Here is a 57671-nt window from a genome sequence, read left to right as displayed (position 1 = left end):
AAAGCAAATGTTGTGGCTGAAGCTATGGGTTCACTGCGTCTAAAAGTGGGTCAAGACCTTGAGTTGACAGATACCTCTGCATGGAAACCATTGTGGGTTGTTGATTTCCCAATGTTTGAAGAAGACGGCGAAGGTAACTTGCATGCAATGCATCACCCATTCACCTCTCCATTAGGTGTGTCTCCTGAAGAGCTTAAAGCAAATCCTGCGGCTGCGAACTCTGATGCTTACGATATGGTTATCAACGGCTACGAAGTTGGTGGCGGTTCAGTGCGTATTCATAACGCCGAAATGCAAGCTACTGTATTTGATATCCTAGGTATCGATGAAGCAGAGCAACAGCTTAAGTTTGGCTTCTTGTTAGACGCGCTTAAATACGGTACACCACCGCATGCTGGTTTAGCATTTGGTTTGGATCGCTTGGTAATGCTTTTATGTGGTACAGATAATATTCGTGACGTGATTGCATTCCCTAAAACGACCGCAGCCGCATGTCTATTGACCAACGCTCCAAGTCTAGCGAATCCAGCGGCTCTTCAAGAGCTCGCTATTGCAGTGACTGCTGCTAAAAAAGATGCAGAATAAGCTGAAGTAATATAAATATTACTGACCTAAAAAACTCCCGCGATTGCGGGAGTTTTTGTCTCAATCGTATAAACGAGAAGTAATAATGACCATTATCTTAGGGATAGATCCGGGCTCTAGAATTACTGGCTATGGGGTAATTCGCCAAACTGGCAGAAAGCTTCAATATATGGGGAGCGGGTGTATTCGCACCTCTGAAAAAGAGCTTCCAGGGCGCTTAAAGCAGATCTATGCTGGGGTGAGTGAAATCATTACCCAGTTTAATCCTGAAGTGTTTGCTATTGAGCAAGTGTTTATGTCCAAAAATGCAGATTCTGCTCTGAAACTTGGGCAAGCGAGGGGCAGTGCTATCGTGGCGGCAGTTAACGCGGATCTGCCTGTGTTTGAATACGCAGCCCGGCTTATAAAACAAGCAGTCACTGGAACTGGTGGCGCGGATAAGGCTCAGGTGCAACATATGGTTCAGCAGATGCTAAGCCTGCCAGCTAAGCCACAAGCCGATGCTGCCGATGCGCTTGGTGTCGCTATATGTCACGCAAACACCAATAAAACCTTAGTCGCCTTAGCGGGTCGTGCAACCTCAGCAAGGCGTGGTCGTTACCGTTAATCTCTTCTTTTGCTATGCACCTTCATCTAAATCCTTTCTTGTAATACTGGCTATCCGTCCAGTTATTTATTATCATCTTTGGATAGAGTTATCCCAATTGGAAATATGCAGTGATAGGACGTTTACGAGGCACTCTTTTAGAGAAGCAGCCACCAGAATTATTGATTGAAGTCTCCGGTATTGGCTATGAAGTTCAAATGCCAATGAGCTGTTTTTATGAGCTGCCTGATGTAGGACAAGAAGCAATTGTATATACACATTTTGTAGTACGTGAAGATGCTCAATTATTGTATGGATTCAACACGGTTTCTGAGCGCGCACTATTTAGAGAAGTGATCAAAGCCAATGGCGTAGGCCCAAAACTAGGGCTAGGTATCTTATCTGGAATGACTGCGTCACAATTTGTAAGTTGTGTAGAGAATGAAGATATCTCAACGCTAGTTAAGCTGCCAGGAGTTGGTAAAAAGACTGCTGAGCGCCTGGTGGTTGAGATGAAAGACCGCCTTAAAGGCTGGGGAGCAGGAGATCTCTTTACACCGGCTACGGATGCCGCTCCAATTGATAGCCATCAATCGCGCGATGATGCGGCTGTGGAAGAAGCAGTTAGCGCATTGCTTGCGTTAGGCTACAAACCTCAGATAGCGTCTAAAGTGATCTCTCAAATAGCTAAGCCAGATATGAGCAGTGAAATGCTGATTAAAGAAGCTCTAAGAGCTATGGTATAAGTATGATAGAAGCGGATCGATTAATCGCAGCCGACAGTCCTGTTTTTAAAGATGAAGAAGCAATAGACAGAGCTATTCGTCCCAAAAAGCTTGAGGATTATCGAGGCCAAGACCATGTACGTAGCCAGATGGAGATCTTCATTAAGGCTGCACAAATGCGTGGTGAGGCGTTAGATCATTTACTTATTTTTGGACCTCCAGGTCTGGGTAAGACTACGCTTGCCAACATTGTCGCCAATGAAATGGGAGTGAGTATCCGCACCACTTCAGGCCCTGTACTCGAAAAAGCAGGGGACTTGGCCGCACTGCTGACTAACCTCGAAGAGAATGATGTTTTATTTATCGACGAAATCCATCGCTTAAGCCCAGTGGTTGAAGAGGTGCTATATCCGGCAATGGAAGACTATCAGCTTGATATTATGATAGGCGAGGGACCTGCCGCTCGTTCAATTAAAATCGATCTCCCACCTTTTACTCTTATCGGTGCAACTACACGAGCAGGTTCATTGACCTCACCGCTGCGCGACCGTTTTGGCATCACACAAAGGCTTGAATACTATAAGATTGAAGATCTGCAACACATAGTTCAACGCAGTGCCGATTGCTTAGATCTTTCCATGGCTTCTGAAGGGGCGCTAGAGGTTGCCAGACGAGCTCGTGGCACGCCTCGTATTGCCAACCGTTTACTGCGTCGGGTTAGAGATTACGCTGAAGTCAAAGGCAATGGTCATATTGATGATGATACAGCGGATAAAGCTCTTAATATGCTAGATGTCGATAGCCTCGGGTTTGACTATATGGATCGCAAGTTATTGTTAGCGATTATAGAGAAATTTTCGGGCGGCCCGGTTGGGTTAGACAATATGGCAGCTGCAATTGGTGAGGAAAAGGACACTATCGAGGATGTTCTTGAGCCATATCTGATTCAGCAAGGATATTTACAACGCACCCCACGGGGCAGAATTGTTACCGAAAGGGCGTATTTGCATTTCGGGTTTGATGTAGAAAAGTAGTTAATTGTTAAGGGGCTGTAAGCCCCTTTTTAATTGTCTTATTTTAACTGAGTATCCAGTGTTAACTTCATCACAGTTTTTGGCATATCCTTAATTTAGGTCAATAATGCCAGTCAGTTCACTTCATTATTCTTGATGTAAATCAAGGACAAAATCGCAAATAAAGCCTTTGAAACAAACGAGCGAAACCTTTAGTATTACGGCCAGGTATATTAGAAGTTGCTTAACAACGTTTTAACCATTGATTTCACCAAGATTAATAATTAAAACACTACGTTAACAACTCCTTATTTGATTTAACCTGTGTCTAGGAAGACACTCAAGGAGCTCTTATGATAGATGTAGTTGATCTGTCGCGGCTGCAGTTTGCGCTGACAGCAATGTATCACTTTCTATTCGTCCCTCTTACCTTAGGTATGGCCTTCTTGCTTGCTATTATGGAATCCGTTTACGTGATGACAGGTAAGCAGATTTACAAGGATATGACTAAGTTTTGGGGCAAATTATTCGGTATTAACTTCGCTCTCGGCGTTGCTACCGGCCTTACCATGGAGTTCCAGTTTGGAACGAACTGGTCTTACTATTCTCACTATGTAGGTGATATATTCGGTGCACCATTAGCGATTGAAGCCTTAGTCGCTTTCTTCTTAGAATCCACCTTTGTTGGATTATTCTTCTTCGGTTGGGATCGCCTATCTAAGCGTCAGCACTTATGTGTGACTTGGTTAGTTGCAATTGGCTCAAACTTTTCTGCGCTTTGGATTCTGATTGCCAACGGTTGGATGCAACACCCAGTGGGCGCGGAGTTTAACTTCGAGACCATGCGTATGGAAATGGTGAGTTTCTCCGAGGTGATTCTAAACCCAGTCGCTCAGGTTAAATTCGTACATACTGTAGCGTCAGGCTATACCGCAGGTGCGATGTTCGTTCTGGGCATTAGTTCTTACTATCTACTCAAAGGTCGTGATGTAGCATTTGCTCGTCGTTCGTTTGCGATTGCCGCTTCTTTTGGTATGGCAGCCATTCTTTCTGTTCTGGTCCTTGGTGATGAGTCGGGTTATGAAATGGGCGCAGTACAAAAAGTGAAGCTAGCAGCGGTTGAAGCCGAGTGGCATACCGAGCCAGCTCCAGCAGCGTTCACCGCATTTGGTATTCCAAATCAAGAAACAATGGAAACGGATTATGCGATTAAGATCCCATACGCTATGGGTATTATTGCAACCCGTTCACTCGATACGCAGGTAACAGGCCTACGTGATCTTCGTGAACAAAACGTTGATCGTATTCGTAATGGTATGAATGCCTATGCGCTTTTAGAAAAACTACGTGGCGGAGATCGCAGCGAAGAGAATAAAGCCGCATTTGATGATGTGAAGCATGATCTTGGTTATGGCTTACTACTTAAGCGTTATACCGACAAGGTTGTTGATGCAACCGAAGATCAGATCCAAGCTGCTGCGGATGACACTATCCCTACCGTTTGGCCACTATTCTGGTCATTCCGTATTATGGTTGGCTGTGGGGTTATCATGCTATTGGTGTTTGGTCTTACCTTTGTTCAGACTTGTCGCCAAAAAATCCAACAGAAGCCTTGGATACTTAAAGCTGCACTATGGAGTATTCCACTACCATGGATTGCGATTGAAGCAGGCTGGTTTGTTGCAGAATTTGGTCGTCAGCCATGGGCTGTGGGTGAAATATTGCCTACCAGTGTAGCGGCATCTGCGCTAACGGTTGGTCAATTGTGGAGCTCCCTAATTGCCATTATAGCTCTATACACTGTATTCCTAATTGCAGAAGCTTATCTAATGGTTAAGTTTGCTCGCAAGGGTCCAAGTAGCCTGAAAACAGGACGTTATCACTTCGAACAAGAAGGCAATCAAGACGCACAATCTCGCGTTGAACGCCAAGTAGAAGCGTAATAAGGAAGCGTAAATATGTTTGATTATGAAGTTTTACGATTTATCTGGTGGTTGCTAGTTGGCGTATTGCTCGTTGGCTTTGCCGTTACCGATGGATTTGATATGGGAGTAGGGGCACTGGTTCCTATCATCGGCAAAAATGATAGCGAACGCCGCGTGATGATCAACTCAATTGCCCCCCATTGGGATGGCAACCAAGTATGGCTTATCACCGCTGGTGGCGCGTTGTTTGCGGCATGGCCTTTGGTTTATGCGGTCTCTTTTTCAGGGTTTTATTTTGCTATGATTCTGACTCTAGCCGCACTGTGGTTGCGTCCGCTAGGATTGGATTATCGTTCTAAGATTGAAGACCCGAAATGGCGTAATAGCTGGGACATCTGTATTGCCATTAGTGGCTTTGTTCCGCCGATTATATTTGGTGTGGCATTTGGTAACTTGCTGCAAGGCATACCATTTCAGCTGACTGATTTTATGATGCCTACTTACCATGGGTCATTCTTTGGTTTGCTTAACCCATTTGCACTGTTATGTGGATTAGTTAGCTTAGCTATGATTATTCTACAAGGTGCGACATGGTTACAGATGAAAACGACTGCTGATGTCCATAAACGTGCGCGTACCGTGGCACAGTTAATGGGGATTGCAACGGTTGCACTGTTTGCTATCGCAGGCGTTTGGATCCAAAGCCTGAATGGGTATGTGGTTGCCAGTCAAATGGACTTAGCAGGGCCGTCAAACCCACTCACTAAAGAGGTTATTGTAGAAGCGGGTGCTTGGATGAATAATTTCGCCAAATACCCTGCAATGTGGGCCGCACCTATTATAGGTTTGGCGATGCCACTACTTGCAGCCTTGATGTCTCGTATTGAGCGTGGCGGATTTGCATTCGTGTTCTCAAGCTTAGGTAATGCGGGCATTATTTTCACTGCGGGTCTTTCTATGTTCCCATTTGTGATGCCATCTAGCCTGAATCCATCTCAGAGTTTGACTATGTGGGATGCAACCTCAAGTGAATTAACCCTAAACATAATGACGGTTGTAGCGTTTGTTATGGTGCCAATTATCTTGGCTTATACCACTTGGAGTTACTACAAGATGTTTGGTCGTTTGGATGATAAGTTCATCGAAGAAAACAAGAATTCACTTTATTAAGGAGTACAAAACATGTGGTATTTCGCTTGGATTCTAGGTGTGTTACTAGCTTGTGCTTTTGGTATCATCAATGCGCTGTGGTTAGAACACACAGAGATGATGGACCAAGATAAAATAGATTAATAATCCATTAGGCTCCCAGAATTGGGGGCCTTTTTATATGGCTGAATGAATATTCGAATTGATGTGAACAAATGGATTTTGTTACATATTTACATAGGGTAAGGTTTGACATTGCTAGTTGCGGTTCAATTTGCGAGAAAAATGGTCAACTAGCGTACAAAAGTCATGTGTTTATCAAAAAAACGTGTCACATAAATCAAGAATGTGGTTTGATTTAATATAAGAGAAATTTATTATATTCAGGTATATGCAAAGCCTATGACCACAACCTCTACAAATGAGAACTCGACATTTGATTGGCCCATCCGTATCTACTATGAAGATACCGATGCCGGTGGGATCGTATACCATTCAAATTATTTAAAATACTTTGAACGAGCAAGAACTGAATTATTAAGAGCCAAGGGCGTGAGTCAGCAGCTCTTATTAGAACAACAACTGGGTTTTGTTGTTAAGCATATGGATATCGATTTTTTACAGGGTGCACAACTCGACCAAGAATTGACGGTAAAAACACACGTTTCGCAATTAAAACGTGTCTCTTTGGATTTTTGTCAAGAGATAGTCAATCTCGATGGGAAGGTATTGTGCAGGGCAGTGGTTCGGGTAGCATGTATTAATACATCAAAAATGAAGCCAACTGCAATTCCAAATTTTATTATCTCGGAGTTTTCGTAACGTGAATGCGGATATCAATTTTATTGACCTAATTTTAGAAGCCAGCTTTCTGGTTCAACTGGTAATGCTAACCCTAGTAGGGATGTCTATTGCATCTTGGGCGATGATTATCAACCGCAGTAAGATCATCTCGACTGCATACTCTCAAACGCAAACCTTTGAAGATAAGTTCTGGTCTGGTAAAGACCTTGGTAAATTATACCAAGAGGTAAAAGCGCGCAAAGAGAACATCTCTGGTATCGAAGAGATTTTCTATGCAGGCTTCTCTGAGTTTGCTCGTTTGCGTCGTACCAATGTTGAGTCACCAGACTTTATTATGGAAGGTACGGGACGTGCGATGCGCGTTGCGGTTGCTCGTGAAGTAGATGACCTTGAAACCAACCTACCATTCTTAGCAACTGTTGGTTCGATCAGTCCTTATATCGGACTGTTCGGTACGGTTTGGGGGATTATGCATGCCTTTATCGCGCTAGGGCAGGTTAAGCAAGCGACTTTAGCTATGGTTGCGCCTGGTATTGCAGAGGCATTGATTGCTACTGCAATGGGGCTGTTTGCGGCGATCCCTGCGGTTATGTTCTACAACCGCCTGAGTAATCGAGTGGGTAAACTAGAGCATTCATACGCCACTTTTTCTGAAGAATTCCATGCTATCTTGCACCGTCAAGCGATGAGTGATAAGGCGTAATCTATGGCAGGTTATCAACCAAAAAAACGTAAGATGACCGCAGAGATCAACGTAGTACCCTACATTGATGTGATGTTGGTATTGTTGATCATCTTCATGGTGACCTCTCCATTTGTCACCCAAGGCGTCGACGTTGATCTACCAAAAACAACCTCGGCTAAGCCTGCTTCTGAATTGGCAGGCGATGGTGACGCTAGCTTTATTATTGTTGAGATAAACAAAGATGGTCAGCTCGGGCTGAGTGTTAACGATGAAGAAGTTCAGCGTGGCATGAGCTTAGATGACCTTATCGTACGAGTGAAAGCGGAACGTCAGGTTTCACCTAACTCTCCGGTTGCGGTAGGTGGCGATGCCAAAACCGCTTACGCGGATGTGGTATTGGTATTGGATGAACTCAATCAAGCTGGCATTGAAAAAGTGGGTTTGTTAACGGATATCAAAGGATAGATACCGGCGCACATGAAAAAAGACAAAAAGTTCGTTAGATCATTGGTGATATCAGGAGCTGTGCACTTACTGCTGCTGGTGGCGTTGATTTGGGGAACTAACTTTAATATGTCAAAGCCCAAGCCAACACCAAATATGGTGCAGGCGGTGGTGATAGACCCAAGTGTGATCTCGCAGCAAGCGAATAAGATCCGCGCTGAGCGCAATGCCGCCAAAAAAGCAGAACAGCAACGTGTCGAAAAGCTGCGTAAACAGAGTGAACAGCTAGAGAAAAACCGTAAGGCAGAAGAGCAGCGCATTCGTCGTTTAGCTCAAGATAAAGCAACCGCGGCTAAAAAGGCGCGCGAAGCTGAGCAGCAGCGGATTATAAAAGAGAAGCAGCGCCAACAAGCCGAGCAACAAGCAAAGAAAGCTGAAGCCGACCGTAAACAAAAACAGGCCGCGGCTAACAAAGCTGAGCAACATCGATTAGAGAAAGAGAAGGCGGCAAAGCAGGCTCAACAAAAAGCAAAACGCGAAGCTGAAAAAGCCGCAAAAGCGGAAGCAACTCGAATTGCCAAAGAGAAAGCCGCTAAAGTTGCCATTGAAAAAGCGCGTAAAGCAGAGCAATTGCGCATTGCTAAAGAGAAAGAAGCCAAGGCTGCTGCTGAACGAGCTAGAAAAGAAAAAGCACGGGCTGAGCAGGCAGCAAAAGAGCGTAAAGTACAAGAAGCTGCGCTTAACGATATATTCTCAGGCTTAGAGCAAGAGTCGCAAAGCAACTCTGCGGCTAAGAACCGCTTTATCGCGGATGAGTTAAGTCGTTACGGCTCTATTTACAAACAGATGATTCAACAAAAGCTTTTAGTTGAGGACTCCTATCGCGGTAAAACATGTCAGGTTGACTTGCGTTTAATTGCGACGGGTTCGAACGCTATTGTTAGCGATGTGAAGACAATCTCGGGTGACCGAACCTTGTGCAGCGCAACCCACCGCGCCATTGCGCAGGTGAATAGCTTCCCTCTACCTAAAGACCCAGCAGTGGCTGAAAAACTGAAGAGTATTCGGTTGACCGTTGCACCTGATTAAGGATTATATGGTGATAAGACGTTTATTTATTAGCGCAATGCTATTTATTGGTATGGCAAATTATGCCCATGCCTCATTAGAGTTAGTGATTACCGAAGGGATAAACTCTGCTCGTCCGATTGCTATCGTACCATTTAAATGGGACGGCCCTGGAAAACTGCCACACAATGTAAGTGAGGTGATTGCCTCTGATCTACAACGTAGTGGTAAGTTTAGCCCAGTTGCTGTCGGTCAAATGCCCCAAACGCCATACACTGATACTGATATTAACTATTCAGCATGGTCATCGATGGGCGTGGACTCACTACTGACAGGCACCATTACCAAAACAGCTGACGGTAAGTATCGAGTTAATTACAAGCTGATTGATATTGTGCGCGGCAGTTTGACCAAAGGGAAATCGAAATCCCTAAAAGATGGCAACCTGGTTTTATCTCAAGACCATATTCTATTTAACAAGGTTGCCACGGTTCCCGGTCCTAGATTGCGTGAATACGCGCACCGTATTTCTGATCTGGTTTATGAGCAACTTACTGGCGAGAAAGGTGCATTTTTAACGCGTATTGCCTATGTCGTTATTAACGATAAAGCCAAATATCCTTATCAATTGCGCATCGCAGATTACGATGGCTACAACGAGCGTTTGGTTTTACGCTCAAAGCAACCTTTGATGTCGCCAGCATGGTCCCCAGATAGTCGTAAGCTTGCTTATGTAAGCTTCCAAAATGGTCGTGCCGAGATATTCATGATGGATATCTATACCGGCAAGCGTGAAAAGCTGACTTCTTTCCCACGCCATAACGGTGCTCCACGTTTTTCACCAGACGGAAAAACCTTGGCCATCGTATTGTCTAAATCTGGCAGTTTACAGGTTTATACCCTTGATCTGGCAACCCGAAAGCTTAAGCAGATTACGCGCGGTAGAGCAAACAATACTGAACCGTTTTGGTACCCAGATGGCAAATCACTAATATTCACTTCTGATAGAGGTGGTAAGCCTCAGATTTATAAAGTAGATTTGGATTCAAGAGCGACCAAGCGAATTACTTGGCAAGGGAATCAAAACTTGGGTGGTCAAATCACACCAGATGGCCGCTTTATGATTATGGTTAATCAAAGTGCCTCAGGATTTAATTTGGCAAAACAAGATTTGGAGACCGGAGCTGTTCAAGTTTTAACTAAAACACTCTTGGATGAGTCTCCAAGCATTGCGCCAAACGGCGGAATGGTGATATACAGCTCTATGTATAATAAAAATAATGTGTTGTCGATGGTCTCTATCGATGGCCGCTTTAAGGCCAGGCTTCCAGCTACAAACGGGCGCGTTCGAGCTCCTGCTTGGTCACCATTTTTGTAACTTAGCTACTTTCTATACGAAAAGGAAAAGAAAACATGCAACTTAACAAGGTTTTAAAGGGTCTGCTAATCGCACTACCAGTTCTAGCTATGACAGCTTGTAGCTCATCAGATGATGCAACAGATGCTTCTGATGCTCAACAAACTAACAATCAACAACAAGCAGCTGGTAATGAAAATGCACAAGCTACAGATACCACTGTTGTTTCGCCAATGACTGAAGAAGAGCAACTTGCAGCAGAGCGTGAAATGAAGCAAAAAGCACTTGCTGAAACTTCAACTCTTTACTTCGAATTTGATAACTCAACTATCAGCGCAAAATACGAAGAAATGTTGTCAGCTCACGCACAATATCTAAGTGAAAACCCAGATGTTAAAGTGACTATCGAAGGTCACGCTGATGAGCGTGGTACACCTGAGTACAACATCGCACTTGGCGAGCGTCGTGCAACAGCAGTTTCTAAATATCTTCAAGCGTCAGGTGTTCAAGCTGACCAAATCTCTATCGTAAGCTACGGTGAAGAGAAGCCTCTAGAACTAGGCCAATCTGAAGAAGCTTATGCACAGAACCGTCGTGCGGTTCTAGTTTACTAATCGAAAGGTAGTAAACATGTTAATTAGTAACAAGCGAGCGATTACGCTTACGTTACTTGCTAGTGTGGCAGGCTTCGCGTCTGCCGCACCGGCTCCAGTTTCTGATCTTAGCTCATCTACTAACCAAGCCAGTGTCTCTACAACAAGCACGACTTCATCTAGTACTTCAGCGAGCCGAAAAGAAACCGACGTACAGCGATTAGAGCGTCTACTGCGCAACAGCAATCGAGTTCAAGCGGGCTTGCAACAACAGGTAGATGATATGTCTATCGAGATAAGCGAGTTGCACGGCGCGTTAGAGAAAAATCAACACCAAATGCAACAGCTAGTCGACCGCCAGCGAGAGCTGTTTATTGAACTAGATAAGGTTCGTTCAGAGGCTGCCAAACCTAAGGTTGCCCCACAACCAGCAGCAGAACCCGATTCAACAGGTAAGTATTCTGATAATCAAAGTGAACAACAAGCATATCAAAGTGCCGTTGACTTGATTTTAAAGCAAAAAGACTACGATGCAGCAACTGCGGCATTTGAAAACTTCATCACTAAATACCCACAGTCTGTATATGCATCTAATGCCAACTATTGGCTCGGTCAGCTCTATTTTAGTAAAAAAGACGACCTGAAATCAGCGAAAGCATTTGCTGCCGTAGTTTCATATAAAGATTCGAATAAGCGTGCTGATGCACTGGTTAAGTTAGGTGATATTGCAGTGCGTAATAACAATGCCAAGGCGGCAAAAAAGTATTACGAACAAGCAGTTGTAGAGTATCCAAACACCTCATCTGCTCAGTCAGCTCAATCCAAAGTGAGCAAGCTTAAGTAGAGTAAAATGTGATCCAGAGCCCAACATCTATGTTGGGCTTTTTGCTTTTGGCAAGGGCATAAAGAAAGGTGTACAATGCTCAAAGTTATTTACGTTTTCAGGCGTAGTTATGAGCCAGATTTTAGAAACAACACAAACTATATACCCATTTCCTCCTAAGCCAGTTCCTCTTTCTGCTCAGCAGAAGGATGCTTACAAGGCGAGTATTAAACAGCTTCTACAGCAAAAAGATGCCGTGCTTATCGCGCACTACTATACCGATCCCGAGATCCAAGCCCTTGCCGAAGAAAGCGGCGGCTTTGTTGGGGATTCGCTTGAGATGGCTAAGTTTGGTAACCGTCACCCAGCTAAGACATTGATCATCGCTGGGGTACGCTTTATGGGAGAATCTGCAAAAATTCTTACCCCGGAAAAAACCATCTTAATGCCAACCTTAGAAGCGGAATGTTCCCTTGATCTAGGTTGTCCTGAAGATAAGTTTACCGAGTTTTGTGATGCCCACCCTGAGCACACCGTGGTTGTGTATGCGAATACTTCAGCGGCTGTAAAAGCTCGCGCTGACTGGGTTGTGACTTCAAGTATTGCACTTGAAATTGTAGAGCATCTAGACGCAGAAGGTACGCAGATTATCTGGGGGCCTGACCGCCACCTAGGTTCTTACATTGCCAATCAGACAGGAGCAGAGATGCTGCTGTGGAATGGCGAATGCGTTGTACACGATGAGTTCTCAGCCAAAGCACTAAGAGACATGAAGGCCGTCTATCCTGACGCCGCTATTTTGGTGCACCCTGAGTCTCCTGCAAGTGTTGTAGAACTGGCCGATGCAGTGGGTTCTACCAGCCAATTGATTAAATCTGCAAAAGAGCTACCTAACAAGCAACTGATAGTGGCGACAGATAAAGGTATCTTCTTTAAAATGCAACAATTGGTGCCAGAGAAAGAGCTTATCGAAGCACCAACCGCAGGCGCAGGCGCAACATGTCGCAGCTGTGCGCACTGTCCTTGGATGGCAATGAATGGCCTTAAAGCGATTGAATCAGCGTTGAAAGAGGGCGGGGCAGAGCATGAGATATTCGTTGACGAATCTGTGCGAGTGAAGTCGCTTATCCCACTAAATCGTATGCTAGATTTTGCAGAGCAACTAAACCTAAAAGTGAAAGGCAACGCTTAAGTAACAGCGCATAGGCTTTGACTAATAAAAAACCTCGGTCACTTGGCCGAGGTTTTTTTATGGTATTAAAGATGTTGTAACTATGCTTGCTCAGCAAGTGCTACGCCGCGCTGGGTTAAACCACACAGCATTGCAGGCATTGCATTGAATATCTCAGCAAACTGCTCCAGCCCATTAATGCCTTCTTCTGAAAGGGTTTCTAAAGAGGTCTCTGGGTCATAGAGCATACTGATAGAAAGAATCACACCACCTAGTAGTGCATTATCTTGGCTATCTTCCGGCATGAGTGTTTGCCAATCATCTTGGGTTAATCCCCAGCCTTGCAGCAAGCCTTCACAGAAGAGCTTAGTTGCTTCAGTGACAATCTCTCCCTCATCTAGTCCACATTCAATAGACCATTGCCAGGTGCCTTCAAATAGAGCAGGGCGCGTTGCATTCCATGCTGTAATGATAGCTTCAAGGTACTGCTCTAGTTGTTCGCCACTAGTAAATGGAGCAGACTCATCGCCTCCCCATAAATAGGCAACCCACTGTGATGGATCTAGAACATGTGGCGCCGCTGCCATTGCTGTCACAAACCCTAACGTCTGATGATAAGGTAAAAGACGGTTTTCTAGCTCAGGTTGAGCAATAATTTCTGCTAAATCCACAATTCGAGTTCCATTTTGATACTTACCCTCATTCTATACCCAAGCGAGTTTAAGATACAGAACCACAACGATACAGCGTAACAAAATGCGATATGAAAGGGACTAATCTACAAAAAAACCGCCGTTACTGTTATTTATTGAGCAAACAGACCAGAACAACCAAAAAACTTAATAGAAGTCCTTGACCACAACCCCACAAATCATTAAATTAGCGCCTCGTTGATTGAGTAAATCAACCGCAAATCAAAACGGTGAGTTGTCCGAGTGGCTGAAGGAGCACGCCTGGAAAGTGTGTATACGGCAACGTATCGAGAGTTCGAATCTCTCACTCACCGCCACATTATAGATTAAAGACGTCCATGGGCGTCTTTTTTCGTTTCTAATCAATACCTTATCCTCCAGCGCTGTCCACACTAGCTGATGATGTCCCAAACTTGATGTATAGAAAACTGTATAGTTTAATCATCTGTGCCGGCAGCGTTATACAGTTACAATTGAAATCTTCTAACGAATCATTGATTGAATTCATCTCGTGTTGCATGCGAGCTTGATAGGGAAAAGCTACATTTTCAATGCGTTAGCTTCGTTACTGTATATTGCTAGATCTATCTCATTTTACTGATAAATAATATACAGTTTCGAGGTGTGATATGCACAAAGGCAAGCTAACTTCTACTCAGTTGCGTGGACTTAAACCCACTGGCCAGAAATTGAGTCAACGGTTCAATGACGGACAAGGGTTATACTTCCATTCTAAATTAAGAGGCTCCGATTCTTGGGAGTTTCGATATATTAAGCCCCTAGGGTCCGCCACATACATTGTTATTGGCACTTATCCTGATCTCTCCCTTCAAGAAGCTAGAAATATCAAAGATAACTATCGTAGGTTGCTGAAAGAGGGACTTGACCCTGCTTTAGAACGTCAGCGAATTAAGTTAGAGCAAGAAGCCGAACGAGTTAATACACTCTCTTTGATTTTTGAATCATGGTTAGAGAGTAAGGCTGGACAGCTTAAACCTAAAACACTTAGCGATATTCGAAGAAAGCTTGAGCTTCATGTTATGCCGCAACTAGGTGACATGAGAGTAGAACTGATTACAGCTCCAGTAGCGATAGGTATATTTAAACCATTGGCGTCATTGGGAAAGTTTGAAACGATCAAGCGAAGTATTCAATTACTTAAAACTGTGATGACTCACGCTGTGAACTTAGGGGTCATTGAGAGTCACAACTTACATGGGATCAATGAAGTCTTTCAGAAACCGCGAGTTAATCATGTTCCTTCTTTAGAAGTAGATGAACTGCCTGAGCTTTTAAGGGAAGTTGCAGTATCTACTATGAGGTTACCAATGAAGCTATTGTTCGAATGGCAACTTCATACAATGACACGCTCAGTAGAAGCCGCATCAGCTCGATGGCAAGACATAGACTTAACAAAGAAAGTTTGGACCATTCCAAAAGATACAATGAAGAATGGGAGAATTCATAAAATACCGTTGACCAATCAAACATTAGTGATATTAAAGCGGCAGTTGCCTTATGCCACCTGGAGTGAGTATGTTTTCCCTTCGGGAATAAACAGAAAAACCCATATACATACAGAATCCTTGAATAAAGCTTTATCTCGAATTGGTTTCAAAGATCGTACTACTGCACATGGACTGCATTCATTGGCTAGTACAACTTTACATGAGCATGGATTTGACACTCATGTGATCGAAGCAGCTTTATCACATACTGATAGAAATCGAGTTAGGGCAGCATACAACAGGGCATCTTTTTTTAATGAACGAATGAAACTGATGACTTGGTGGAGCGACCACATTTCCAGAAACTCTCTGGCTGATCTATCTATGTAAGCTGTTAACGCCTAAATATCTCTCACTTAACTCTCCAACGATGTCCACGGTAAACGGCGTCTACCCATTGTATGGAGTGGAGGGATGTTTTGTGATGAAGTACCTCATAGTTGAACGAACAATGAGGTTTAGATGGCGAGCCATAAGCTGACGGCGACTAAGATATCTAAAGCAATAAATGATGCTAAAAGTTCCAAGAAAACTGTTCGGCATAGTGATGGCGACAAGTTGTATGTATGTGTAGAGGCAAATGGCAGCGTGCACTGGGAGTTGAGGTATATAAAACCAGCCGATGGTAAAACTACATACATGCGATTTGGGACATATCCGAGTCTTGGTTTGTCTAAAGCTCGAGAGGGAAAAGATACGTATTTGGGCTATCTGCAAAAAGGTATTGATCCTCAAATTGTGAAGAACGGAAGCGCACTAGAGAGTGGTGTTTCAGCTGAGGTTACTTTTTATCAATGTTCAGAAATACTAATTGAAAGAAACCCCCTTAGCTGGAAGGCCCGCACTATTCGTCAAAAGCGAGGCACTATTAATAATCACCTTCAGAAAGATATGGGGCCAGTGCCTATAAAACACATTACTACAAGTTTTCTATTTGATGTATTAGATAAGATTTTATCTAAAAATACGGTAAAAAAAGCAATAGAAATTATTGGTCAAGTAATTGATTATGCAGACGTTTTAGGTTTGGATGTAAGTCATGTTTCGACCAAGAAGCTAAAGAGGTATTTCAAGCAACCAGCGCCAAAACATTATCCCGCGATTGAGCCGGTTGAACTAAAAGAACTGATTAAGAAGCTAATTGAATCAAATACTACGCCAATAATATTCTGCTTGTTTATGTGGCAGTTGCAATTGTTGTTAAGGCCCAGTGAGGCCGCTATAACTGAATGGGGATTTATTGAACTAGATAATGGAAAAATCACTTACCCCAAAATGAAAACAGACAAAGAACATTCGGTGCCACTGTCTCCAAGTGTCATTAAGTTGTTGCTGTTTTTGCAGAGCTTTAAGAGTTGTGAAACATATGTGTTTCCGGGACGAACTAAAGCCGGACATGCAGGAGTAGGCTCGATTGGTAGCGTTCTTCGGAGATTGGGTTACCAAGGGAAAATGACAGCACATGGAACTAGATGTATTGGAAGTACCATGCTGCATAATGAGCGTATCCCGACAGAATTAGTAGAGGCAACTCTTTCTCATGTTGATAAAAATCCGATTCGAGCAGCATATTACAGAGAGAACTTTTTTAAGCCGAGAGTTCCTGTAATGGAAATGTGGAGTGAGTTTATTGATGAAGCTTTACACTGGGCTATCCAAGAACTAGATGGCTCTAGTTTACCTTTGCTTGATGTTGCCAAAGCAATCCAGAATGAAACTCCATGCAGTAATTGTTAAAATGAGTGCACAAGCAACTTTTTTGACTACAGTGTAGTGCCCAATTATGTTTGTCGGGTACGAACTGACTGTAAGGTAACAGTTCGAACTACCCCAAATAATATTCATGTGATAACAATGAAATTTATGTGCTCAGAGGGCATTTTCTCCGATTTTATAAATAGCTAAGGGACAAAAGCAAGGTAGGCGTCAGGTAATTAATCTCGTCTGTTTCGAAGAGTTCGTCTTGCGTCGTCACGGCTACCACCAATGCCATCAACATCCATTTTGCGGTGATAACTATTGTTTGACTCATGTGTGCTAAGGCATTCTATACACAGATAGCAACTGGGGGCGACCTTCACTCGTTCAAAGGGGATGACTTCATCACATTCGGAGCAGCGCCGCTGTTTGATGTGAGGTTCATTAAATAGATACTCAAACTCTCTATCAAAATCAGCTCGGACGGTGAACCTAGATGAGTGGTTTGGCTTTAAAGTGACCCCTTGAACTCCCTCTTGACAAAGAAATTTAGCAAACTTACTTGCTTCAGTGAATGATGTGAATTCTTTTGAGAGTATCTCGTTTGAATTCGCGTCCTTTACTCGAATCACATTCACTCGGATAACTTTGCCTTTTTCTAGCCCAAGCTCAATAACAGTCTCATAATCTTCCGGGCAATTGTACATAAAGCTGCTTTTCTTTAAGTAATCTTTTAGCAGTACTAGTTTCCCGGAAAATTGAGGGAAATAGTCGATTCCTCTGATCTCTTTATGATATGCGTCCGTGATAACTTCTTTGCCACAAACATTTCGGCTAATGGAATTTGAGCCGATGAGAGATATGCTGCACAGGCTCAATCGGTTGTCGGTGGTTATTTCAAAACTGGCGACAAACCCTCTGCTACACCCCGAGAGGAATGATGTACTGTTGATACCAAGATACTCAAGGGAAAGAAGTTCTTGCTCCCCTTTTATAGAGAAAACAGGACATAGCAGAAATTCGTCACCCATGAAGGTGATTTTATCCGGTGCAGCTTGTGTCATAATTTACTTCCCACGCTTTGCCAAAAAATGGCTGTAGCTAATGGTTAAACGTTTAACTGTGTATTGGATGGATAATGTCAACACTACACCTATAAAACCACCAGTTAACATATTTAATGCTGCTACACTCACCTACACACTCCCACTGCTGAACTCAATTTGTACGGCTTCACACCTAAACATTTTACGTCGTAGGTGGAAGTATTGTGGAATAATTGAAATTCCTCATAGAATCGGAAAAAAATCAACCATGACGATCCGTCTTAACCCCTTCTTGCGAGAACGTGTATAACTGGACAGAGACCTGCTAGTACTCACCTGTGATAACGCTCATTGGGACAAAAGCGCCTTAGTGTCAGATGTTTACGTTTTGAGTGTGGTCATCGTGAATGTCTGCAATTGATTTGAAGTGTTAAGCCGCTTTAATTCGATTCGAACCCGTTTGAACACATAGTCGACGATACATAACTAGATACAACCATTTTCTGTTCTTCGTTCAGTTCACCAGATAGAGCTGGAATCGCTGTTATTGTTATTGTTGTAGCAAGGATCAGCTTTTTCATGCCGCTATGTTCCCCTTGTTTGTAAGGATTAAAATCTTCTTTGGTTATCTAATGTGCCTTTGCTGGGGTTGGAACTGCGGCCAAGCAAAGTGTTGATTTGTTTGTATGCACTTCGTGAAACACTGTAGGTGTCACGACCGTCGCCAAAATCACTGATGGCTCGAATGGCCGTGAAGTTATTCCACAGCGATTCTCTGGTAACGATACTATTCATTACGCTGATGTTGGTCACACCCTTTGATTTCATCAAGTCGGCGTAAGCTTCACACTCAACATTAAACATGTCTGGGGAAGCGTTAAGCCTATCTAGTACGTTCTTGTGTTTGTTGGCCTTAGCTTGTCTAAGTTTCGCTTCTTCGATTTTCTGAAGGAATGTTTTCATTGCTCTATGTTCCTATTAAATAATGCCGTCGTCTTTCGCCATCTCGTAACATATTTTCGCTGTAGCTTTGGGGTCAGTGTCGGCTATTTTTACAGGGCGACCGCATGAATGCCTAGTTTTCCACCACCTGACTAAAGCCAGCACTCAATACTGCCTCTAGCATTGATGTATTCATCATGCAGCGCTTTTGCTTACCAACAATGCTTAGCTTGGTTGGCTCTTCTCGGAGCATGTTCAAACTCATATGGCGTAGGCATGATAGATTCTCTGCACCGTGATCTTTGTATATCTGGCACGCATCTTCATTCATGGTTACATCAAGCACCCAGTGCATTGATTCTATGCCCCAATGCTCTCTGACTGCCATCGCAGCTTGCTCTGCACTCAGCTTTTTAGAACTGATATAATAACGGTACTCTAGATCGACAGATTTGCCTTTCTCAAGGCGAAAGTTTTCAACCATAACAATGCTCTTCAAGGCTTTCCAGCGAGAGAAGTTACCTTCAAGTTTCGTACTATCAAAAACATAGCATTGGCGTGATTCTATACGACCGTGTCCTTGCTTAAGAGAGATCTCATCAACCACATTGGCTCGTTGAGAAGAGAACGCCTTTTCTATTGCTTGTCGGAGTTTTCCTTGGTTGCTCTTTACGGCAAGCAAGTAGTCACCACCTTGCTCTACAATGGCTTTAGCAATCTTGGTTTGGCAGGCCATAGCATCAATGGTTACTAGCGCTCCCTTGACATCGAGCATCTTTATCAGTTCAGGGATCGCTGTAATTTCATTGCTTTTTTGTTCGGTTTTTAACTGCCCTAATACGAGCTTGTTTGATGACGCGTAAGCACTGATCATATGAATAGTACTCGCTCTGTCTTCGCGATTATATGAGCCGCGAAGCGTTTTGCCATCGATCGCAACGACTTGACCATCAGTAAGGGTGTGAATTGATGACATCCAGTTTATGAAGCATTCATGAAACTGCTCAGGTTCAATCGTCGATATTATTCGAGCAACAGTGTCATCAGCAGGAATACCGTTCAAAAATAGGTCATTGCGCCTAAACCAGTCATGATGTCCGTGAATGTACTCACGAATATCAAACCAGCCTTTCGCACCAGCAATAACCGCACATAGCGAGCCAAAAAGGACTTCAAACAGGCAATAAGTGACCTTTGCACCTTGGCGTTGGTCGGTAATCGTTTGAAAATGTTCTTTGAAGTGGTCGATGTGCATGATTTGCTCCCTAAAAAGGGAGTATATGATCACAGCTAAATGTGATCGTCAAATCGATCGTGATTTTGAACAAAAAACGTTCACAATCTCACCCTGTTAGGGCGGCTTTGTTTCTTTTTTCTTTGTCCCTTTTTTCTTTATCTACTTTATACGGTTTGAATATTTAAATGATCAACCAATATAAATAGTAAAATGAGATAACTCGTAAATATCATGAGTACAGGAAGGTATTTCATGTGAGCTCCTTATATTGTGTCAATGCATTATCCCATTAATTTATTGTGTTAAGCAGGAATTAGAGAAATTCATTATTGCTACTTAGTTATAATCAAATTTGAATTTCTCTAATTCATGGTGCTAATGGGTTCGGACGTGAATAATAGCCTCAGTTCGCCAATCACGGCTTTTAGATTCATTACCGGAGTTACTATGAAAACCAAATCACTACGCACTGTTATTCCTGCATTGCTACTCAGCTTATCAAGCACAGGGGCGTTTGCTGGAATGGAACTGCAAGAGCGAAAGGTTCCGACCCCAGCAGGAATATCGACAGAGTTTGCTCAGTTATTTGAGCACAGAGTTATCTCACCGGCAATTCCTGTTCCTAACAACACGGCAGAGTGGTTGGCGTTACAAGCCCAATTTGATGCACCAGGTATTAAGATTGCTCAACAAGCTCTAGAGCGCCTGGGCGTTACTTATGAAGCTAAGCAGTTTGCCGGAGTCGATACGTTCTTTGTTACACCGAAGAATATTGCCCCTGAATACAAAGATAAGTGGCTAGTACATATCCATGGTGGTGCATTTGTTTTCGGTGGGGGTGAATCAGCTTTACGAGAAGCTATTTGGGTTGCGAACGGGCTAGGTGCACAGGTGATCTCTGTTGACTATCGTCAACCGCCACTGCATCCATTCCCAGCGGCAATTGATGATGCAGTAGCAGTATGGAAAGAGCTAATAAAAACTCAATCACCAGAATCAACAGCGATTTTTGGCACATCCGCAGGCGGTAACTTAACGTTAGCAACGACACTTAAACTGCAAGAACTCGATCTTCCCGCACCTGGCGCATTGTTTGTTGGGACTCCTTCAGTCGACCTTAAAGAGACATCGGATTCATGGTTAACGATGCAAGGCTTAGACCCTCTAGGTCAGCGAGAAGGGCTGATTGAGGGCACTTTCGATGTCTATGCTGGTGGAGAAGCGCTTGATAATCCTCTTATTTCACCAATATACGCTGATATTGGTGAATTCCCACCAACGATATTTATTTCAGGCACTCGAGATCTCTTGTTAAGTGATACGGTTCGTATGCATCGATTATTACGCAGTGCAGACGTAGAGACTGACCTGCATATATATGATGGCCAATCTCATGGTGATTATATGAGTGGTATCTTAATCGATATGCCAGAGTCTGAAGATGCTATTAATGAGTTAGGTCAGTTCTTTAATAAATATATCAACTAGTTTATTTCAGCAAGCTAATATTGAATCACATGGATGTGAATTTTTATTTGGAGGATATAATGACAACGTTATTCACTTCACTTTTAAAATGTATATCTACGTTACTACAAGCTAATTATCATTACTCTCAACATCAATCTGTCATGGATCATTCTTATTCGCTAGCCCCTATGTTTTCATTGGAACAAAGTGATGACGGGAGATCGTTGTGATAAGACGTTTTTATTCGATGTTAGTAGCCGTTTTTCTAACCATACCTAATGCGCTAGCCATGCCAAGTATTGCTTTGGAGCTCGCTGACACCTCGAGCCCCACTCATACTCTTTCGAGCTTCATCAGGGATTCGAGTGTGGTTATCGAGCATTGGAAAAATGAAACACTGCATCTTAAAGAAGCGCAGCATGCTTATTCACAAGTGATCAGAACCATGGATTTGTCTATGGTTCCGAATCGAAGCCGAACAGTTGTCGTGATGGAGAAAATAATTCTGCTTCGAGAGGTGTTGGATAGAGTTGACCCCAGTACTCATCAGCTGGCGCCAAATCTAGAGCAAATAAAAGGGGAGGGTATTGACCACTGGCGCCTAGGCAACACTGAGATTGTATTATCTCGCCAAACTCTGGGTGAGCGAACCGATCAGTTCTTATTCAGTTCTAATTCGATCCAAAGCCTTCCTGGTTGGTATAGAACGATGTCAGCCCTACCTTACCATGCTGAAACGCGTTCAGATTATTATCAAGAATTTCTGATCAGTCCTGGTCCTTTATTTTCTAAGCAATTTGTTCTGTCTTTACCTTCATCTTTTAATAAACTCTATGGGGCGCTTCCACTTTGGCAATGGTTTGCGCTTTCTGCCGTCTTGCTAGTATGCAAGATTTTGATAAAAATAAGCTTTTTTCTTGGTGAACGTTGGAATAGTCGCTGGGAAGGCAAAGGGTTAAAGTGGCGAGCTGGTCGATTGCTATCGCTTGTGGGTGTGGTAAACCTGCTGTTTTTAGCCCGATGGGTGATCGATGATGGGATTTGGATTACAGGTAGCATTTATCAGCTGTTCACCACGTTTTTTCTACTTGCTCAATTTACTTTTGTTTCGTGGCTCATTATGGCCATTTTCAATTATTTCGCTGATATCTATGTATTCAAAAAGCATAATGGTAAGCATGTAGATTCGTCATTGATTACTGTATTAGCACGTATATTTGGTGGCCTAACTATTGCGATTCTTGGTATTTATGTCATCGAATTTATGGGATTCTCGATCTCCCCAGTATTGGCAGGTTTGGGTGTGGGTGGCTTAGCGGTTGCACTGGCCATTCGCCCTATATTGGAGAACGTAATCAACGGATTAACGCTCTATGCTGACGGGGGCGTAAAGATTGGTGAATTTTGTCGTTATGGAGACAAACTAGGAACCATTGAGAGTATTGGTTTGCGTTCGACTCGAGTCCGGACGCTAGAGCGCTCTTTAATTACCATTCCTAACTCGGAATTTGCCAACATGGAAATTGATAACTTGGAGCGGCGTGATAAGCGACGCATGGATCATGTGTTGAGATTGCGTTCTGAAACCACCCTTGAGCAATTACGCGTACTGATCGTTAATCTGCGCCGGTTGTTGCTACAACATCCAATCATAGAAGAAGATCCAGTTCGAGTGAGGCTCATGGGTGTTGGGGAATACTCCATCAATATTAATCTGATGGCTTACATTAGCTGTCGTGACCATGAAGAGTTCATGGCTGTCCAAGAGGATATTTTGTTTTCTGTATTGACCCAAGTCGAGAGCATTGGTGCGAAGATAGCTCACTCTACGCAATATCAACTTGTGGATGTAAATGCCAATGACAATGAGGAACAGAAACGAAAAGCCGAACAGGTTGTTGCGCAGTGGCATGAAGAGCAAGCCTTCCCATTTCCTGATTTCAGCTTTGAATATAAGTACGAAATCAAAAATACCATCATGTATCCGGTGGTAACCTCTGCTGTGCGCGCACCTTCTGCTTAAAGCAGCCTCAGACACGATTACCCTAAAGACAACGTGCCCCTAAAGCGACCTATATATCGCTTTAGGGGCCAGAGCTTATAGTTAATAGTTTTTAATTGAGGCCAGAAATCCCGCTCGCTATCGACTGTCAGGTTGAACAATACTATCAAAGTAGCTCTGCATGGTTTGATGCAATAGTTGGTGAAGTGGGAAGCCTCGCTTGGATTGCAGGTAGCCGCCCTCTACACCAATTTGGCGCATTTCTTTTGGTAAATTAGGTAATGGGTAACAGCGGAGTTCCGAATCATCTTCCGTCATAAAACTGCTGCCAAAAGAGAAGGCATCCGAATTTCTGAGCTTGCTTCGTAATACTGTGAGGCTATGTGTCGCCAGCACAATATTCGCGTTGTAGCCTTTTGATATATAGAGATCTTCAATCGGAGCGCGCTTGGTGTTAATGCCATCAATTAAGATTCTTGTTATTGGTAGGTGATGAATATCTTCCCATTCACTGCTTTTACTTAACACTGGGTGATCTTTACGCGCAATTAGGCTCAATTTTACTTCGGTGAGCTTATGTTGGTAGATATCTTGAGGTAATGGAATGCCTGAAAGTTGTAGTAAATAATCGACTTGTCCATTCAGTACTTCTACCAAGCTTCTATCTTGCCAGTAGATCAATTTAAAGCTCGCTTGTGGTAAAGCTTCTTGTAGAACCTTAAAAACCCCATCGCCATACAGTTCAAGTAGAAATATGTTTAATGCAATAGTGACTTCGCCGGTAAATATTTTAGGGTCAAAGTTGTGGTAGGACTCAATCACTTTTATCAAAGGGGAGTACATTTCATCGGCCGCTTCGGCGAGTTTCTCTGCCAGCTCTGAAGGCTCGACGCCGTGTGCTTTACGAAGAAAAAGCTGGTCGCCAAAAGTTTCTCTTAACTTCGCCATCCCTCTGCTGACACTGGTTTGCGATATACCAAGCTTGTCTGCTGCTGCATGGGTATTACGAGTTTCAACAACCGCTTTAAGTAACTTGAGCAGATTTAGGTCTAAGTCTTGAAGTTCTTTCATGGGTTACCTTTTCATAACGAAGTTCGAAAGCGTAACCTAAGAATAAGGGAAATTAGTCTTTGTTCAATAGTTTAAGAACGATATGTGTTAAAGAATGTTTGATACGGTTCGCAGCAATGCGCTGTGAGCAGAAGTTAGCTTTCAACGAAAGGCGTTCTAAATATCTTGAGTAAGTAAAAGGAGGGCTAGCAACATCCGTGTTACTACAGGTGCTTAGGGCTTGATGTGATACAAGAGCTTCGACTTAGAGTACTCGTATTAGGTAGAGTCAAGGGCATTATAGTGAATGAGTGTAGCTACAGCGCATAGGTGTAGTGAATGCCCACCTTGTTGTCGGTTTCATCGTAGATACTATACTTAAATGAAATATTTTGGTTATCTGCGAATTGGTATGAAAAATTACCTTCCCAGTCTAACGTGTTGATTTTAAGTGTTTTGTCACTCAAAGACGTCGTGTAGATAGGTGCTATCATCATAGAGACTTGCTCTGTAATGGTAACGACACCGTACAATTGCGCCATAGCAATAGGCACGTCTTTATTAAGGTTATCGCTGGATATGACACCCGCGCCAAGAGTCGGTGCAATCAGTAGCCGTTCATGCAGCGGCAGGACTTGCATCGCGTTCAATACGAAAGTGTGTGTGTCATGTTGGTCATCATATAAATAGTCTCCCATAACCCCACTACCGAAATTGGTGCTCAGTGCGGCGGCTCTGACTCTGTATGTGTCAAAACTGTTTAGAGACTGAGCAAAAATCAATCCCGCCCAATCGTCATTGATTGCTCTAGCATATCCAAATCCGGCATCAAGGCCTTCATTGCTGTACCCTAATTGAAGGGAGCTATAAGCGGCAGTCGGGTCGGTGAAATCAATGGGTGTTGTTTCAATAGTCGCTTCTGTAAACTCTTCTACCGCGGATTCAAAATCAATTGTGTTTTCATCAGCAATGGAATAAGCGCTGATAATACAGCTCAGTAATATTAGTTTAGTTTTCAAAGTGGCTCACTTATTTAAATATTTTAAAATTAGGTATTAAAAAATGAGCTGCCTATTAACGGCAGCTCTAATGATTTAGAAAGAATGTTTAAAAGAGAATAATGAAAGGTTATTACCATCATCATATTGATAGCTATAGACGAACGCGCTTGTGCTATTTAATTGATAACCAAGTTCTGCCGTGTAATCCCAATCTCTAAGCGTCGATTGGTTGCCATTCTTTTCTTTCACTTTACCTAAGCTGTAAGTGTATTCCGGTGTGAATCCTACCCACATGCTAGGGTTCAGGTTGTAAGTCATATCAAGTGATGCACTGGTGTAGTAAACACTGCTGCTCATCTGTTGATGCTTCAGGTTACCTAGCGTTACTTGAGGTACAACAGAAAACTGTTCGTTAACCGTATTGGCCTTGTAGAGACTGAAGCTATAGTCATTCGCGCGCAAATTATCTGATTGGAAGTTGGTATCATGTTCATACTCAAAAACAAGCCCTAAGCCATCGCTTCTTTGAAAATCAAATCCCAATTCATGGTTATCAAAATTGTCGTCACTGCTATATGAACTTAGCAAACTCCAATCGTTATTTAGTGACTTGGCATATTGAAGGCCAATATCAAAATTGTTGCTGCCGTAACCAATATCAAACCCCGAATAATGTTGTTTAGAGTCAGAGAAATCAACATTGTTATTTGCAAGTACTAAAGGTGAAGAAATAAGTGATGCAATTAATAGAGATGTTTTAGTTAGTTTCATAAATATAAATCCAAGTTGTGTTTGTTTATGCCGCTATTTTATTTACTGACCGGGGAATAGACTATGAATTACAGCGATTCATATTTGCTAAACGTATAGACATAATAAAGCCCCAACCAAAAATGGCTGAGGCTTAAAATTGGGCTGTTTGTTTACTTATAAGAGTTCATTGATCTCAAGAACGATTTCTTGGATCCCGAGAGTGAAAAACTGCACTCCCATACAGATCAATAGAAAGCCCATAATTCGGGTAAATGCATTGATGCCATTTTGACCAAGCGCCTTGAGCAGAGGGTACGCCATGGTTAATGTGAAGGTCGCAATAAGTGCAACGAGAGCAAGCCCTGCGACTACACCACTATAGACGCTAGTCATACTTGTGTGGTTTTCATAAGTAGCAATTTGAGCGGCCAGGCTGATGATCATCGCCATAGAACCAGGGCCACACAGTGAAGGAATGGTCAAAGGTACTAGTGCTATTGAATCTTGCCTTGAGGGGGCGGCTCCATTGTCGGGGCGAGGAAACAGCATATTGAAGCCAATCGCGACAATGATGATGCCACCACCTAAACGCAAGCTCGGTATTGAAATACTGAAAAGTTCGAGTACCGATGCACCAATGAAGAAGGTGATGCACAAGGCAATGAAAAGATAGACTCCAGTCGTTTTGGCTTGCGACACAATATAGCTCTTATCTCGTCCTTTACTCAAACCGAGTAAAACCGTTGCTGCTGCGGGTGGGTTCATGATGGGTAATAGGCCAAGAACCGTGAGTGTCATATAGGTGAACAATGTTTCTAAATGCATAAGAATCCCCATTTTGTGGTGGAAGAAAAGGTTAAATCACAGTAAAAAAGCGTGTGCTAGATACAGAACACTGAAGAACGAAATTGCGTCGGTTAAGGTTGTCAGCATTGGGCTTGATAGCATGGCTGGGTCGAAGTTGAGCCGTCTTAGTAGCAAGGGCAATGTACCTCCAATCACGACGGCAAGAGAAGAAGAAAGTGTGTAAGCAATGGCAATAACCAATGGCAATCCAGAGTGATCCCCGCCAAGCGTGAACAACGTAAGCAGAGCCAGAACACCACCAATTAGCATTCCATTGATCGCGCCGATTGGAATCTCTTTCGCGACCACATACAGCAGGTCTTTGGCTGAGATCTGGCCCATAGATAATTCACGTATCGACACTGCAACGGATTGATTCCCAGCCGCACCAGAAAGATTGGCGACAAGCGGCAACACGGCCGCTAAGACGGCAATTTGTTCAATGATGGGTTCGTAAATAGCAATGATTGAAATCGCGGCATAACTTAAGGCGACTGAAGGCAATAAAAAGGCGAGTCGACGTAGGTTACGTTTTAGTATTGGCATGGTGCGAGACTCATCACCTCCAAATACACCGGATTGCTCCAGCATTTGCTGCTTCGAACGTTGGTATAAGGCTTCATTGAGATGTTTAAAACCGACGATGCCTATTTGGAAACCTTGTTCATCAACGATGGGAACAACGGGGTGTAAAGTGGTGTCCAGCGTACTTTTAATCGTATTTAGATCCGTGTCGGGGCTGATAACAGGCACTGTGGTATCTATGTATTCCCTTAATGACGTACCACGTGGTAGCAGCAGTACATCACGGATCTTCAGCCCGCCTAAATAGCTGCCTTCAGTGTCATGCAAGTAAACGTAGCGCCACTCTAGTCGGTCTAAGTTGTGTTCTTCTGCGCTTAATATTGCGCTCAAACTGTCGATGGTAGCGTCTGCTGACAGTTTGAGGACTTCGCTTTTACAAATCCCTCCGGCAGAGTCTTGTGGGTAGATCAAGGCTGCACGCTCTTCGTCTTTCCATGTTGAAGGAAGGGCTTGCCTGAGCTGTTTTTGTAGGTCGCTTGGCAGCTCATTGAGTAGCAGCCGGCGGTCTGCGGAATGCAAATATTGAAATAGCACTATGGTGCTACTTTCAGATAGTTGACTTATCAGCCATAGAAGCTCGGGATCAGATAAGTGATCAAGTAAGTTGGCAGCAAGGCTTGGGTTTACTTCGCTTAATAGAGTCCAAGTGGCGATACGTTGCTGGTCAGAGAGCTTCCTTAAGACTGATGGCAATTCGACGGGTTCAGCCTCTAGAAGCGTTTGATTCAGTCGTTTAGCCTTTCTTAGAGTTAGACACTCCAGTATTTTGAGGTACAGCTTTTCCGCTCCTTCTGATGAAAAAGCTAATGTGATTAATGTCATATGTTAGACCTTTAACAATAAGTGAGAATACGATTGAAGCGATTTTTATTCGGATGTTTGTGGTTGTTGCTTCTTGGTCGCAAGCCGAATAAAGAGGGCGATAAATGCGGTAACCATCAGGATTAAACTGCCCATTAAGAACCACTTTGTAATCAACTCTTGATATTGAGAGACGAATGGGTGTCGCATGATCCACTTTCCTATCAGCAATAAACTGAAGACCCATGTAATCGAACTAGTGAAGCTAACAATCAGCGTTCTTATTGCGCTGAGTTGTGCAACGCCCATCAACATCGGGGTCAGTACGCGAACAAATGGGACAAACCGCGAAACGAACAGGGACAGAAACCCGAATCGGTTTAATAGTTTTTTTGCTTTGGGCAACGATTCATCTGGCAGTGTTTGTTCAGCTTTACGCATGAACGGAATATTGTGCAGCCAGCGCCCTTGAAGGTAGGCAATGATACTGCCCAAAAAAGAGGCACTGGTTAGAAGCATTAGAGCACTTGAAAAATCAATCGCGCCCAAACCAACCATGCCCCCGACAAACAGCACTAGGCCGTCACCGGGTAGTGGTAAGAAAACAAAACTCGACTCTAGGAAAAGCACGACACCAAGCAAAAGCAATAAAACGTGCAGTGAATTCAACTCAAGTAAGGCATCAAAGTCTTGCAGCCAAATCGCGGAAATAATCTCTTGCATGGAAACTCCAAGTTAACGTGGGCTCTGGCTGTTGATAGCCGGAGCCCACAATGCGTTTTAATCAAACATCAAAATGATGTAGGCAAAGAACAGGATGAGGTGGGTTGCGCCATTGAGCGAGTTAGTTCTACCGCTGCTAAAGCTCACGCTTGTCATTAATAGAGTTGCACCTAATAACACCATTTCTGCAGGGTCGAGGCCGAGTTGGATGGGTTCGTTCATTACCCCTGAAATCAGCAGAACAGCAGGAACGGTTAGCGCAATAGTGGCGAGAACTGAGCCAAAGAAGAGGTTCATCGCACGCTGTAATTGATTGGTCACGGCGGCTTTAACGGCACCAACCGCTTCAGGTGCGAGAATAATCAAGGCAACAATCAAACCACCTAGAGCCGCAGGAGCGCCCATTTCCGTGATGCCATCGTTAATTGGAATCGCGAGGCTTTTCGCTAACAAAATCACCACCATCAAATAGCTCACCAGCATAATCGTGTGGAATATATTGCTGTGCAGAGGGCCGTGATGTTCGTGATGATCTTCATTATCACCATCAATGAAGTAGTCGGTATGGCTGCGTGTTTGGATGAACAGGAATACGGCATACAAGGCGATCGAAGCGAGCACTAATGTCCAAGTTAGGCTGGTCGACATGTTACCCAGCGAATCCATACTGGTGAAATTAGGCAGTACCAAGCACAGTAATGAGAGTGGAATAATGGCCACCAAGTACGCTTTTATTCCATCAAGGTTGTAGGTTTGGGTATGGTATTTCATCCCACCGATTAACAAGGTGATACCGACAAAGCCATTAAGCACCGCCATCACGACAGCAAACATGGTGTCACGCGCTAGGAAGGGATTCGATTCTCCAGTCAGCATAACGGACGAGACCATAATGACTTCGAGCAAGACAACAGACAGCGTTAATATAAGAGTACCGTATGGGTCGCCAAGCTTGATCGCCAGCGCATCTGAGTGGCGAACAACCGAAAAAATAGCGCTCATTACCGCGTAAAACAACACCGCAGTAATCATTATGTAGGCGAACTGAGACAGCTCTCCTGTGAGTAAGTTGTCGCCGATCAGTTTGAAAAATAGAACGGCAATGATGCCAAGTGGCAGTTTGTATTCTTGTTTGAGTACGTTGAGCATGTTGAGCCTTTATTAAGTAACCGAAGGCTCGCTAATGTCCTTTAACGAGAGTAAATCGGGTGAATACTGCAATTTCCTGTGCAGCAAACGGTTCGTTTCAAGTTATGCGTCGAACCATGTTGCTAACTTAAGGCGAATCGATGATTCAGACTATGAATTAGAGAAATTCTTTGTTGCTATCAGACGACGACATTCGCTTAATAGCGTGCTAAGTAAGCAGTAAGCAGTAAGCAGTAAGCAGTAAGCAGTAAGCGCAGTAAGTAAAAGCTAAGGCATGCTTTCAAGGGATTCAGTTTCTTCCGGTTTATAGTGGGTTGGTTTCAAGCCCACACAAGTTGGCAAGAGTGTGCCAATAGAAATAGAGGACCATGTCCCACTTAAAATCCCGAAACACAGTGCAATGGCGAAACCTTCTAGTGCGCTCCCTCCTAATAACCACAATGCTGAGACTGTGACTAAGGTGGTACCTGATGTGACAAGCGTGCGTGACAACGTTGACATGATGGACTGATCGAGTAGGGCATCTGTTTCACCGTCTGGCTTCGCACGAAATACCTCACGGATTCGATCTGAAATGATGATCGAGTCATTCAGGGAGTAGCCCATCACTGCCAGTAAAGCGGCCAACACGGTTAGGTTGAATTCAATTTGAGTCACCGCAAAGAGCCCTAGCACAATAACAATGTCGTAAATCAACGCAGCAATTGAACCTAGCGCTAATCGCCATTCAAATCGGTAGCTCAAGTACAGCAAGGTAAGAACGAAACAAGCCAAAATCGCTAAGCCGCCTTGTTCGACCATTTCTAATCCAACCTGAGGACCAATGACGCTGCTGTTAGCAATGTGAAAATTGCTGTCTATTGGCAAAAGTGCTTGGTTAAGTGCTTCTCGCAAATCGAGGTCTGTATCATTGAAACGCAGTTGCCAATTTCCCTCACTGCCTGCCGCCGTCACTTGAACATCTTGGCTCAGTGCTGAGTCGAGGTGAGATTTGAGCAGAACTTGAGTTACGTTTGGTTTTGTTTGAATATCTGCGACAACACCTCCCGTAAAGTCGAGTCCCCAATTGAACCCTCTTGCAACGATTGATGTAATGGAAAGCGTCAAAAGAATCAGAGATATCATCGTCATCAATTGACGTATTTTGGTGACGTTAATCGATTTGGTCATTACAGTTTCACCTCATGTGAGGTATCTCTTCCCCACATATAATTGATAAGAATTCGAGACGCAAATACGCCGGTAAATAAGCTAGTCAGTAGGCCTAATCCAAGTGTGATAGCAAAGCCTTGAATTGGGCCGTTACCTATTGCATACAAAGCGATGGCAACGATCATAGTTGTGAGGTTGGCATCGAAAATTGAAGAGAATGCACTATCGAACCCTCGATCTATGGCTTGGGAAAAGTTTCTGCCTTCTCGCATTTTGTCTTTGATGCGTTCAAAGATAAGCACGTTGGTATCGACAGCCATCCCCACGGTTAGCACGAGCCCAGCAATGCCCGGAAGCGTTAGCACAGCGCCAGGAATGAGCGCCAATAGGCCAAACAGACACACTAAGTTGATAGTCAGTGCAGCATTCGCAACCCAGCCAAGGCGTCGATACCAACAAGCGATAAATACCAATGTAAAACCAAGCCCCAAGGCGAGTGCAGCAAAGCCATTTTTGACGTTTTCAGCACCAAGAGTTGGCCCGATTGTGCGTTCTTCAACAATGGTGACAGGAGCGGTGAGTGAGCCAGCTCTCAATAGAAGAGCAAGGTTTTGAGCGTCTGCCATTGACCCCGTGCCAGTGATGCGAAAGCGGTTACCCAGCGTTGATTGAATTGTCGCTACGCTGATAACTTCGCTTTGCTCAATGGATCGTCCTGTCTCTGATTGACTGTATTCACTGTACAGAGTCGCCATCGGGTTTCCGATATTGCTGCGCGAGTGATTGGTCATCAGCCGCCCCCCCGTGCTATCAAGAGTGATGTTAACTTCGGGTGTTCCCATTTCTCCTAGGCTGGCGCGTGCATCGATAATATGCTCGCCCCCTAAGATACTGTTTCTATGCAGAATGACAGGTCTACCATCTTGGTCATTGATGGATTTTGTTCGTGCGCTGATATTAGGCTCCACATGGTAAAACGCTAACGATGCAGTGGCGCCGATAATGTCTTTTGCGGATGTCGGATCTTGTACTCCTGGCAGTTCGATGCGAATTCGATTTTCACCTTGGCGTTGGACTGCGGCTTCCGTGATCCCTAGCTCTTCTATGCGGCCTCGCATTGTTTGAAGATTTTGTGTCACGGTCAGAGTTCGAATCGCGCGTTTCTCTTCCTCATCCATTGAGATCATTAAGCGCTCACCAGATTGGCTCAGAGTCCAATTTGGATACTGTGTTCTTAAGTGGGTTCGAATATCGCCAAGTAATGCTTCGTTATATCGAGCAATGACCACCTCACCGCTTTCTACACCGCCGCGTACACGAAACTCCTGACGAAGGTCGTCGATCACTGATTAGGTCAACGTCTAAGAGAAATTGCACACCACCGCGCAGATCTAATCCAAACTTAATCGGCTGAAAGCCCAGCGAGGTTAGCCAAGAAGGAGCTGAAGGTTCGAGCGTAAGGGCAACGGTCTCAGATGGGTGAATGAACTCAGACATTAAGCTGTATGCGGAGGCTTGCAGTCCGCTAGATGCAAAGGTCACGACTAACCTATCGTTGCTTTCATTAACACTGTGAACATCAATATCGTTGTCTGTAAGGTAGCGGTATACATCGTCAGCGTGTGCCGACTGCGTTTGATTAGAAATGTGCAATGCTTCACGTTCACTGAACACAGAGGGTAGGGCGCTGAGAAGCATCAGTGCCACAGACAATACGAGAACGATGACCTTCCATTTAGCTGAATAATTTATGGGTGCGATTGAGCGCTTTAACTTCATATTGGTTACATCTTATTAATAATGTATGAGTTGAAACTACGGGAGTCGGAAGGTTACCGAGGGCGCTTTCCGCGTTACCGATAAACCTAGCTGCTTGTTACGAAGCCATCTTAATATCTTGACTCAATAGAACTAGGGGTTAGAGAAATTCATATTTGATTTACGCGACGGTTCATTTATGAATTTCTCTAATTCCTCGCTGAGATTCGATTTATTTAAAACAATGTAAGTTGAATTATGATGGAGGATAAGCCCACGTGGATTGCACAATATATCTGAATGACCGCAAATATAGAGTTTGCGATATAGGTGAAGGGACATGCACGTTAGTGCTTAGTTACGCGAAAGGAATAGAGTCACTGCTTGGACATTTTAACCATCAGTTTCTTGAGTTGGATAGAATGATTGTTATCGATATATCAATAAGTTGGAGAGGAGATATCGACACGATGAGTGAAAAGGATCGCAGTTTATTAATCGAAGACGCTCGTTTACTAGCAGACATCAATTGGCTTGATGACTTTGAAATTAAAACAGATAAAGGACAAGGAGTATTTAATGGAATTTCAACGCCAGAACCCAGCGCTGAAGCTCTGAAGATCGCTGAGAAAGTAGGATAGGTAGAATCTCAGCCCCGCAGGAACTGGGGCTGAGATATTCAATCACTAAATAGCGAATAAGAATGCTTTATAAGCATTAATTCGAACGGTAGCGGCGCCGATAATGTCCATGAAGCCTAACAGTGGGTGTGGTTTTTCGGCTGAAATCCAACCTGCACCAGTCGAACCTATAGGAATGGAATACCCTTGCGGCTCATCAAACTCAATGATGACAGTCCGTCCATGGTTGGATGAATTATTCACCATGTGTTGCCTGACATGTTGGTCACCGTTTACAACTGAAAGGTGCGCTTCTCCTGTACCGGGTGTAATGCTATGTACTCGTCCTCGAAATATCTCGCCGGGGTAGGCATTGACATAAAATTCAGCAAACTGGCCCGCTTTAATTCTTTTGTATGTCTGATCGGCGATGCGCATTTCTACAAATTTTTTGTTGGTGTTGTAGAGGTGCATATTACCCACACGGGTACCTTTTGTGATATTTACTGTAGAGATTTGTCCATCAAATGGTGCACGAATTTCACGACGTTCGTTCTGCCATTCAGCCGTCACGATTTGGGCTTCGATAGACTTTATTTGAGCAAAAACAGACGCGACTTTCGCTGAGTTTGCATCAATACGTGTTCGGACATCATCTCGTTGAGATTCATGAGCAAACTCACCTAATTTCTTTAATCGCCTCAATGTTCTCTTGTCATTCTGGATTTGATGTTTCAATGCAACAATTTCGGCTTCAGCTGCGGATTTTTGAGCTTCTAAGCCTTGTATTTGCGCTCCAGTATCTTTGGATTTAAGTGAATAAAGTAAGTCACCTTTTTTAACGAGTTGGTTGTGACTGATCATAACCTGCTGCACCTCTTGGCCGACTAATGGACTTAGTACCGCATGTGGTGCTTTAACCGTTGTGCTATTAGTTAAATCAGCGGGAGAGAAAAAACGGTGTGCAGAAAATAAGATAGAGCTTAAAACTAATCCTAATCCCACCATGGCTACTGCATTACGTAGTGTCCATTTTACAACACCCGTTTTTACCAATAACCAGCAAATCAACATGTAGGGAAGCATTATCTCTTTCATAATCTGGGCTCCTGTTGATTACGATCTTGTTGTTCTTTAATTGGGTTAATGCCTTTTCGAATAATTTGAGATAGAGACCGTGAGACTAAATCCCAGCGCGTAAAGGCCACAATGATCGCGAGTACCCACCACATTTTGTCAATAAAAAGACCACATAGAGAAAGGGCAAATACTATTTGTGTGTGGGCAGATGCGATGGATTTGGCTTTATGAACCGCTATTTCGTGTAACTTCCAAAATAAAGACAAGACATAGACAGTGACTAAAATGGTTGCACATGCAATGGCTCCCAGAAAGAACTGTGAGTCAATAAGTTGAATGATCGACGGGTAGCCATTAATGAAGTGATCTTCAGGTAATTCGATACCATGTACTCGCCCCAGTTTTGAGAACATATAGGAAAGAACGAACAATAGGGTTGCGAACAGTGGCCACGTAAACAGCCGTTTAGCGTAGAGCTGAAACTTAGGAGAAAACCAATTAATGTTCTTTGTTGTTTTTTTAAACCTATGTGTTTTAGGCATAACCTAGTACCTCAGTATAGTTAGGCTAAATGGGGTTGTGACCCTAGTTTTAGCCGTAGTTCGACACCTATTCCGTTGGAGTCCGTCAACGTATCAGTGAGAAAGCAGCCTCCTCCTTGGGAGCCATATAATGAGTAAAATAATGAGATAAGAGTGGTATAGCTATGAATTAGAGAAATGCATTTTTGTCGTATTTGGAAACGTTTTGATGTGCGTGAATTAGCACATATGACTTTCTGTAATTCATCGACTTAAGTGGGATAAGTGAGTTTAATTGACACAACAAAATACGACTTAAACGATTTCATATCCAACAAAAAGGCTTCAAACATGTATAAAAAACTCTTAGGTGGCAGCTTATTACTTACGACTTCATTTTTTGCGGTAGCAGACCAATACAATTTGTCTTTAAATTACGAACCTGTTGCCACTAAAAACGGTGTAGTAACGACTACTCCTGCGGCGAATGTAGATAAACTGTGGAACGTAGACAAAAAGTCCGTTACACAAATTACCGAAGGTGTTTATCGCATTGGGGGGTGGGGAATAGGGAATATAATTGCAGTCCACGCACCGGAAGGTTGGATTATTGTTGATACTGGCGACAGTGTTAATGTCGCCAAAGAGCAACGAGCAGCATTAGAAGAAGCGCTAAATGATTCCGTCGATGTACAAGCGATTTTATATACTCACTCTCACTATGTGTTCGGCTCGACGGTGTGGCAGGGTGATGAGACAAAAATCTATGCACATGAATGGATGGAAAAACACCTATTCGCCGATAACGGTGTTAGCCCGTTAGCAGGCAACTTTACCGCTAGAGCGATGATTCAGTTTGGTATGCTTCATCCAGAAAATGGCCCAGATGCTTTTCCAAATAAATTAGGCTTTTCTTTAGATAAACTGTCTGGTGAAAAGGGGTATTTATCACCGGACATTACCTTTAGACACAATGAGATAGAGACTCATCAAATCGCGGGTACTGAAGTGATTGTATTGCCAAGCCCTACGGATGTAACCGACAGCGTGGCGTACTACTTTCCTGAAAAAAGCTTGATGGTGACAAATGCGATCAACGGTGATGGTGGTATTTTCAATTTGTATACGTTACGTGGCGATCGATACCGCGACCCAATTCGACTGGTTGATGCCGCTGATTTAGTTTTAACTTACGATTTCGACTATCACGTTGATATACATGGTGCAGCAAACTCTACACGTAAAGATGCTGAGAGGTCCATTCACGCATTTCGTGACTCAATGCAGTTAATTCATGACCAAACCATTAGAGCCATTAGTTTAGGGAAAGACGCACAAGGCGCGGCTGAGTTTGTGCATATGCCTCTTGATTTACGAAAGGATAAAGAAAACTACGGTCAAGTAGAAAGCCATGTAAAGCAAGTCTATAACGGCGTTGTTGGGTGGAATGGTTGGGATGTTTACGACATTAATCCTTTACGCACCAATGATTTTTCTCAGAGATATATAGACAGTCTTGGGGGCGTCGAGGCGGCGACTAAAATGGTGAAATCTTCAAACAGAAAACAAACGGTTGAAGGTTGGCAGTGGTCGCTATATCTAACCTCTCAGATATTAGAGGTGGAGTCAGAGAATGCAGAAATTAAACTGCATCGCGCTGAAGCAGCCCGTGCACTTGGGCAGCGTACTAGCTCTGCAAATGCACGAGGGTTTTACATATCGGAAGCCTTACTCCATGAAGGGAAACTTTCCTTCGCTGAGAAAAAAATCAATAACTATCAAGACTTAAGCCAAATGATGGGGACGATGGATAAAGCACAGCTATCGAATTCTCCTATAGAGTCTAATGTCGAGTATATTCGCTACCTTGTGGATACACATAAAGCTGATGGATTAGGTGCGAAATTTAACTTACAAATGACAGATAGTGACGCCGTATTTAGTGTTGAATTACGTAATGGCATTATCCAAGTGGGATCGCAGCTTAACGATGGTGTTACCGTAGAGTTATCACATGAAGAGTGGAGTGAGGTTGTTCTCGGTAATACTCGCTTTACTCAGTTGAGCTCTTCTCTAGAAGCGTTTGATGAAGCGTTAGACCTTCAGAAATAAAATATTAGTGGTTACTTATTAAACGAAAAATGGTCTCCAGTGCTTTCACCGGAGACCATTTGGACTGCCCCGGCTCTAGTCGATATTCGCTGCCTATTCAATAACGAATTAGTGAATATTGAATAGTAATTCGGGGTAAATCGCCATCGATGATTTAGTCTTATATTTTGGCGATGAATGGGCTTTGTTTCCTAAATCAGGGAACTAAATCATCAATCCACGATCAGATCGGCTAAGTTCATCCAAATACTTAGAGCAATGGCCAAGCCTCGTTACAAAACAATTAACTGGAAGCAAGATAACCAAGCTTTAATCAATCGTGGTTCACTAACATTTTGTATTGATAAAGAAGCAATCCAACACTGGAAGCAGGTCAAACAAGGCAACCGGAAAAGGCCTCGTTTGTTTAGTGATTTAGCGATTACGACGGCTCTTATGGTCAAACGAGTATTTTCAATGTCGTTGAGAGGTCTACAAGGTTTCATTAATTCTGTTTTCAAGCTTGCTCAGTGCCATTGTTATGCCCTCATAATTAATGCATTAGCAAGCGAGCAAAAACGGTCAACGTCTCGTTCAATACGAAGACTAAAGGAACAATCCCGCATTTAGCCATTGATGCTACAGGGCTGAAGGTCTACGGCGAAGGCGAGTGGAAAGTAAAAAAACTTGCACTGGCGGAAAGCGGCGAATCTGGCGAAAGCTACATTTAGCGGTCGATATAGACACGCATGAAATCATTGCTACTGAGTTAAGTATATCGAATGTGAGTGACAGTGAGGTGCTACCTAACTTACTCAAGAAGACTCGCCGAAGAATCAATTAGATATCTGGAGATGGAGCTTACGACACAAGGTCATGCTATGCAGCTATTCTCATCAAAAGAGCCGTCCCGCTAATCCCTCCGAGAGAAGGGGTTGCCTTCTGGGAACGCAGCCATCCGCGCAATCTAGCGGTCGGTTGTCAGAAGCTATACGGTTCAAATAAGTATTGGAAAACGATGTCTGGCTATCACAAACGCTCACTCTCAGAAACGGCAATGTTCCGTGTGAAGAAACTGCTCGTAGGGACATTAAGCTTAAGAAATTACAACGCCCAGTTGGCGAAACTTACGCCATGATCAAAGCGTTAAACAAGCTCACTGGGCTAGGTATGCCTAAAACGATAGTAATCGCCTAACAATTATCCATATTAGGCGGTTTCTACCTGAACTCGAATTAGGAAACAAAGCCTAATCCCCCCGAAAAACAAACCCAAGCAAAAATAGAATGTTTCTAACACGATCAATACAGATCTTGAATTAGCATATTGTATTTATGTTCATGTTGCTTTGTTGAAAGATGACGCTTGAACAAATCGTTTTTGAATGAGTAATAGAAACGCTATTGAAGGGCTTGTTGAGCAAGACCGAACTATTAGGGGAGCACTTGGCTCCCTAATTAACTAAACAGTCACGGTTACTGCATTACAGGCTTAGCTTGCGGGGCTGCGGCGATGAGCTTAACCTTTCGTGCAAACTGGTTACCCCAAATACCACCGATAATTAATGCGGCGAAGAATACCCAACCGGATAATGAAAAATTCGCAATTGGTGTATACAAGGCACCAACGTTACAGCCATTAGCAAAGCGGGTTCCTAGTCCCATTAGAAGGCCGCCCAGCGCAAACAAAGTATAGTGTTTGAGCGTATATTGCGATTTGAATGGTGATGCCCATTTGCCAAGCCAAAGCACTGCAACTAATGTTCCAAGTAATATGCCTAGGTTTTGCACCGATACCCCATGTTCAAAAAACGGCATTGTGAATAGCTTTTCAGGGCGATGGGTAAATGTAGCGATAGAGTGGGAATCTACTCCTAGTGCTATGAGCAATTTACCAAACCAAAGCCCAAAAGGAGTGGATGCTCCCCAGCCAGCTGAGGTGGTTGCCATCATAATGCCAAAGATTATTGCAATTACGATAGCGGCGAAGTTCATTGTCCATAGGCCACTAAATAACGAAAGAGGGGAAGTCTTTGTTGATAGCTGTTCACGCGCTATCTCGCCCTCAACACCAAGGTAAGTACCTGTTTGTTCGCGGCTTGCTTGGTAACGTTTTGCGATATATATGGTGACAGTTGCAAAAGCGATGGTCACTATTATAGATATTAGATAGCCGTCAAGTGGACCCCAAGAAAATAGGTCAGGTAGAAATACCCCTTTTCCTTGGAAAGAAGCACTAGAGAGTAGTGTATCAGTCACTAGAGATGAAGATGATTGAATGGGTAGGCCAATAAAGACTCCTAAACCAAACATTAGCAAGGTAACCAGTGCTCTAGGTACGTCACTGACCATTTCCACCATCACCCCAGAAGCGCAGCAGCTTGAAAGGGTCATACCAAAGCCAAACATCAAACCACCAACTATCAAGCCAAGGTTGATGGGATTGACCCAAAGTTGATACTGCTCAGTGCCACCAGTTAACAGTAGGCCAGCATTAATGACAGCAGTAACCACAAACATCAACATTAGGGTTTGAATAAGTTGCGTAGAACCACGGCGATAGGCTCGGTTGACACTTCCTGCAAAGCCAATAGACCCTTTAGTTAGTGCAACACCTAAGCTAAGACCAAGCAATAGCCTTAAGAAAATGTCCTGCTGTAGAGCGAGCGCTCCCATAACAACAATCCCTAAACCTAGGGCAATACCGATACGTGTTTGTGTTTCTCGTTGCACTTTTATCTCTACCAACTGCAATTTTATTTGGGAGGTGATAGTAAAGGGCAATGTACAAAGCCAATAATCCAAACGCTTCTATGTCATACCAATATGTAATATGGAAGGTGTGGTTTTGAGAGAACATGCTGGGTTACTGCCATTAAGCTGTTGTTTTTATGTGTGTTAATGAAATGGTAGTTGGCAACAAATACAAAAATGAAAGCTTTGATTTACTAGAAGGCAAGCCGAATAACCTAGCTAGGAGTTAGCAGGGATTAGTAGCGCTGTATATTCAAGCCGCATAAAAACCCTTAATCAATTCCATATATGGGATTCTGGTTCTATTCGTTATGTATATACGGAATTGGTTGCGGGAGGTATTATTGGTTTTGTCAGCAGGGATGGCGAATTAATAAACAACTATTTTCGATTAGGTGAGACTATGAAAGCTACATTGACGCTACTCCTTACTTCTTTATTCATTACACCAGTCGCTTTAGCTACTGATATCAGTCCAATAAATTCTGCAACGGATTATAATTGGCAAGACCCGAGTAATAAGACCGGCGGCGGTTATGCCTGGCAAGACCCAAGCGAGAAGACCGGCGGTGGTTATGCTTGGCAAGATCCAAGCGAGAAGACGGGTGGCGGTTACATCTAGCGCCAACAAACATGTAAATTTGGGGCTAACTAAAAATATGAAAGTAAGTCCCATTTAGCTTCGCCAAAAAATTCGCGACGCATCAAGTTGTAATGTATTGTTTGGATAAGGTGTGCTTTACCCCTATCAAAGGAAGACGATGGATTACAATCTAGATAATTTCTATATATTTTGTCATGTTGTTAGATTAGGAAGTATGAAAGCTGCCAGCGAGGCACTTGAAATTCCACTATCAACGGTGAGTCGCCGCATTGCTAATCTTGAGGAGCACGTAAGTTCTCCTCTTTTTATTCGTTCAAAAACCACACTTATCCTCACTAGTGTAGGTCGCGAATATTATGAGCAACTTGCTAATCCTATTTCCACTCTGTGTGAAGAAATTGATGCGATTAACGCGGGTAAAAAAGAGATTGTCGGGAAAGTGACCATAGATTGCACCGATTTAGTGTATCAAAGGTTTTTGAAAGCTGATGTGCAACAATTGATGCTCAAGCACCCAAAATTGAAACTACGGTTTATCCCTTCTGCTGATATTACGACCATCCATCCTGATGCAGATATAGCCATATTGGCTGGTGAGCTACCAGATAGCAGTATAGTGGCGAAAAAGCTGCTATCTAATACCTTAAAAATTGTTGCGTCACCGACACTCAGCTCCCAAGCTCCCACTCATTTAGCGGACCTAAAATCGCTCGATTTCATCGGGCAGTTGAATTCTCAAAGGGTCACTGGAGTCAATTGCCAGAACGGCAGTATTGAGAACGTGATTTTGCATCCAAAGCTGTCCTTGTCTGATCCCAAATCCATTGTTGAAATAGTAGAGCGAGGGCTTGGATTTTGTATCGCGCCTGATTATTTTGTAGATAGTGCAATAAAGAGCGGGGCACTGGATGAATGGTTAACGGATTTTGATCTTGGTAAGCGGGATATTTACCTAGCTTATCGTCACCGCACCCAGAAAACCGCGGCACAACAACTGGTAATTGATATGGTAGAAGAGGTATTTCGTAAATTTTAGTCGCGGTTAGCTTGCTTAATCTGCTTTATTATTCGTTGTGAGTATGCAGCAAAAAGGCCCTTAGCAAGAGCCTTTATTGTCTGCAATTAGCGTATGTTTGCGTTTTTAGCGATCAGTCGCGCAGTTCGCGGCGCAGAATTTTACCCACATTGGTTTTTGGTAATTCATCTCTAAATTCGATGACCTTGGGGATTTTGTAGCCGGTGAGGTGTTGGCGGCAGTGTTTCTTAATCTCATCAATAGTAACCGAGCCTTTGGTCACAACGATAAGTTTTACCCGTTCGCCTGCCACATCGTCTGGTACGCCAACCGCAGCCGCTTCAACAATTTTATGATGTAGTGTCGCGACTTCTTCAATTTCGGTTGGGAATACGTTGAAGCCAGACACTAATATCATGTCCTTTTTACGGTCTTCGATATAGAAAACGCCATCTTCATCCATACGCCCAATATCACCAGAGTTTAGCCAGCCATCTTTGGTGAGTACGGCATTGGTTTCGGCTTCTTGTTTCCAATATCCAGCCATCACTTGGTCGCCACGGATTTGGATCTCACCAATGTGGTTGGTGTCCAAAGGGTGTCCAGCGTCGTCTACGATCCTCATTTCAGTGCTTGGCAGTGGTACTCCAATTGCCGGAACAAATTGTTGCTGAGTATGAACCCCCCCTGCGACTACGGGTGAACACTCGGTTAAGCCATAGCCCTCAATAATTGGCATTCCAGTGATTTGCTGCCATTCATCGGCGATGTGTTTCTGGGTTGCCATGCCTCCGGCAATAGTGAACTCTGCATGAGAAAAGTCCAGTTGCTTGAATTTTGCATGATTAATAAGGGCTGCAAATAGGGTATTGAGACCAAAAATCATGGTAAATGGATATTTGCTGAGGTCATTTACAAAGCTGTTTAAATCTCTAGGATTGGTGATCAACAGATTACTGCCCCCCATATACATCATCAGCATCATGCTCACGGAGTTGGCAAAGATATGATAAAGAGGAAGCGGGGTTACTGCGTGCTCTTTGTCTTTTGCTGTGCGCGGGCCGAAGTGACCAAAGACTTGCAGCACATTTGCCATCACGTTCTTGTGGGTCAACATTGCGCCTTTAGCTACGCCAGTGGTGCCGCCAGTATATTGCAAATAGGCAAGGTCATTGTGCTTAATCTTAGGTGGATTGAAATTTAGGCGTTTGCCATTGGTGAGTACTCGTCTAAGGGAGATTGCACTTGGCAGGTGGTATTTTGGCACCATTTTCTTCACGTATTTCACGACAAAATTGACTAAAGTACGCTTATGTGGCGCGAGTTCATCGCCAATACTGGTAAGGATGACGTGCTTGATACTGGTGTGATTGATGACCTTTTGTAGGCTGTCACCAAAGTTGGTTACCGCCACTATGATGGTGGCGCCTGAATCTCGAAGCTGATGCTCAAGCTCACGGGGGGTGTAGAGTGGGTTAACGTTTACCACCACTAGCCCAGCTTTGAGAGCGCCTAAAATGCAAATCGGATATTGCAGTAGGTTGGGCATCATGAGTGCAATTCTATCGCCTTTTTTAGCTTTCAGTTCAGATTGTAAATAGGCCGCAAACGCGTCACTTTTTTCGTTCAGTTGCTGATAGGTGAGAGTGTGTCCCATGTTTACGAATGCAATGTTGTCAGCAAACTGTTCAAATGGCTTTTTGAACATCTCATTGATATTGGCATATTGGTCGATATCAATGAATTCTGGGACATCTTGAGGGTAGGTTTTTAACCAAGGTTTGTTAGGTGTAGTCATAGTGCGATTTACTGATGTTGATAAGCTTTTATTTTAGCGCTTTATTTTTGATTTTTATTGTTTTATCTCATAAACATGCGTTTTGTAATAAACATTGAGATTTGTAAGCATTTGAACCGTCAGGGTGTGAGATGCATCCTTTGAATAGTCAGGATGGTGTGTTGTGATTACCCTTATTATGAAAAGATAAGGAATAAAATATGCGACTTTTAATCACTAGAGAAGACGGTTGGAATTTGTATCGAGCTGGGGATCAGTATTTTGAATCTCGTATACAATTGACAGAGCAAGAGCAAGCCACCAACGGTGAAGAGTTATTGACCAATTCAGGTGATTTAAAGCAGCTTGCATTTAACCTAGATTCTATAAATGGCTGGTTTAATGACAGCAAAACAGCGCAAGATTTGCAGCGCGTTATCTCAGCACTGGAACCTATGATCATTGAATTATGGCAAGAGAAAAAGCTTGGCTCTTGGGTGATGGAGATCTACTAGGTCTCACCGTGGCTACAAAGCAGCGCATCCAATTAGAGACTGTTTGCGCCGCTTAACTAGGAGAGCGTAATGATTAAAAGAATCATGGCCTTGGCAGTGCTGACTGCTAGTCTGATTGTTGCGCCACAGGCATTTGCTTCTGAGCGTGCACAGCAGGCATGGCAGTGGATAGACTCTGGCGCGGTAGTGATTGATGTTAGAACCGAGCAAGAGTTCAAGACTGGGCATGTTAATCATGCGCTCAATATTCCTGTTTCGCAGATATCTGACGCCGATCTGTCATCGATTGCTAAAGATGCTTCTATTGTGGTGTATTGCCGCAGTGGTAGCCGCTCGCAAAAGGCAAAGCAGATATTGCTGACCAAAGGGTACAAACACGTGCATAATGGCGGCGGATTGCAAATGATGCTGTCAGAGAAGCCAGACTCTAAATAAGAGCGTGTTTCATACTATTATCAACTGCTTTATTACTGACTCTTCGCTATCCTTTGTTTCATTAACCCTTAGGAAGTTTTGCATTGAGTCAGTTTGAGCACGCCAATAAACCTCAGCCAATCGAGGTATTAAATTCAGTTTTTGGTTACGACAGTTTTCGTCACCAGCAACAAGCCATAGTAGAGAGTGTGGTACAAGGGCAAGATGTTCTGACCTTGATGCCAACCGGTGGCGGTAAATCCATCTGTTATCAGATCCCTGCAATGGTACGCTCTGGCGTAGGAGTGGTGGTGTCGCCACTGATTGCACTGATGAAAGATCAGGTAGATGCGTTGCGGCAAGTTGGCGTGGCGTGCGCCTTTCTAAATTCAACCCAAGATCAATACGAGCAGCAGGAAGTTGAAGCTTTAGTGCTAAGTGGCGAAATACAACTGCTTTACGTCTCACCTGAGCGTTTATTGTTGGAGCGTACTCTTAATCTTCTTGAACAATCGAGTATATCGCTATTTGCCATTGATGAAGCGCACTGTGTAAGTCAGTGGGGACACGATTTTCGACCTGAGTACCAAAAATTATCTATTCTGCCGCAGAGATTCCCGAATATTCCGCGTATCGCGTTAACTGCCACCGCAGATGAGCGCACCAAGCAAGAGATTATTGCCCAGCTTCATCTTGCTGATGCCAAGGTATTTGTACACAGTTTTGACCGTCCCAATATCCGTTATCACGTTAGTGAAAAAGCCAATGCTAAGCATGAACTTTGGGACTTTATTGAGGCCAACCATGCGCAAGATGCTGGGGTGATTTATTGCCTATCACGCAAGAAGGTTGAGGAAACCGCTAACTGGCTGTCAGATAAAGGGCGGGTTGCATTGCCTTATCATGCCGGTATGTCCGTTGAACAAAAGAATCAGAATCAGCAGCGCTTCTTACGTGAAGAGGGCATCATCATAGTGGCGACGATTGCGTTTGGTATGGGGATAGATAAACCCGATGTCCGTTTTGTTGCGCACCTTAGCCTGCCCAAAAGCATAGAGTCTTACTATCAAGAAACAGGGCGAGCAGGGCGCGATGGTTTGCCAGCCAACGCTTGGATGGCTTATGGCTTGCAAGATCTGGTGATGCAAAAGCAAATGGTGGAAAACTCTGATGGCAATCAACAATATAAGCAAGTGCAGGTGGGTAAGCTTAATTCATTGTTAGGATATTGCGAGCTTAGCGCTTGTCGTCGTCAAACCTTACTCGGCTACTTTGGCGAACCATTAGAAAAAGGGTGTGGCAATTGCGACAACTGCTTAAATCCGCCTAAAACCTGGGATGGTACAGAGGCTGCGCAGAAGGCGCTTTCTACCGTTTATCGCTCAGGTCAACGCTTTGGTGTGACCCATCTAGTGAATGTCCTGCTTGGTAAAAGTGATGATAAAACTCAACGCTTTGGTCACGATACGCTCTCTACATTTGGCATTGGTACTGAGCTTACTGCAGAGCAGTGGAAGGGCGTATTTAGGCAGTTAATTGCGATGAATTATCTGACAGTAGAGGGTATGTATAACAACCTTAGGCTAACTGAGCAATGCCGCGCAGTGCTTAAGGGGGAGCAAACCATAGAGCTGCGTGAGCTTCGCAAAGCCACTAAGAAAAAGTCCACGGCTGCGAAAAAAAGTTCTGCGCTTTCAGCTCAAGATAGCGAAGTGTTTGAGAAACTCAGAGCACTCCGCGCTGACCTTGCTAAGGAGCAAAATGTTCCAGCTTATGTTATTTGTCATGATGCGAGTTTGGCAGATATTGCATTAAAGAGGCCCATAACACTGGATGAATTGGCTCAGATCTCAGGCTTTGGTCAAGCCAAGGTGACTAAATATGGTGAGTCGATCATCGAGTTGATGGCGCAACAACCAAAACAGCGTCCGATGTTGAGTGCGACAGAGCAAACGACATTAGAGCTGTTTTTATCGTTGAATGATACTGAACAGGTGGCAAAAGAGCGCGGCATAGCACTCAATACCGTTATGAGCCACCTAGCATCCGCAATAGAATTAGGAACATGCCAACTGCATCAAGTGATAGAGATTGATCCACTCGATTTAGACCAATTGGATACGGTTATCAAGCAGCTAAATATTCTTTCCGAGGGCAAACTAAAGCCCTTGTTTGAGCACTTTGACGCTAAGTATGACTACGGCACCTTGCGTTGTATCCTAGGTCACTTTGCCTATCAGCAACAGCTGGCAACACTGGCAAACGAGTCCTAAAATGGGATTTGCGCTTCAAAGGTGACCCACTCTTTACTGATAGGGTGGGTAAAACTGAGCTGCTGTGCGTGCAGATATAGTCTAGCGTCTTTGCGGCCATATAAGGTATCGCCAATAATAGGCATGTTAAGCCCCTGCTCATGGGCACAATGTACGCGAAGTTGGTGGGTACGGCCCGTTTCTGGGTACAGCATGACCTTGCTGTGCCCATTAAGGTTTTCGAGCAGTTGATAGCGCGTATGCGCAGGCTTACCGTCGGTAAACGACACCATCTGTCTTGGCCTATCATAAGGGTCGCCGCATAAAGGCAGAGTAATATCGCCTTGTTGCTGTAGCAATTTGCCATCAATTAATGCCGCGTAGCGTTTTTTCACCTCTCGCGAGATAAACTGTTTTTGCAGTGATTTGTTGGCACGCTTGGTTAAGGCAAACACCAACAAACCCGAGGTTGCCATATCTAGGCGGTGCAGTGCAAAAGGACCTTCTGCATCTGGATACATCTGCTGTATACGGTGAAGCGCTGAATCTTGAATATGTCGGCCAGGTACAGAAAGAAACCCTTCTGGCTTATTTACTACCACAATATGCTGATCTTCATAGATGATGGGTAACGGCTTATCTTGGGCTGGATTCTCTAGTAGTGGATTTGGGTCTACTGCTAATCCTTGTAGCATGTGCGATAAGATAGGATGGCATTTACTCATACACGATGGATAAAACTGTTGGTGCTGACGAACTTCAGATTGTGGTGCACGGCCCCACCAAAACTCGGCCATGGCAATTGGTGTGTAGCCATTGAGATAGGCGTATTGCATTAACTTGGGCGCAGCACACTCGCCCGCACCTGCGGGTGGCACTTTGTAGGCAGTTTGGGCGAAGATTTGGTTTAAATCTTGACGTTCACCCTTTGCATTCAAGAAAGAGTAATGCGAAAAAATCTTGTGCTGAAGTTGATTAGACTGCATTGCGCGTTGAGATTTCAAGTCGGTGATAATTTGCTCAATGTGAGTGATTTCATCAGTCAGCACTACCTGCTTATCTGCCCACTGCTGTTTGAGCCATTTTAACTGATTCTTTTGCGCCACACTGTGCTGAGCCAGTTTCTTCTCAATCTGTTGATACTCATCTGCACTTAACGACTGTTGTGCTTGGATGCGCTGTTGTTTACGCAGTTTTCTACTTTCAGCTATCTCAGCTTGCATATGTTTTATTTGAGATGATTGTTGCTCAATGAGTTCGCAGAGTTGCTGCTTAAGCTCGTTAATATCAGAGGTGCTGATATAGATTTTTAGCTGTGTCGAAATCCGGTTAACCTTTTCTAGTTCAGCTCTAAAAAAACCATCATTTTCTAGCATATCGTACACCGGTGGTACGAAGCCTTGATGGTGATTGCTATCATCTATCTTGCCGGAGAAAGCACTGATAAATCCGAGCTCTCCCGCGCTATTTTTTACTATCAACACCCCAAACATTTTCCCACTCACAGTGGAGCCTTTTTCTGTATTTAGGCTTTGATCGGGTTGTAGGCCAAACAGTTCATTAAATCGACTGTTTGAACTCAGTTTTTTTTGCAGTAGATCGCATGCGATGATCGTCAGTGGGTGCGGCTCATAATAGAAAGGAAAGGTAAACTTTTGCGGCATCGGTAGCGAGGTAACAGATGGCTCAAACTGGGTGAAAAGCGGGTCGATGCTCATGGGGTCGTTGTACCTTTAATATGAGATGGAGGCGAGATATAGAACCAATGGGCAGATTGTATTGAATCCTTGGCTTATCTGCCACCTAACCGCGTCATTTTACACAATATACCTTTCATGCATATCAGGTATGACAGCGAATGATTGGAGGTAATCATAGAAATTTATTATCGTCACTATGTGGTGGAGATTACGAAATAGGGAGATGGCAAACACGGTGTGAAGTTAGAGTGCCATATGCGTAGTCGCTACAAGACTTATTAGTATTATGCCTAACTAGAGAGAGTAAGTAATGAAAAGACTGTTCGGTGTTGTAAAGTGGCTAACAAAGGCAATTGCTGTGCTGAGCGCGGCGGCTGCAACCTCACTATTTTTCTCGACGTTATCTAACATTCACGGCAAATCCATGCCAGCGAGCGAATTTGTTGATGGCAACCCTTCCATCATAAAACTGCTCAATTCTGAAGTTTTCATGGGTATCATCTTCGTTGTAACCATCTCAATTTTTGCCTACGTTGCTTATTTGCTATGGCAATTACATGAGGTTGCAGTCCACGAGAGCGAACATCGCAACAGTGCACATACCAATGTGGTGTTTGCGTTGTCTTTGTGTGGCCTGTTTATCAGTAAAACTTGGTGGGTATTAGCGATTGTCATTGCGTTCACGCGTTGGGACATTATTGGAAATTCGTTAAGTGGTGTGATTAGTCGTGGTGTAAAAAACGGCAACATGTCAGTGAAGGAGTCTAAATAATGAAAGAGATCATGCTTCCCTATGTGTTCATTATGTGGATTTTGGTTAAGGCCGGAGTCATAAAATGGAACCTACGCAATGCCACTATGATTACCGCATTTGGCGCTTTTTTAGCCATGACCCTGTTTACCGTAAGCCGCTTTTGGGCGCCGGTGGATTTAACAGATAGCAGTACCGTAAAGGCGCCTCATGCTGTATTGAGTCCACTGGTGGGACAAAAAGTAGAAAGCGTGCTGGTCAATCACAACCAGATAGTTGAGAAAGGTGAATTACTTTATACCCTAGAGGCAACCGACTCAGTTGAAGAAATTAAGGGTTTAAAAGCTCAGATACAAGCCATCAATCATCAGATCTCGGCAACTAAAACCCAGATCAAAACCGATGAAACAACCATGGTGCGCTTGATGAAGCTAAAAGAGTACAGCAGTCAATCGGAACGTGATGATGTGAAAAATAGCATCGAGCAAGGTTATTCGCATTTGTCAGAATTACGTGCTGAGATTGTTACTATCAAAGCCCAGATCTCAGAGAGCCAATGGCAGAACGAGATGAACCAAGTCGTGGCACCATTTGACGGCCAGATTGGTGTAGTAAATATCTCTAAGGGGACTCGCACAGGTAACATGCACATCTATGATACCAGCAAGAAGTTTATGGAAATGCGTGTCAGTGATCAGACTTACCGCTACATCAAAGCGGGTCAGTTTGCTGAGTTTTATGTTAACTCCCATCCGGGTGAGGTATTTAGAGGCAAGGTACACAGCATTACCAGCGGTACTGGTGAGGCGACGGTATCAGTGAAAAATGGTGCGCAGAATGTGACGCAACATGTTGCGAACAATGCTGGAGCGCATGGACGAACTGTAATTATTGAATTTGAAGAGCCACAAGGCTACAACATTCCCGTTGGCGCAACCGGTTCTGCGTGGATCTCAGCAACCAAACCGCACCCAATTCTAGGGTTTATGGATATCATTGGTGGGGCAACGGTTAGGCTAAAATCATTGAAGGCTTACCTTAGCGCTTTGTAGTGAAATCCCTGATAAAAAATAGCCACTAATATCAATTAGTGGCTATTTGTTTATATATGTCTCAATGCTGCGGAGCGTCCAAGAATAGACAGCGTTGTACCATTGTGCAGTAGGGCGCTCATTGCTGGACTCAGATACCCAAGTGCGGCGGCGAGCATGATGCCACTGTTAATGTACTCGGCAGCTTTGATATTTGAGTTGATAACCTTCATCGCAATATCAGAAAGCTCTCTTGCTTGAGCAACGGCTGATAAGGTGTCATGCAGCAGAACCACATCTGCGACTTGTCGGGCCAACTCTGTACCTTGAGACATGGCTACGCCTACATCGGCAGCAGTTAAAGCCGGCGCATCATTCACGCCGTCTCCGACGAACATCACTTTTTTACCTTCAGCTTGCAGCGATTCAACGATGGATGATTTTGCTGAAGGAACCGCTTCGGCGAACACGCGATCAAGTTTTAGCTCTTCACCTAAAATACTGGCTTTAAACTGGCTATCACCGGTGATCATTATTAGCTCATTGATACCGAGATCTCTTAATGATGCCAGAGTTTCAATAGCATCTTCACGCAGATGATCTCTCAAACCAAGCATACCAATCAATTTCCCATTAAAGGAGACAAAGATCAGGTGCCGACCAAGGGCCTCGTACTCTTGAATGGTCTGTTCATCATTAGAGAAGTCGACATCCTCATGCTCTTCAAGGAAGTGGCGACTTCCCATTACGATTTGACCACTATTTAGGGTAGTTCGTAAACCGTGGGCAATAACGTATTCTACCTCTCCGTGATCAATATGCGGCAGATCGTGTTGTGTTGCGGCATTAACGACAGCTTGTGAAAGAGGGTGATTACTATGTTCCTCAATCGATGCTGCCATTGCTAACAGATCTTTAGCTGAGTTGGTCGCGCATAGCGGAATCACGTCTGTGACTTCCATATTGCCGTAGGTAAGGGTTCCGGTTTTATCAAACACGCAGGTATCGACGTTGACCAGTTTTTCAATGGCACTGCCACCCTTAAATAGGATGCCTTGTGACGCAGCGCGATACATGATCGACTTAAAGGTTACAGGCGTGCTGAGCTTAAGTGCGCATGAATAATCAACTAGAAACACAGAGGCAACGCGATTGAGATCTTGGGTTAAAGCGAAGACTGCGGCACCGATCCCTAAGGTGATTTTAACCCGACGATTAGCCATATCTTGGGTAACTTGCTGAATCTCACTCTTCTCACTTAGCGAGTCGTAAATAAGCTTGGCAATTTGTGCAGTGGTCGCCTCGCTACCTACTTTTTCAACCTGAACCTGAACCGTACCCTCATAAACAGAGGTGCCAGAGTAAACTACCGCTCCTGCTTCACGACGAACTATCACGGTCTAAGGTAGTATTACATCGCCACATCGATACATCGCCACATCGCCACATCCACTCACCGCTACGCCCCACCAACGTCTTCCCCGCGCAGGCGGGGAGCTGTAGACACTCAGATCTCAATCATTGGTCACTGTTTCAAACCAATCCCCGAGTATCCAAAGACCCCGGCTTAAAACACCACCGGGGTGATGGGGGGAGCGGCTCTAGAACTCAGGGTCTAGGTTCTGCGGTGATATCACGGTCTAAGATCGTATTACATCGCAACATCGCAACATCCACTCACCGCCACGCCCCACCAACGTCTTCCCCGCGCAGGCGGGGAGCTGTAGACACTCAGATCTCAATCATTGGTCACTGTTTCAAACCAACCCCCGAGTAACCAAAGACCCCGGCTTAAAACACCACCGGGGTGACGGGGGAGCGGCTCTAGAGCCTATGCCTAGGTTCTGAGGTCATATCACGGTCTAAGGTAGTATTACATCGCCACATCGCCACATCGCCACACCGATACATCCACTCACCGCCACGCCCCACCAACGTCTTCCCCGCGCAGGCGGGGAGCTGTAGACACTCAGATCTCAATCATTGGTCACTGTTTCAAACCAATCCCCGAGTATCCAAAGACCCCGGCTTAAAACACCACCGGGGTGACGGGGGGAGCGGCTCTAGAACTCAGGGTCTAGGTTCTGCGGTGATATCACGGTCTAAGATCGTATTACATCGCAACATCGCAACATCGCAACATCGCAACATCTACTCACCGCCACGCCCCATCAACGTCTTCCCCGCGCAGGCGGGGATCTGTAGATACTCAGACCTCCATTATTGGTCACGAATTCAAACCAACCCCCCGAGTATCCAAAGATCCCGGCTTAAAACACCACTGGGGTGACGGGGGGAGCGGCTCTAGAACTCAGGGTCTAGGTTCAGCGGTGATATCAAGGTCTAAGATCGTATTACATCGCTACATCGCCACATCCACTCACCGCCACGCCCCACCATCGTCTTCCCCGCGCAGGCGGGGATCTGTAGACACTCAGACCTCCATTATTGGTCACGACCTCAAACCAACCCCCGAGTACCCAAAGACCCCGGCTTAAAACACCACCGGGGTGACGAGGGGAACGGTTGTAGAACCCAGACCCCAGAACCTCGGTTCTGGGGTCATATCACGGTCTAAGATCGTATTACATCGCCACATCGATACATAGCTACATCCACTCACCGCCACGCCCCACCAACGTCTTCCCCGCGCAGGCGGGGATCTGTAGACACTCAGATCTCAATCATTGGTCACGATTTCAAACCAACCCCCGAGTACCCAAAGACCCCGGCTTAAAACACCACCGGGATGACGGGGAGTACGGTTGTAGAGCCTAGAACCCAGCGCCTAACCCCTTCTTAACAAAAACGAGATAACTAAGACTGTCTATCTATAGAGTAGAGCTGTCATGTTTTTCCTATATATAAACGTAAATAAGCGAGCCTATAAAAGGCTCGCTTGATTGTATTATTGAAAAAGAATTAACCAACGAAGGTTGGCAGGGTTCCAGTCATAGAAAGGACGTGGAATAGTGCGGTCATCACACCAAACGATATAACCACGGTAATCATAGCTTGGCCGCCAGGGGCGACAAAACCGCCGTTTCCTGTTTTAGCTTCACGAGTTTTTTTCGCTAACAGTGCAGGGATAATACATGCCCATACCGTTGCAGCTGCGCCGGCATAACCAATGGCAATAACAAAGCCAAATGGGAATAGAAGTGATAGCACTAGCGGCGGCAAGAATGTGACTAGCCATGTTTTTGTGCGGCCTTGCTTGGAGTCTTCAAATTTGAAGAAATCAGCCAAGAAATCGAACACCCCTAAACCTACACCAATGAATGAAGATAGAATCGCAGCCATTGAAAAGGTGTTGATAGCGTTGGATACACGCTCTGATTCAATCACAGAACCTAGAGCAGTTAATAGCGCATCGACGTTTCCGCCTTGCTCAATTACCGGACCAAAGTCGGTTCTTGGAAGGTTACCGAAAATACTAAATAGCCATAAGAAATACAGCGCCAAAGCGATAACGGTGCCACCAAGAATGGCTTGCTTCGCTTTGTTCTCTTCACCGTAATAGGCGCGCATTGATGACACGGAGTGGTGATAACCAAATGAGGTTAAAGCAACAGGTAGCATTGCCATCGCGTAAGGGGCATAAGCGACTTCTTCACTGATCGTGTCAAATAGCACTGACATATCTACTTTTACCGCCAGTCCAGAGACACCGAATACAAAACTCAAAACCATAAAGGTAATCAGTATCACCGAAATTCGGTCAACGGCTCTAGTGGAGTGCCAAACAAACGCAGAGAAGACAAGAACAAAGAGTATAGATGCGATTTTGGCGTCGATATTGAGTATATCTTGTAATATAAGACCGGAAGAAGTGATATAAGCATATAATAAAATACCGCCAACAAAATAAACGGTAATATTATTTAGAAGATTAACTTTGTCGCCTAATAAGTCCTTGGTTACGGTGTCAAAAGATACTTTTAAGTCGTAGTTTTTAAATGCTTCTAATAGCATCCAACCAGATATTGTCATTACAACCATAGTTAATGCGATAGCTAACATAGACCACATAGTCCATGCACCAGCGCCAGCACTTGGTAGACCTAACATTCCTGCGCCCACACAGACACTAGCAATGATACAGGCACCACCTATTAGAGATGGATTCTTTTTCATTATTATTTCCCTTTGTTTCACGTTATTTGAATAGGGTTTGTTACTTATATTTCTCTGCTTTTATTATTTTGTATTGCTAGAGAAAAAAGGCGCAATCAATTATGAATGCGCCTCAAAGTAATTATGCTTCTTCGAGCACTAGTTCTTTTTCGATTTTTTTATTTGTTGTAGGGGTAACCTCTTGAAGCCTTGCCGTGAAGTGACGCAATACTTCAGGCTCATAAGTGAAATCCAATCCTTTTACGTTTGCTGCATTTGCTTTTACTTTTTCAAATGCCTCAATAACAAAATCCATATGGGTTTGAGTATAAGTAGCACGCGGAATGGTTAAACGAAGCAGTTCGGCAGGACATGGGTGTTGTTTACCTGTCGCTGGGTCACGCCCCAATAGAAGTGAACCAATTTCAACTGCGCGAATACCGGCAACTTTATACAGTTCACATGCTAATGCGTGTGCTGGGAATTGCTCTGCTGGGATATGTGGAAGTAGTTTTCCAGCATCAACAAAGGCTGCATGCCCACCCGCTTGTTGGCAAACTACACCAATTGCTTCTAAGCCATCTACTAGGTATTGAATTTGGTTGATACGGTATGCTAACCACTCTTGACGCATGCCGTCGTATAGACCAACCGCCAGACGCTCCATCGCGCCACCTTCTAAGCCACCATAGGTAGGGAAGCCTTCTTGAACCACACATAGGGTACGGCAATCAGTGTATACATCCATGAATGAGTCATCTTTAAAACACAATAGGCCACCCATTTGAACCATTGCATCTTTCTTAGCTGACATTGCAAGGCCATCAGCGTATTTATAAGATTCGCGAGTGATCTCTTCGATAGTCCAGTCTTGATAGCCTGGTTCACGTTGCTGAACGAAATAGGCATTCTCCGCATAGCGCGCTGAATCCATGATTACTGGTATGTCATATTTTTGCGCAATCTCGTATACCGCTTTTAAGTTAGCGATAGACACGGGCTGGCCACCTGCGGAGTTACAAGTAATTGTACTGACGATATATGGAACATTCGCAGCTCCGGCTTCGATAATGGCTTCTTCAAGCTTATCTAGGTCAAAGTTACCCTTAAAGTCAGCGTTTACAGAGGTATCGAATGCATCTTCGGTATATACGTTTTTCGCTACACAGCAGTTAACCTGTGTGTGACCTTGAGTTGTGTCAAAGAAATAGTTAGATAGAGCGACCATTTTTGAACGGTCTAGACCTTTCTCTTTTTCGCGTTTTTTAATTAGAACTGGGATATAAATTTGTTCAGCGCCGCGACCTTGGTGAGTCGGAATAGTTAGGTCATAGCCAAAAATGTCTTTTACAGCGTTAGCGAGTGCGTAGTAACTACGACTGCCGCTATATGCTTCATCACCACGCAGCATTGCAGCTTGCATTTCTTGAGTGATAGCACCGGTACCGCTGTCGGTTAGCAGGTCAATAAATACATCTTCACTATCTAGTAGGAATGGGTTCATGCCCGCTTTAAGAATAGCTTGTTCACGGTATTCAGCTGTTGTGCGTTTTACTGGCTCAACAACACGAATACGGAATGGTTCTGGTAGGTGTTTGAAGTTTTGCATTATAATTTACTCAATTTAATTATTTCTAACTTACTTTTATTATTAATATATAAGTGTAGAAATTTATTTATAGAATATTGCATCCTAAATAAATAATTAGGATGTAATTTATTTTTTATTTACTATAAATAAAGCAGTTCTAATGAATGTTCCCAAAATAACTGGAGTATTTCATTTAGATACAGCGATACATAGCGATAGTACGAGAAATAGGGCTATCTCGAAGGGAATGAGAAAGCGATTTTGTAGTCTGTAGTAACCCAAATACTGTTGAATGTGTTCATAGTTTACCTACTTAAAATCTTTAATGCCCAGTTGATTTGAATTTATTATTTAATTAATCAACTGAGGCGAGTATATATAATTGGTGTCATATGTCATTACACCAAAATATGAATTGAGAACTCAGTAACATAAATTTACAGATGTGTTAAATAAAGTGGGATATGACAAAGATCGATTGATCTTAATCAATTTATATATTCAAAGTATAAGATTGAATATAATTTGAATAATTCAGGAGTTTTTTTGTTAATTAGATATGAATTATGCAATTACGAGCATAGTTTCATTGAAATATGAATGAAATGGAGTTTGCTAGAGAGTTATTTGGGGGGGGCATAAGATAAGGGCGAAAAATGAGTGAGATAGGTACGGCAAGTGCTTAATGTTGTCGCTCGCTTGCAGTATTATCTACTGCTATATCACTATAGAGAGCCGAACTTGTGGCAAAACGCACTCCAATTATCGAAATGACATCCTACGGTATCTATTCTCACTGGGATGCCGATTCTAAGAACCTACCTAAGATCACTGAATTTACTACCACGATTCCAGCCGATGAAGGCGTGGAGTTTGGCTTTAGCGTCAATATCAAGAAGGCGAGAGGTGCATTGTTGAACTACTGTATTTATCACCCTGGGATAATTAATAAGCAGGGCAAGGTTTTACAGCCGTTCGATGGTGACATTTATGTGCGTAGTAATGATTGGAACTTTTATCTAGGAGACACCATTCAATTACTAAATGATGATGGGGGATTGGAAAGCAACCTTGGAGAGTGGCGTATGACTCTAGAGATGCACGGAAGGGTGGTTGCTGAAAAAAGCTTTAAGGTGGTGTCGCGTGATGAGGCGCAGTTTTGGAAAGCTCGTGGTTATTAAGGGGGGGTTTAACTCACGCTGGCTGAATTAATAAGCAAGTGATTGATTATTGAGCGATATGCCACTGGTCTTAAGTGCTTGTAGACTAACTCTTGAAAACTGACTAACTTTTTATACATTTTATTTGCATAACAAAGCAATATTGGTACTATGCACTCCTATAAGAGTTAAGGCAATTTTTACGCATGAGTATTCAGGTTAATCAAGTTAATAAGTTCTATGGTGACACACAGGTATTGCACGATGTAACTTTCAAGTGTGAGAAAGGTGATACCTTAGTTTTACTCGGCCCTAGTGGTGCGGGTAAGAGTTCATTAC

General features: G+C 43.8%; 51 protein-coding genes, 1 tRNA gene and 2 pseudogenes (2 of these 54 running past the window's edge). 32 read left to right on the top strand and 22 right to left on the bottom strand.

All coding sequences use genetic code 11. From position 1 onward, the window contains the following. From aspS to nadA, 15 genes are all read left to right on the top strand, one after another. A protein-coding gene (aspS, locus tag OCU28_RS06895; protein WP_261815480.1) for an aspartate--tRNA ligase crosses the window boundary here: on the top strand, positions 1–585 show its 3' end. The gene continues 1191 nt to the left of window position 1, outside the view; only the last 585 of its 1776 coding nucleotides appear in the window; the start codon falls outside the window, past its left edge; it ends in the stop codon at positions 583–585. Positions 586–670: 85 nt separating this feature from the next. Beyond that, positions 671–1192, top strand: a complete 522-nt coding sequence (ruvC, locus tag OCU28_RS06890) for a crossover junction endodeoxyribonuclease RuvC (RefSeq protein WP_261815479.1) — start codon at positions 671–673, stop codon at positions 1190–1192. A 110-nt stretch (positions 1193–1302) separates the two neighbouring features. Then, positions 1303–1917 (top strand): Holliday junction branch migration protein RuvA, encoded by a 615-nt coding sequence (gene ruvA, locus OCU28_RS06885; RefSeq protein ID WP_261815478.1) that lies wholly within the window; start codon positions 1303–1305, stop codon positions 1915–1917. Between the two features lie 2 nt (positions 1918–1919). Continuing rightward, positions 1920–2930: a Holliday junction branch migration DNA helicase RuvB gene (gene ruvB / locus OCU28_RS06880; RefSeq protein ID WP_261815477.1), complete on the top strand. Its 1011-nt coding sequence runs from the start codon at positions 1920–1922 to the stop codon at positions 2928–2930. 332 nt (positions 2931–3262) lie between these two features. Continuing rightward, positions 3263–4852, top strand: a complete 1590-nt coding sequence (gene cydA / locus OCU28_RS06875; protein ID WP_261815476.1) for a cytochrome ubiquinol oxidase subunit I — start codon at positions 3263–3265, stop codon at positions 4850–4852. A 15-nt stretch (positions 4853–4867) separates the two neighbouring features. Further along, a complete protein-coding gene (cydB, locus tag OCU28_RS06870; RefSeq protein ID WP_261815475.1) occupies positions 4868–6004 on the top strand; it encodes a cytochrome d ubiquinol oxidase subunit II in 1137 nt (378 codons plus the stop codon). Positions 6005–6016: 12 nt separating this feature from the next. Then, positions 6017–6127 (top strand): cytochrome bd-I oxidase subunit CydX, encoded by a 111-nt coding sequence (gene cydX / locus OCU28_RS06865; RefSeq protein WP_261815474.1) that lies wholly within the window; start codon positions 6017–6019, stop codon positions 6125–6127. Between the two features lie 258 nt (positions 6128–6385). Beyond that, the gene (gene ybgC, locus OCU28_RS06860) at positions 6386–6805 is read left to right on the top strand and encodes a tol-pal system-associated acyl-CoA thioesterase (RefSeq protein ID WP_261815473.1); all 420 of its coding nucleotides are present in this window, start codon (positions 6386–6388) and stop codon (positions 6803–6805) included. 1 nt (position 6806) lies between these two features. Next, a complete protein-coding gene (gene tolQ / locus OCU28_RS06855) occupies positions 6807–7490 on the top strand; it encodes a protein TolQ (protein WP_261815472.1) in 684 nt (227 codons plus the stop codon). Positions 7491–7493: 3 nt separating this feature from the next. After that, positions 7494–7937 (top strand): protein TolR, encoded by a 444-nt coding sequence (gene tolR, locus OCU28_RS06850; RefSeq protein WP_261815471.1) that lies wholly within the window; start codon positions 7494–7496, stop codon positions 7935–7937. Continuing rightward, positions 7938–9005: a cell envelope integrity protein TolA gene (gene tolA, locus OCU28_RS06845; RefSeq protein WP_390623810.1), complete on the top strand. Its 1068-nt coding sequence runs from the start codon at positions 7938–7940 to the stop codon at positions 9003–9005. A gap of 7 nt (positions 9006–9012) precedes the next feature. Further along, a complete protein-coding gene (tolB, locus tag OCU28_RS06840) occupies positions 9013–10362 on the top strand; it encodes a Tol-Pal system beta propeller repeat protein TolB (protein WP_261815469.1) in 1350 nt (449 codons plus the stop codon). A 35-nt stretch (positions 10363–10397) separates the two neighbouring features. Beyond that, a complete protein-coding gene (gene pal, locus OCU28_RS06835) occupies positions 10398–10955 on the top strand; it encodes a peptidoglycan-associated lipoprotein Pal (protein ID WP_261815468.1) in 558 nt (185 codons plus the stop codon). 16 nt (positions 10956–10971) lie between these two features. Continuing rightward, on the top strand, positions 10972–11778 hold the full coding sequence (gene ybgF, locus OCU28_RS06830) for a tol-pal system protein YbgF (protein ID WP_261815467.1): 807 nt from the start codon (positions 10972–10974) through the stop codon (positions 11776–11778). Positions 11779–11887: 109 nt separating this feature from the next. Continuing rightward, positions 11888–12949 (top strand): quinolinate synthase NadA, encoded by a 1062-nt coding sequence (nadA, locus tag OCU28_RS06825; protein WP_261815466.1) that lies wholly within the window; start codon positions 11888–11890, stop codon positions 12947–12949. 80 nt (positions 12950–13029) lie between these two features. Here the strand turns inward: nadA and OCU28_RS06820 are convergent, their stop codons facing one another. Further along, on the bottom strand, positions 13030–13599 hold the full coding sequence (locus OCU28_RS06820; protein WP_261815465.1) for a UPF0149 family protein: 570 nt from the start codon (positions 13597–13599) through the stop codon (positions 13030–13032). Between the two features lie 250 nt (positions 13600–13849). On the opposite strand from OCU28_RS06820, the gene OCU28_RS06815 reads away from it, so the two are divergent. From OCU28_RS06815 to OCU28_RS06805, 3 genes are all read left to right on the top strand, one after another. After that, positions 13850–13937 (top strand) — tRNA-Ser (locus OCU28_RS06815). A gap of 312 nt (positions 13938–14249) precedes the next feature. After that, positions 14250–15458, top strand: a complete 1209-nt coding sequence (locus OCU28_RS06810) for a tyrosine-type recombinase/integrase (RefSeq protein ID WP_261815464.1) — start codon at positions 14250–14252, stop codon at positions 15456–15458. Positions 15459–15590: 132 nt separating this feature from the next. Further along, entirely contained in the window at positions 15591–16865 is a 1275-nt protein-coding gene (locus OCU28_RS06805; RefSeq protein WP_261815463.1) for a tyrosine-type recombinase/integrase, read from the top strand. 197 nt (positions 16866–17062) lie between these two features. Here the strand turns inward: OCU28_RS06805 and OCU28_RS06800 are convergent, their stop codons facing one another. From OCU28_RS06800 to OCU28_RS06785, 4 genes are all read right to left on the bottom strand, one after another. Further along, entirely contained in the window at positions 17063–17890 is an 828-nt protein-coding gene (locus tag OCU28_RS06800; RefSeq protein WP_261815462.1) for a TraR/DksA C4-type zinc finger protein, read from the bottom strand. A 422-nt stretch (positions 17891–18312) separates the two neighbouring features. After that, on the bottom strand, positions 18313–18453 hold the full coding sequence (locus tag OCU28_RS06795) for a hypothetical protein (protein ID WP_261815461.1): 141 nt from the start codon (positions 18451–18453) through the stop codon (positions 18313–18315). A gap of 28 nt (positions 18454–18481) precedes the next feature. After that, entirely contained in the window at positions 18482–18835 is a 354-nt protein-coding gene (locus OCU28_RS06790) for a hypothetical protein (RefSeq protein WP_261815460.1), read from the bottom strand. 112 nt (positions 18836–18947) lie between these two features. After that, positions 18948–20069, bottom strand: coding sequence for an ISAs1 family transposase (locus tag OCU28_RS06785; protein WP_261815459.1), 1122 nt, complete (start codon positions 20067–20069; stop codon positions 18948–18950). Positions 20070–20498: 429 nt separating this feature from the next. Between OCU28_RS06785 and OCU28_RS06780 the strand changes: the two genes are divergently transcribed. Together OCU28_RS06780 and OCU28_RS06775 are read left to right on the top strand one after the other, a co-directional pair. Next, positions 20499–21539 carry an alpha/beta hydrolase gene (locus tag OCU28_RS06780; RefSeq protein ID WP_261815458.1) on the top strand — a complete coding sequence of 347 codons (1041 nt, stop codon included), beginning with the start codon at positions 20499–20501 and terminating at the stop codon, positions 21537–21539. 208 nt (positions 21540–21747) lie between these two features. Then, complete coding sequence (locus OCU28_RS06775) at positions 21748–23544, top strand: mechanosensitive ion channel family protein (RefSeq protein ID WP_261815457.1); 1797 nt, start codon at positions 21748–21750, stop codon at positions 23542–23544. A gap of 117 nt (positions 23545–23661) precedes the next feature. On the opposite strand, the gene OCU28_RS06770 is transcribed toward OCU28_RS06775, so the two are convergent. From OCU28_RS06770 to secD, 9 genes and pseudogenes are all read right to left on the bottom strand, one after another. Beyond that, positions 23662–24594: a LysR family transcriptional regulator gene (locus OCU28_RS06770; RefSeq protein ID WP_261815456.1), complete on the bottom strand. Its 933-nt coding sequence runs from the start codon at positions 24592–24594 to the stop codon at positions 23662–23664. Positions 24595–24890: 296 nt separating this feature from the next. Continuing rightward, positions 24891–25592, bottom strand: a complete 702-nt coding sequence (locus OCU28_RS06765; protein ID WP_261815455.1) for a hypothetical protein — start codon at positions 25590–25592, stop codon at positions 24891–24893. A gap of 75 nt (positions 25593–25667) precedes the next feature. Continuing rightward, positions 25668–26345, bottom strand: a complete 678-nt coding sequence (locus OCU28_RS06760; RefSeq protein ID WP_261815454.1) for a hypothetical protein — start codon at positions 26343–26345, stop codon at positions 25668–25670. Positions 26346–26501: 156 nt separating this feature from the next. After that, positions 26502–27152: a MarC family NAAT transporter gene (locus tag OCU28_RS06755; protein ID WP_261815453.1), complete on the bottom strand. Its 651-nt coding sequence runs from the start codon at positions 27150–27152 to the stop codon at positions 26502–26504. A 36-nt stretch (positions 27153–27188) separates the two neighbouring features. Beyond that, a complete protein-coding gene (locus tag OCU28_RS06750; RefSeq protein WP_261815452.1) occupies positions 27189–28580 on the bottom strand; it encodes a magnesium transporter in 1392 nt (463 codons plus the stop codon). Between the two features lie 45 nt (positions 28581–28625). Continuing rightward, on the bottom strand, positions 28626–29282 hold the full coding sequence (locus tag OCU28_RS06745) for a DedA family protein (protein ID WP_261815451.1): 657 nt from the start codon (positions 29280–29282) through the stop codon (positions 28626–28628). 57 nt (positions 29283–29339) lie between these two features. After that, on the bottom strand, positions 29340–30431 hold the full coding sequence (locus tag OCU28_RS06740) for a calcium:proton antiporter (RefSeq protein ID WP_261815450.1): 1092 nt from the start codon (positions 30429–30431) through the stop codon (positions 29340–29342). Between the two features lie 267 nt (positions 30432–30698). Next, positions 30699–31601, bottom strand: coding sequence for a protein translocase subunit SecF (secF, locus tag OCU28_RS06735; RefSeq protein WP_261815449.1), 903 nt, complete (start codon positions 31599–31601; stop codon positions 30699–30701). Next, positions 31601–33362 (bottom strand): annotated as a pseudogene (secD, locus tag OCU28_RS06730) (protein translocase subunit SecD). Before secD ends, secF begins: the two are co-directional and overlap by 1 nt. A gap of 257 nt (positions 33363–33619) precedes the next feature. Here secD and OCU28_RS06725 point away from each other — a divergent pair. Continuing rightward, the gene (locus OCU28_RS06725) at positions 33620–33982 is read left to right on the top strand and encodes a hypothetical protein (protein ID WP_261815448.1); all 363 of its coding nucleotides are present in this window, start codon (positions 33620–33622) and stop codon (positions 33980–33982) included. Positions 33983–34027: 45 nt separating this feature from the next. Here the strand turns inward: OCU28_RS06725 and OCU28_RS06720 are convergent, their stop codons facing one another. Together OCU28_RS06720 and OCU28_RS06715 are read right to left on the bottom strand one after the other, a co-directional pair. Next, positions 34028–35059, bottom strand: coding sequence for an HlyD family secretion protein (locus OCU28_RS06720; protein WP_261815447.1), 1032 nt, complete (start codon positions 35057–35059; stop codon positions 34028–34030). Beyond that, a complete protein-coding gene (locus tag OCU28_RS06715; RefSeq protein ID WP_390623760.1) occupies positions 35056–35583 on the bottom strand; it encodes a magnesium transporter in 528 nt (175 codons plus the stop codon). The genes OCU28_RS06720 and OCU28_RS06715 overlap by 4 nt, the downstream gene beginning before the upstream one ends. A 330-nt stretch (positions 35584–35913) precedes the next feature. On the opposite strand from OCU28_RS06715, the gene OCU28_RS06710 reads away from it, so the two are divergent. Together OCU28_RS06710 and OCU28_RS06705 are read left to right on the top strand one after the other, a co-directional pair. Further along, positions 35914–37674, top strand: coding sequence for an alkyl sulfatase dimerization domain-containing protein (locus OCU28_RS06710; protein WP_261815446.1), 1761 nt, complete (start codon positions 35914–35916; stop codon positions 37672–37674). Between the two features lie 258 nt (positions 37675–37932). After that, positions 37933–38850, top strand: a pseudogene (locus OCU28_RS06705) (IS5 family transposase). A 278-nt stretch (positions 38851–39128) separates the two neighbouring features. Here OCU28_RS06705 and OCU28_RS06700 read toward each other — a convergent pair. After that, on the bottom strand, positions 39129–40385 hold the full coding sequence (locus tag OCU28_RS06700; RefSeq protein WP_261815445.1) for a YeeE/YedE family protein: 1257 nt from the start codon (positions 40383–40385) through the stop codon (positions 39129–39131). 424 nt (positions 40386–40809) lie between these two features. On the opposite strand from OCU28_RS06700, the gene OCU28_RS06695 reads away from it, so the two are divergent. Next, a complete protein-coding gene (locus tag OCU28_RS06695; protein ID WP_261815444.1) occupies positions 40810–41028 on the top strand; it encodes a hypothetical protein in 219 nt (72 codons plus the stop codon). 139 nt (positions 41029–41167) lie between these two features. Continuing rightward, positions 41168–42046: a LysR family transcriptional regulator gene (locus tag OCU28_RS06690; protein ID WP_261815443.1), complete on the top strand. Its 879-nt coding sequence runs from the start codon at positions 41168–41170 to the stop codon at positions 42044–42046. Between the two features lie 112 nt (positions 42047–42158). Here OCU28_RS06690 and OCU28_RS06685 read toward each other — a convergent pair whose 3' ends face one another. Further along, positions 42159–43823, bottom strand: a complete 1665-nt coding sequence (locus OCU28_RS06685; RefSeq protein ID WP_261815442.1) for an AMP-binding protein — start codon at positions 43821–43823, stop codon at positions 42159–42161. Between the two features lie 200 nt (positions 43824–44023). Here OCU28_RS06685 and OCU28_RS06680 point away from each other — a divergent pair, with 200 nt between their 5' ends. From OCU28_RS06680 to recQ, 3 genes are all read left to right on the top strand, one after another. Continuing rightward, positions 44024–44317: a hypothetical protein gene (locus OCU28_RS06680; protein WP_261815441.1), complete on the top strand. Its 294-nt coding sequence runs from the start codon at positions 44024–44026 to the stop codon at positions 44315–44317. 69 nt (positions 44318–44386) lie between these two features. Then, positions 44387–44752 carry a rhodanese-like domain-containing protein gene (locus OCU28_RS06675; RefSeq protein WP_261815440.1) on the top strand — a complete coding sequence of 122 codons (366 nt, stop codon included), beginning with the start codon at positions 44387–44389 and terminating at the stop codon, positions 44750–44752. Positions 44753–44835: 83 nt separating this feature from the next. Then, a complete protein-coding gene (gene recQ, locus OCU28_RS06670; RefSeq protein WP_261815439.1) occupies positions 44836–47004 on the top strand; it encodes a DNA helicase RecQ in 2169 nt (722 codons plus the stop codon). Here the strand turns inward: recQ and OCU28_RS06665 are convergent. Beyond that, positions 47001–48701 carry an RluA family pseudouridine synthase gene (locus OCU28_RS06665; RefSeq protein WP_261815438.1) on the bottom strand — a complete coding sequence of 567 codons (1701 nt, stop codon included), beginning with the start codon at positions 48699–48701 and terminating at the stop codon, positions 47001–47003. The two genes, recQ and OCU28_RS06665, sit on opposite strands and share 4 nt — an antisense overlap. 292 nt (positions 48702–48993) lie before the next feature. On the opposite strand from OCU28_RS06665, the gene OCU28_RS06660 reads away from it, so the two are divergent. Together OCU28_RS06660 and OCU28_RS06655 are read left to right on the top strand one after the other, a co-directional pair. Then, positions 48994–49455: a magnesium transporter gene (locus tag OCU28_RS06660; RefSeq protein WP_261815437.1), complete on the top strand. Its 462-nt coding sequence runs from the start codon at positions 48994–48996 to the stop codon at positions 49453–49455. Further along, positions 49455–50486: an HlyD family secretion protein gene (locus OCU28_RS06655; RefSeq protein WP_261815436.1), complete on the top strand. Its 1032-nt coding sequence runs from the start codon at positions 49455–49457 to the stop codon at positions 50484–50486. Before OCU28_RS06660 ends, OCU28_RS06655 begins: the two co-directional genes overlap by 1 nt. Before the next feature lie 50 nt (positions 50487–50536). Here OCU28_RS06655 and OCU28_RS06650 read toward each other — a convergent pair whose 3' ends face one another. The 3 genes from OCU28_RS06650 to tnaA all read right to left on the bottom strand — a co-directional run bounded on the left by OCU28_RS06650 (position 50537) and on the right by tnaA (position 56190). Beyond that, positions 50537–51862 carry a heavy metal translocating P-type ATPase gene (locus OCU28_RS06650; RefSeq protein ID WP_261815435.1) on the bottom strand — a complete coding sequence of 442 codons (1326 nt, stop codon included), beginning with the start codon at positions 51860–51862 and terminating at the stop codon, positions 50537–50539. 1525 nt (positions 51863–53387) lie between these two features. Beyond that, on the bottom strand, positions 53388–54602 hold the full coding sequence (locus OCU28_RS06645) for an aromatic amino acid transporter (protein ID WP_261815434.1): 1215 nt from the start codon (positions 54600–54602) through the stop codon (positions 53388–53390). Positions 54603–54723: 121 nt separating this feature from the next. Further along, complete coding sequence (gene tnaA / locus OCU28_RS06640; RefSeq protein ID WP_261815433.1) at positions 54724–56190, bottom strand: tryptophanase; 1467 nt, start codon at positions 56188–56190, stop codon at positions 54724–54726. 725 nt (positions 56191–56915) lie between these two features. Here tnaA and OCU28_RS06635 point away from each other — a divergent pair. Then, positions 56916–57353, top strand: a complete 438-nt coding sequence (locus OCU28_RS06635) for a DUF3859 domain-containing protein (protein WP_261815432.1) — start codon at positions 56916–56918, stop codon at positions 57351–57353. A 185-nt stretch (positions 57354–57538) separates the two neighbouring features. After that, positions 57539–57671 carry the 5' end (the start) of an arginine ABC transporter ATP-binding protein ArtP gene (gene artP / locus OCU28_RS06630; protein WP_261815431.1) on the top strand. The gene runs 596 nt beyond the window's last position, so the window shows 133 of its 729 coding nt (coding positions 1–133); its start codon is at positions 57539–57541; its stop codon lies off the right edge, out of view.

Origin of the sequence: Vibrio gallicus (genome assembly GCF_024346875.1) — a bacterium.
Taxonomy (GTDB): Bacteria; Pseudomonadota; Gammaproteobacteria; order Enterobacterales; family Vibrionaceae; genus Vibrio; species Vibrio gallicus.
This window is presented reverse-complemented; position numbering and strand designations above follow the sequence as displayed.

Coding starts and splice junctions, on each gene's coding strand:
- ybgC (WP_261815473.1), top strand. CDS start 6,386: ATGACCACAACCTCTACAAATGAGAACTCGACATTTGATTGGCCCATC.
- OCU28_RS06805 (WP_261815463.1), top strand. CDS start 15,591: ATGGCGAGCCATAAGCTGACGGCGACTAAGATATCTAAAGCAATAAAT.
- OCU28_RS06760 (WP_261815454.1), bottom strand. CDS start 26,345: ATGAAACTAACTAAAACATCTCTATTAATTGCATCACTTATTTCTTCA.
- tnaA (WP_261815433.1), bottom strand. CDS start 56,190: ATGCAAAACTTCAAACACCTACCAGAACCATTCCGTATTCGTGTTGTT.
- OCU28_RS06755 (WP_261815453.1), bottom strand. CDS start 27,152: ATGCATTTAGAAACATTGTTCACCTATATGACACTCACGGTTCTTGGC.
- OCU28_RS06715 (WP_390623760.1), bottom strand. CDS start 35,583: ATGCCTAAAACACATAGGTTTAAAAAAACAACAAAGAACATTAATTGG.
- ruvB (WP_261815477.1), top strand. CDS start 1,920: ATGATAGAAGCGGATCGATTAATCGCAGCCGACAGTCCTGTTTTTAAA.
- OCU28_RS06740 (WP_261815450.1), bottom strand. CDS start 30,431: ATGCTCAACGTACTCAAACAAGAATACAAACTGCCACTTGGCATCATT.
- OCU28_RS06750 (WP_261815452.1), bottom strand. CDS start 28,580: ATGACATTAATCACATTAGCTTTTTCATCAGAAGGAGCGGAAAAGCTG.
- OCU28_RS06780 (WP_261815458.1), top strand. CDS start 20,499: ATGAAAACCAAATCACTACGCACTGTTATTCCTGCATTGCTACTCAGC.
- OCU28_RS06685 (WP_261815442.1), bottom strand. CDS start 43,823: ATGACTACACCTAACAAACCTTGGTTAAAAACCTACCCTCAAGATGTC.
- OCU28_RS06745 (WP_261815451.1), bottom strand. CDS start 29,282: ATGCAAGAGATTATTTCCGCGATTTGGCTGCAAGACTTTGATGCCTTA.
- tolR (WP_261815471.1), top strand. CDS start 7,494: ATGGCAGGTTATCAACCAAAAAAACGTAAGATGACCGCAGAGATCAAC.
- cydB (WP_261815475.1), top strand. CDS start 4,868: ATGTTTGATTATGAAGTTTTACGATTTATCTGGTGGTTGCTAGTTGGC.
- OCU28_RS06720 (WP_261815447.1), bottom strand. CDS start 35,059: ATGAAAGAGATAATGCTTCCCTACATGTTGATTTGCTGGTTATTGGTA.
- OCU28_RS06645 (WP_261815434.1), bottom strand. CDS start 54,602: ATGAAAAAGAATCCATCTCTAATAGGTGGTGCCTGTATCATTGCTAGT.
- cydX (WP_261815474.1), top strand. CDS start 6,017: ATGTGGTATTTCGCTTGGATTCTAGGTGTGTTACTAGCTTGTGCTTTT.
- tolB (WP_261815469.1), top strand. CDS start 9,013: ATGGTGATAAGACGTTTATTTATTAGCGCAATGCTATTTATTGGTATG.
- cydA (WP_261815476.1), top strand. CDS start 3,263: ATGATAGATGTAGTTGATCTGTCGCGGCTGCAGTTTGCGCTGACAGCA.
- OCU28_RS06695 (WP_261815444.1), top strand. CDS start 40,810: ATGAAAGCTACATTGACGCTACTCCTTACTTCTTTATTCATTACACCA.
- OCU28_RS06800 (WP_261815462.1), bottom strand. CDS start 17,890: ATGACACAAGCTGCACCGGATAAAATCACCTTCATGGGTGACGAATTT.
- OCU28_RS06660 (WP_261815437.1), top strand. CDS start 48,994: ATGAAAAGACTGTTCGGTGTTGTAAAGTGGCTAACAAAGGCAATTGCT.
- OCU28_RS06810 (WP_261815464.1), top strand. CDS start 14,250: ATGCACAAAGGCAAGCTAACTTCTACTCAGTTGCGTGGACTTAAACCC.
- OCU28_RS06795 (WP_261815461.1), bottom strand. CDS start 18,453: ATGAAAAAGCTGATCCTTGCTACAACAATAACAATAACAGCGATTCCA.
- ybgF (WP_261815467.1), top strand. CDS start 10,972: ATGTTAATTAGTAACAAGCGAGCGATTACGCTTACGTTACTTGCTAGT.
- OCU28_RS06665 (WP_261815438.1), bottom strand. CDS start 48,701: ATGAGCATCGACCCGCTTTTCACCCAGTTTGAGCCATCTGTTACCTCG.
- OCU28_RS06690 (WP_261815443.1), top strand. CDS start 41,168: ATGGATTACAATCTAGATAATTTCTATATATTTTGTCATGTTGTTAGA.
- pal (WP_261815468.1), top strand. CDS start 10,398: ATGCAACTTAACAAGGTTTTAAAGGGTCTGCTAATCGCACTACCAGTT.
- OCU28_RS06770 (WP_261815456.1), bottom strand. CDS start 24,594: ATGAAAGAACTTCAAGACTTAGACCTAAATCTGCTCAAGTTACTTAAA.
- ruvC (WP_261815479.1), top strand. CDS start 671: ATGACCATTATCTTAGGGATAGATCCGGGCTCTAGAATTACTGGCTAT.
- secF (WP_261815449.1), bottom strand. CDS start 31,601: ATGACCAAATCGATTAACGTCACCAAAATACGTCAATTGATGACGATG.
- OCU28_RS06790 (WP_261815460.1), bottom strand. CDS start 18,835: ATGAAAACATTCCTTCAGAAAATCGAAGAAGCGAAACTTAGACAAGCT.
- OCU28_RS06680 (WP_261815441.1), top strand. CDS start 44,024: ATGCGACTTTTAATCACTAGAGAAGACGGTTGGAATTTGTATCGAGCT.
- OCU28_RS06675 (WP_261815440.1), top strand. CDS start 44,387: ATGATTAAAAGAATCATGGCCTTGGCAGTGCTGACTGCTAGTCTGATT.
- OCU28_RS06655 (WP_261815436.1), top strand. CDS start 49,455: ATGAAAGAGATCATGCTTCCCTATGTGTTCATTATGTGGATTTTGGTT.
- nadA (WP_261815466.1), top strand. CDS start 11,888: ATGAGCCAGATTTTAGAAACAACACAAACTATATACCCATTTCCTCCT.
- OCU28_RS06710 (WP_261815446.1), top strand. CDS start 35,914: ATGTATAAAAAACTCTTAGGTGGCAGCTTATTACTTACGACTTCATTT.
- OCU28_RS06785 (WP_261815459.1), bottom strand. CDS start 20,069: ATGCACATCGACCACTTCAAAGAACATTTTCAAACGATTACCGACCAA.